Consider the following 57,671-nt stretch of genomic DNA (forward strand, 5'->3'; position numbering starts at 1 on the left):
AAGCCCGGGGTCGGCGAGACCACCCGGGTGCTGCTGCGCCGCGTGCCTTGGCGGATCCTCGCCCGGCGCGGCGCCGGCGCCGACCTCGCGCACGTCCGGCTGCTCGCCGAACAGCGCGGGGTGCCCGTCGAGGAGGTCGACGACCTGCCGTACACCTGCGTCGGCCTCATCCACCCCCGCTACACGCGCGGCGCCACCGGCGCCGACGGAAAGGCCGTGGCCACCCCGTGACCGTCCTCATCGCCAGCGACCTCGACCGCACCCTGATCTACTCGGCGGCGGCCCTCGGGCTGACCATGCCGGACCCGATCGCCCCCCGCCTGCTGTGCGTGGAGGTGCACGAGGCCCGCCCCCTGTCCTTCCTGACCGAGACCGCCGCCGGGCTGCTGACCGCGCTGACCGCCGACTCCTCGGTGGTGTTCGTGCCCACCACCACCCGCACCCGCAAGCAGTACCAGCGGATCCGGCTGCCCGGCCGCCCCGCCCCGTACGCGATCTGCGGCAACGGCGGGCACATCCTCGTGGACGGGGTGCCCGACCGGGACTGGCGGCGGGCCGTGGCCGCCCGGCTGGCCGCCGAGTGCGCCCCGCTGGACGAGGTGCACGAGCACCTCCTCAAGAGCGCCGACCCGCTGTGGCTGCGCAAGGCGCGGGTGGCCGAGGACCTGTTCGCGTACCTCGTGATCGAACGCGAGGCGCTGCCCGAGGGCTGGCTGGAGGAACTGGGGGAGTGGGCGGAGGCCCGCGGCTGGACCGTCTCCCTCCAGGGCCGCAAGGTGTACGCCGTGCCCCGCCCGTTGACGAAGAGCGCCGCGATGCGGGAGGTCGCGCGCCGCACCGGCGCCGAGCACACCCTGGCCGCCGGGGACTCCCTCCTCGACGCGGACCTGCTGCTCGCCGCCGACCGTGCGTGGCGGCCCGCGCACGGGGAGTTGGCGGACGAGGGGTGGACGGCGCCCGGGGTCACGGCCCTGCGCGCGAAAGGTGTGGTGGCGGGTGAGGAAATCCTGCGCCAATTCGCTCATGCGATTGGCACACTGACCACATGAGCACTGGAAACACCACCAAGATGACCGACGAGCTGTACGCGTACCTGCTCGCGAACAACCCGCCGCTGAACGCGGTCCAGCGCAAACTCATCGAGACCACGTACGCGACCTACCCCGACCGGGCCTCGATGCAGTCGGCCGAGGAGCAGGCCCCGCTCCTCGCGCTGCTGGTCCGCCTCACCGGCGCCCGGCACATCGTGGAGGTCGGCACCTTCACCGGCTTCTCCTCCCTGGCCATGGCCCAGGCCCTCCCGCAGGACGGCCGGATCATCGCCTGCGACATCTCGGAGGAGTGGACCAAGCACGCGCGCGAGGCGTGGGCGGAGGCAGGCGTCGCCGACCGCGTCGAGCTGCGGATCGGGCCCGCCCTGGACACCCTCAAGGCGATGCCCGTGCGCGAGCACGTGGACATGGCCTACCTGGACGCGGACAAGGAGAACCAGATCGCGTACTGGGAGGAGCTGGTGCCCCGGCTGCGGCCCGGCGGGATCATCGTCAGCGACAACACGCTGTACCACGGCGAGGTGTTGAACGAGAACGCCACCGGGGGCGGGGCCGCCATCCAGGCGTTCAACGCGCACGTGCGGGCCGACCGGCGGATGGAGTCGGTGCTGCTCGGCATCTCCGACGGGATCACGGTCTCGCTCAAGCGCTGAACCGGTGAGGACACGACCGCGCCGGGCGGCCCCGGGACTCCCGGGAACCGCCCGGCGCGGTGCGCGTGCGCAGGGTGGGACGTGTGGGGCGCGGGCTCAGCCGCAGCCGCCCCCGCCGCAGCAGCCGCCCCCGCCGACGGGGGCCGCCGGGGCGGAAACGGAACCGGCGCCGGCCGCGCGGGTCACGGCCACGGCGGACAGCAACCTGACAGTGTCACCGTGCCCTTCCGGACATTGTGCGGGGTCCCCGGACGCGGCCATGGGACGGCTCAGTTCGAAGGTGTTCTCGCAGGTGCGGCAACGGAATTCGTATCGGGGCATGCCGAAACCATAGCTTCGCGCGCCCGGCCCGGCAGCCCCTTCGACGCGCCCGTCAGGACCGGCGGCCCGGGTCGCGGGGCCGGCGCGGGGGCACGCCGGCCGGAATCGGACCCGGGGAGAACCGGACCGGCCCGTGCGCGCCGTAGGCTCGCCCAGGGTTCACGAGGGCCCGGCTCCGCCACCGCGTCCGCCGACGCACGGCGCGCCGTCCGCCGTACGGCGCGGGCGGGCCGAGAGGTGGAGCCCGTCCGAGCCCGGGGTTCCGTCCAACCCCGGGCCCGGACACCGGTGCTGCGGGACGGCCCAGGCCCGGACCGCCCCGCAGGGTCTCGTGAGGGGACCGCTCAGCGCACCACGGTCCCCGCGGGGGCGGACAGCAGCCCCAGTTCGGCCCGGTTCGGCGCGCCCTCCCAGTCCCCGTGCGAGGCGACCGCGAAGGCGCCCGTGGTGACGGCCCGGTCCAGCCGGCCGACGGGGTCGGCCCCGTCGAGGAACGCGGACAGCCAGCCGGCGACGAACGCGTCCCCGGCGCCCACCGTGTCCACCGCCCGCACCGAACGCGCCGGCATGTGCACGGCGCCCTCGTCGGTGTAGGACGTGGCGCCGGCCGCGCCGAGCTTGACGACGACCTCGCCGACGCCCAACTCCCGCAACTCCTTGGCCTGCACCTCGGGATCGGTGGCCCCGCCCTCGGGCAGGCACAGCGGCAGCTCGTCGTCCGAGGCGATCAGCACGTCCACGAACGGCGCCCAGGCGCGCATCACCTCGGCCGCCTCCCGCGCCTCCCACAGCCGGGAGCGGTGGTTGACGTCCAGGCACACCAGCGCCGAGTGCTCCGCGGCCAGCCGCAGCGCGAGCGCGGCCGCGTCCCGCGCGGAGCGCGACAGGGCCGGCGTGATCCCGGTCAGGTGCAGCACGCGCGGCGGGGCCGCCGTGAACGCGGCCTCCACGGCGCACGAGGTGATCCGCGAACCCGCCGAACCGGCCCGGTAGTAGTGCACGCGGGTCAGCTCGGGCAGCCTCGGCTCGGCCAGCATCAGACCGGTGGGCGCGGCGGGGTCGCGGACCGCGCCCGACACGTCGACGCCCTCGGCCCGCAGGGTCCGCAGGACCAGCTCGCCGGCCTCGTCCGCGCCGACCGCGCCCGCCCAGCGCACCCGGTGGCCCAGTCGGGCCAGGCCGATGGCCACGTTGGACTCGGCGCCGGCGACGGAGACCGCCATGCTGCCGCCGAGCCGCAGCGGACCGGAGCCGCGCAGGGCGATCATGGTCTCGCCGAAGGTGAACACCTCGGGGCGCGGGGGCGCGCCCTCGTGCCCGCTCACGCGCAGACCGCCCGGAACTCGGCGGCGCGGGCCCGCAGGCCGGCCAGGTCGCCGCCGTCGGCCGCGTCTCCGATGAGCGGGGAGCCGACGCCGAGCGCGACCGCCCCGGCCGCGAACCAGGCTTCGGCCTCGGCCGCGTCCACCCCGCCGACCGGCACGAACGGCAGGTCGGGGAAGGGGGCGCGCAGGGCCTTGAGGTAGCCGGGGCCGCCGATGGAGGCGGGGAACAGCTTCAGGGCGCTCGCGCCGGCCGCGTCGGCGGCGACGATCTCGGTGGGGGTGATGACCCCGGCGAGGACGGGCAGGCCCTGGCGGACCGATTCGTCGACGCCGGCGCCGAGCCCGGGGGTGACGATGAGGTTGGCGCCGGCCTCGGCCGCGCGCCGGGCGTCGGCGGCGGTGAGGACGGTGCCGGCGCCGATCCAGGCGGCGTCGCCGAGTTCGGTCCGGGCCCGTGCGATGACGCCGAGGGCGTCACGGCCGGACAGCGAGACCTCCAGCAGCCCGATGCCCTCCTCGACGAGGGTCATCACGGTGCGGAAGGAGGCTTCCGCGTCCTTGCCCCGGACGATGGCGACCAGTCGCTCCTGCCGCAGCGCCGCGCCGAAATCCATGGGAGTTCCTTCTTTCCGAAAGAGTGGGGGGGAGGGGTGGTGGGGAGGGGGTGGGGGGTGGTGAGGGCGCGGGCGCACGGGGCCGGGTCGGCGGCCCCGCGCGGGCCCGGCTACCACTCGGCGAAGGAGCCGTCCGCGTAGCGCCAGATCGGGTTGCGCCAGGCGTGGCCCACCTTGTCGGCGGCGCGCACGGCCGCCTCGTCCACCTCGACGCCGAGGCCGGGACGGTCGGTGCGCAGCAGGGTGCCGCCGTGGAAGGCGAAGGGCTCCTTGTCGACGACGTAGTCGAGGAGTTCGGCGCCCTGGTTGTAGTGGATGCCGATGGACTGTTCCTGGATCAGGAAGTTCGGCGTGGTGAACGCGACCTGGAGGCTCGCGGCGAGGGCGACGGGGCCCAGCGGGCAGTGCGGGGCGACCTGGGCGCCGTACACCTCGGCGAGGGAGGCGATGCGGCGCAGCTCGGAGATGCCGCCGGCGTGCGAGATGTCGGGCTGGAGGATGGCGACGCCGGCCTGGAGCGGGGCCAGGAACTCGCGGCGGGAGAAGAGGCGTTCGCCGAGCGCGATCGGGATGTTGGAGGCGTTCACGAGGTCGGGCACGGCGTGCATGTAGTCGGAGAGCACCGGCTCCTCGACGAACATGGGGTTGTACTCGGCCAGCAGCGGCAGGATGCGGCGGGCGTTGGCGGGGGAGACCCGGCCGTGGAAGTCGAGGCCGAAGTCGCGGTCGTCGCCGAGGACCTCGCGGGCGGTCTCGGCGCGCAGCAGGCAGTCGCGGACCTCGGCGCGGGTGGCCAACGGGGTCATGGGGCCGCAGCCGTTCATCTTGACGGCGGTGAATCCGGCCTCGATCTGGGCGGTGAGGGCGTCCTTGATCTCGTCCGGCTCGTCGCCGCCGACCCAGGCGTAGGCGCGGATGCTGTCGCGGACCGGGCCGCCGAGCAGCTGGTGCACGGGCAGGCCGGCGGCCTTGCCCTTGATGTCCCACAGGGCCTGGTCGAGGCCGGCGACGGCGGAGGACAGGACCGGGCCGCCGCGGTAGAACCCGCCCTTGGTCATGATCTGCCAGTGGTCCTCGATGCGGTCCGGGTCCTGGCCGATCAGGTACTCGGAGAGGACCTCGACGGCGGCGCGGACGGGCTCGGCGCGGCCCTCGACGACGGGTTCGCCCCAGCCGACGACGCCCTCGTCGGTCTCGACGCGCACGAACATCCAGCGCGGCGGGGCCATGAACGTCTCGATGCGGGTGATCTTCACGGCGGACTGATCCTTTCGTGGTGGCGGCGGCAGGAGCGTTCCGGAGGGTCCGGGGCGGCGGGGTGGCGACGGTGGTGCGTGGGGGTGCGTGGGGCGTGGGGGGTGCGGTGCGGCGGGTCTGCGGGACCCGGCGCACCGCGGGCAGGGCTCAGGGGTGGTCGCGGCGGGCCATCTCCAGCAGGGCCAGGGTCGCGGCGTGGGCGCCGTCGGCGTCCCCCGCGCGGATCCGTTCGTACACGGCCTGGTGGACGGCGAGCGGGTGCTCGAATCCGCCGGGTCCGTGCACGGCCCGGTCGCGCTGGACCAGGGCGGGGATGATCACCCGGTACATCTGGGCGAAGAACCGGTTGTGCGAGGCGGTCAGCAGCGCCATGTGGAACGAGGCGTCCGCGCGGACGTGCAGCACGGGGTCGGGGCCGGCCGCCGCCATCGCGATGAGGGCGGCGGTCAGCGCCTCGTGGTCCTCGGGCGTGGCGCGCAGCGCGGCCTGGGCCGCGGCGGCCGGCTCGATGGAGCGGCGCAGTTCGAGCAGGTCGGCGAAGAAGGAGTCCGAGGCGCCCGCGGCGAGTCGCCAGCGCAGCACGTCGGCGTCGAGCAGGTTCCAGTCCTCCTTGGGGCGCACGAAGGTGCCCCGACGCTGTCGCGCGTCCACCAGACCCTTGGCCATGAGGACCTTGAGGGCCTCGCGGAGCACGGTCTGGCTGACGTCGAGCTCGCCCATCAGTCGCGGCAGGTCGAGGATCGCGCCCTCGGCGTACGTACCGTCGAAGATCCGGCGAGCCAGGCCCTCCACGGCGGTCTTGTGGACCCCGCGGCCGGCGTAGGCGGCGTCGCTGCTCATCTTCATTCCCCTCGATCGGACCGGGTCGGGGACTTTCGTCCCCAGTTGCTCCCGAGTTGTTCCCCTGACGAGGTCAAGACTTGCACAAGTAATCGTTAATTAGCAATTATTGCGGCAACGCACCCCGCACCTACTGCGCACCGTCCTGCGGCAGCCGGCGCGAGCGGTGGCAGGGCCGACCCGTCCGGCCCGCGGCCCCACACCCCCGCGTGTCCCGCGCCCCGACGGTCGACCATGCAGCACGCTCCACGCACACCACGCTCCCGGGAGACACCGATGTCCCTCCGCCACGACTCCGAAGCCGAGACCCGGCCGGAGACGCCCGGTCAGGCCGCCAAGGCCGGACCGATCCGCGCGAAGATCCAACAGGTCGGCAAGTACCGCTTCGCGGTCCTCGCCGTCCTCTTCGTCAGCACCGCGATCAACTACCTCGACCGAAGCGTCCTGTCGATCGTGGCCCCGGACGTGAGCAGGGACCTCGGGATCTCACCCGAGGCCATGGGCTGGCTCTTCTCCGGCTTCGCCTGGACCTACGCCCTCGCCCAGATCCCCGGCGGCCGGCTCGTCGACAGGTTCGGCCCGCGCATCGTCTACTTCTGGGCCCTGATCGCCTGGTCCGCGATGACCGCGCTCGGCTCCCTCGCCAAGAGCTTCGGCTTCCTCTTCGGCAGCCGCATGGGCCTCGGCCTCTTCGAGGCCCCCGCCTTCCCCTGCAACGGGCGCGTCGCCGCCGCCTGGTTCCCCCGCAAGGAACGCGGCCGGGCCGTCGCCGTCTACACCGCCGGCCAGTTCATCGGCCTCGGCGTCGCCTTCCCGCTGATCGCGTGGATGGCCGCCTCGCTCGGCTGGCGCCACGTGTTCTGGATCCTCGGCGGCGTCGGCATCGCCTGGGCCCTGGTCTGGCACCGGGTCATCCGCAACCGCCCCGAGGAGCACCCCAAGGTCGGCGAGAACGAACTCGTCCACATCACCGACGGCGAGGCCGAGGCCGACAACTCCGCCAAGGCCCAGGAGAAGGGCGCCTTCGCCCGCGACCTGAAGTTCCTGCTCAAGCAGCGCCGCATCTGGGGCGTCTTCCTCGGCCAGTTCGCGATCGCCTCCACCCTCTACTTCTTCCTCACCTGGTTCCCGACCTACCTCACCAACGAACGCGGCCTCAGCCTCGACAAGGGCGGCCTGACCGGCGCCCTCCCGTTCATCGCGGCCCTCGTCGGCGTGCTCTGCGGCGGCAGCTGGTCCGACTGGATGGTCCAGAAGGGCATCTCCGCCTCCATCGCCCGCAAGACCCCCATCGTCACCGGCCTCGGCCTGGCCGGCGTCATCGTCGCCGCGAACTACGTGACCTCGAACGCCGCCATGATCGCGATCATGTGCGTGGCCTTCTTCGCCAACGGCCTCGCCTCCTTCTCCTGGGTCCTGGTCACCGAGATCGCCCCGCAGCGGATGCTCGGCGTCGCCGGCGGCGTCTTCAACGTCTTCGGCAACCTCGCCGGCATCGTCGTCCCGATCGTCATCGGCTACATGGTCGGCGGCGCGGACGGCTCCTTCACCCTCCCGCTGATCCTCATCGCCGGCATCACCATCGGCGGCGCCCTGTCCTTCCTCTTCCTGGTGGACAAGGTGGAACGCATCGAGGACGTCCCCAGCACCGACCTCACCCGCACCGCCTGACCCTCCGGGGCACACGAGGAAGGGGCCCGTCCCACCGGCACGAACCGGTGGGACGGGCCCCTTCTTGGCCGTCCGGGGGGGGGGGGCTCAGCCGTGACCGCGATCGGCCCGGATCGTCGCCACGACCCCCGCCACCGCCTCCCGCACCTCGTCCAGCTCCCGCAGGAACCGCCAATAGTCCGGATGCCGCCCGGTCAACCCCGCCAACGCCGCGTCCACCCGCGCCACCGACCGGTCCAAGGGCGTCGCGTACCGAGCCTCCGGCACCGTCCGCCCCTCCATCGCCAACCGCTGCGCGTCCCGGATCGCGAACCGCGTCCGCCGCACCTCGTCCTCCGGCCCGCGCGCCACCGCCTCCAGCCGCGCCAACCGGTCCTGCGCCGCCGACACCGCCTCGTCCACGCCGTCCAACGAGGCCCGCGCCGCCCCGATCGCCGCCGTCGCACCGGGCCAGTCCTGCCGCTCCCGCGCCACCCCGGCCTCCCGCAACCGCTCCTCGGCCACCCCCACGTCCCGCACCGCCCGGTCCGGCACCCCCTGGAGGTCCTGCCAACACGCCGCCGAGAACCGACGCCGCAACTCCGACAGGATCGGATGCACCCCGTCCGCCCGGTTCCGCAGAGCCTGCGCCCGGGTCCGCAGGCTCACCAACCGGCGGTCGATCTCGGCCGCCCGCTCCGGCAACCGCTCCACCTCGACCCGCACGGCCTCCGCCTCGCGCAACAGGTGATCGGCCCGCCGAATCGTCTCGGCCACCCCGTGCACCCCGGCACCCTGGTTCAACAAGGTCAACTCCGGGGCCAACGCCGCCAACCGGGCCGCCTCCGCGTCCGCCCGCAGACCCGCCGCCCGCGCCGCGTCCAAGGCCCCGCTCGCGGCCAACAACGCGGCCTTCGCCCGCTCCCGCGCCGGCGCCAACCGCGCCAACTGCGTCTCCGCGCTGTCCAACAACGGCCGCAACCCGGCCTCGAACCGCTCCAGCTCCCCCTTGACCCGCACCAACTCGGCCCGCGCCCGGTCCAACTCCCCGACGGCCCGCGCCGCCGTCGCCCCGTCCAGCTCGGGCCGGTCCAGATCGTGCGCGTCGACGGCTCCGATGTACCCGCGCGAGACCTCGTCGATCCGCCGCCCCAACGCCTCGAACTCGGACACCACCCGCCGCGCCCGCTCCGAGGAGTCCACGGCCGTGATCGTCTCCACCGACAGCGCCACCCCGCGCTGCGCGGTGTCCAACTCGTAGAACGCCTCGGCGGCCGCGTCCTTGGCCACCTGGGCATCGGCCCGCCGCCCCTCATCCCGCCCACCGAACCACCGCCGGGGTGCAGTCGTCACAGGAGTCCTCCCAGGATGCCCCGGCTTTCGGACAGGGGAGGAACAGGCATTTGGAGCGGTGGCGCGAAGCGCCGGGATTCATCGCACATGGATTCTCTCTCGGATTGTTCCTTCGGCAGGGATGGCGGACTGTTACGTTCCGTGGCATGGCGACAACACTGACGGCCGGTCAGGAGCCCGGGCGTGCCCGGTACACCTTTCGGCTGCGCGTGTCGTCCTCCGCGCTCGCCGGTCTTGAGAGTGAGTGGGCGCGGTGTCGGTGGGTGTGGAACGAGTGTGTGGCGGTGGCCCGGAGGGTTCACGCGCGGAACCGGGCCACTGGGGAGCGGGTCACGTGTGGTCCGGCGGGGTTGGACCGGATGTTGACCGGGGCGAGGCGGTCGATGGTGCGGTCGCGTGAGCTGCCGTCCGCGAAGACCGCGGCCGGGAAGTTGGCCCGCTACCAGCGGATGATGGCCCGCCGGGCGACCCCGAGGAACCGGCCCGACACCGCCGGGTACCGCAAGGCCCGCAGGGCGGCGGCGAAGGTGTCGAAGAAGATCGCCCGACAGCGCCAGGACACCGCCCGCACCTGGGCCAAACGCGTCGTCCGCGACTTCGACCGGCTCGCCGTGGAGGACTTCCGCCCGACGTTCCTGGCGAAGACCACCATGGCCCGCAAGGCGGCCGACGCCGCGATCGGCGCGGCCAGGACCGCCCTGATCGAACAGGCCCGCAAACACGGCCGGACCGTCCACCTGATCCACCCCGCGCACACCACCACGGACTGCGCACGGTGCGGAGCGAGAGCCAAGCACGCACTGCCCCTTTCCCGACGAACCTTCACGTGCGTCGCCTGCGGAACCGCGTCCCCCAGGGACAAGAACTCCGCACGCGTGATGCTCGTCCGGGCAGGTCTCGACCCGGCCGGCGCCGATCTCGACTGCGTTGATCCCGCAGGGCCCGCCACCTGCTGAGGGGCGGGCTGAGAGCCGGGAATCCTCTTCCCGTTCAGGGAAGGGGAGGAGCCAAAATCCCTCTCTCGTACCGCGTCGGTCCGCCATGCCCCTCCCATTCTCCCCCACCCCCACGGGTTTGTGTCCGGGCCCCGCGCTCCGTGTAGGCTGTCCCCTCGTCCACGGGTGCGTAGCTCAGGGGTAGAGCGCTGCTCTTACAAAGCAGATGTCGGCGGTTCGAAACCGTCCGCGCCCACCAGCGCCACCACAGGCCCCCGCCCCCCGGTCGGGGGCCTGTGACGTTGCCCGGACCCGCACCCCCCATCGGGCCCGATGTCGTACCCGTGCGTCATCATCGCCACCGGAACGTTCGGCGTGTGTGCGGAGTGGCGGAGAGGTGACGATGGGGCGAGAGCTGCGAATGGGCCAGGTGTACCGCTATCGCAAAGCGGTCACGGAGGGGCCCGAGCCGGCCGAGATCGACGGTCTGCCGAACTATCTCTGGGTCACCGAGTCGCACGAACACACCAGGGCGTTGCTCGAATCGGGGATCAACGCCGTGGGGCGCCGAACCGCCGCCGGCGAGGGGCCGCGGCCCGTCATCCTCCTACGATCCAGTCCGGCGAAAGCCGGCACGTCTCAGACCCCCTGGCACGACACGTTCGACCTCGAACACGGTCACGTGCGCTATTACGGCGACCACAAGGCGACGTCGAAGGAGGAGATCGGGCAGACCAGGGGGAACGCGGCGATGCTCGCCGCCCTCGCACGGCATCGCGGTCTGACACCGGAGGACCGCGCCGGCGCCGAGCCCCTGCTGCTATTCCGGGGAGTCTCCCGGAACGGGAAGCCCAAGGGCTTCGTCGAGTTCTGTGGTTTGGGCGTCATCGAGCGGGCGGAACGGATCGTGCAGTGGTCCGAGGACAAGGCCCTTCCATTCGTCAACTACGTGTACGACATCGCGCTGTTGGACCTCAGCGCCGAGGGCGACGCCGTGGACTGGGACTGGATCCTGGCCCGTCGGCGGGCGCTCGCGGACCCGTCGATCTCGAACTCCGTCTTCGACCAGCCGGCGGTTCCGGCGTCCTGGCGCAAGTGGGTCGAGCAGGGACACACGTCCCTGCCCCGGACCCGCCGCCGGGTGGCGCGTGCCCGCGTCCGATCGCTGCGCGCGCAGAGGACCGCGGAGGACGACCCGATGGCGATCGACCTTCGGACCGTGTACGAGATGTTCCATGACCGCAAACACGATTTCGAGCACGTGGCCTCCGCGGTGGCCGCCCGGGTGCTGGGCGGCGCGACCGGCGGTGGGTACCGGGAAGGCTGGGTGACCCGCAGGTCGGGCGACGGCGGCGCCGATTTCGTGGGACGTGTGGACCTGGGCAAGGGGATCGCGGGAACCTCCCTGGTCGTTCTGGGCCAGGCCAAATGTGTGAAGCCCACGCAGGCCGTTTCCGCCGAACAGATCGCACGAGTCGTGGCCCGATTGCAGCGCGGCTGGATCGGGGCGTTCGTCACCACGGGGGTGTTCTCCGAAGCCGCCCAGTTGGAGATGGTGGAGGATCGCTACCCGATCGCCCTGATCGGCGGTCTCGACCTGATACGAGAATTGCGGGCCATGGCGCGCGACGACCACGGTGGCGATGTGCGTGCGTGCGTGGAGCATTTGATCACGCGCGCCGACGTGCCGGTGGTGTGGCGCCGGCCCGAGGAGATCCTGCTCGACTGAGCGGGACGCGGAGTGACGGAGGAAGAGCGTGGGTGGGGGGATGGGGTGGTGGGCCTTGGGGGTGGTGGCTGCCGTTGTGGGTGGGGTGGCGGTGGTGTGGTGGCACGATCGGCACGGGAGCGGGTTCGAGCGCAAGCGCGAGCAGGAGCGGGAGCGGCTGCTCGGGCGGATGGGCGGCGGCGGGCCGACGGGCCCGGGCGGGGAGGCCCGGGTCGAGGTCGTCGAGGAGCTGCGAGTCGGTGCCGAGGCCGCGGCCGGGCACGGCGCGGCGTCCGTGGTGCTGTCGCAGACCGCACAGCTCGGGGACCGGACGGACGATTTCACGCCACTGCTCGTGGAGTACTACGCCTACGGGCTCGCCCAGGCCCGCAGCAGCTTCGTCATCAGCCAGCGGTTCGCCGGGATCGGCGCCGCCATCCTGCTGCTCGGCGTCGCCCTCGCCGTCTGGAAGGCCGAGAGCGGTGGGGACCAGTACCTCGGGGTCGTGACCAGCGCCGTCGGCGTGGTCGTGACCCTCGTCGGGCAGCTGTTCCACCGGCGGGCCGATCTCGCGCTGCGGCACATGTCCGAGCAGGCCGCGGCCCTGCGCGAGGACCGCCGGGCCGCCGAGTCCGTGCAGCTCGCCGTGGACCTCCTCACCGACGTGCGCGACCCCGAGCTGCGGGGCCGGCTCCAGGCCGGACTGATCCTCAAGCTGTCCGGAGCCGAGCTTCCCGCACCCGCGCCCGCCCGGCCGGGGCCATAGTGGAGGCATGTGCCGCAGCATCAAGACCCTCAGACCGCCCGCCCTGCCCCATACGGCCACCAGCGAGGACGTGCATGCCGCCGCGCTTCAGTACGTGCGCAAGGTGTCCGGGTTCCGCGCGCCGGCCGCGCACAACCGGGAGGTGTTCGACGAGGCCGTGCGCGCCGTCGCCGCCGCCACCCAGGCCCTGCTCGACGGGCTCGTCGTGCGCGGTGCCGGTGCCGCGCACGACGAGCACCCGCCGCACGCCCACGACTGAGGCCGTCCGGCACGGGCCGGGAACGGTCAGGCCGCCACCGGGACCGCGTCCTCCTCCAGCGGCACCACTGCCACCGGGCAGGCCGTGTGCAGCAGCACCGCGTTCGTCACCGACCCCAGCCGCGGCGACAACGGCCGCTTGCGGTGCCGGCCGATCACGATCAGGTCCGCCGCCTGCGAGGCCGCCACCAGGTGCCCGGCCGCGTCCCCCGGCGCCGCCACCAGCTCCACCTGCACGTCGGGGAAGCGCTGCGTGTGCGGACGCAGGTGCGCCGACGCCAGCGCCGTCACCTCGTGCCCGGCCGCCGTCTCGTCGTGCGCCGCCGTCGTGATCGTCCCGGCCGCCGTGAACATCGGCCCCGGCCACGGATGCGCCACCACCACCTGAAGCCGCGCCCCGCGCCGCGATGCCTCGCGGAACGCGAAGAACGTGGTGCTGTCGTCCGGCGCCGCGCTGTTCACCCCCAGCACCACCTGCCCGTACGGGTCGCGCAGCGGCGGCTCGGCGTGCGGCACGACCACCACCGGGCACGCCGCGCGGCTCGCGCACGCCAACCCGTTCGACCCCAGCAGCAGCGACGCGAAACCGCCCCGCCCGCGCGAGCCGAGCACCATCAACTGGGCGTCCTCGCCCAAGCCCGGCAGCACGTGGTCGGGGGTTCCCGGGTGCGAGACGTACGACACCGACGGCAGGCCCGTGCGGCCCGCGAGCGCGGCACGCGTCCTGATCAGCACCGGGTCGTCGTCGAGCCGCTCCTCGTCGAAGGCGCCGGACAGGACGGAGGCCATCGAGTTCATGTACAGGCGCGCGTGCACGATCCGCAGCGGCGCGCCCGCCATCAGGGCCTGGGCGATCGCCCACTCCAACGCCCGGGTGCCGTTCTCGGATCCGTCTACGGCTGCGATCACGGGACGCGGGTCCATGGCTGCTCCTTGCGCGGTGAGTGCGTGGCATCAGCCTCGCCGGACGAACGGCCGCGGGGGAGGGGGGAAAGCCCCGAAGGGGGCGGGACCAAGGACCCGGGTGATCGTCTGCCGGGGGAACGGGCGCGGGGCGCGTCGGGACGGGAACGATCCGTCCCGACGCGCCCCGTCGGGCGTCGTCGCCCGCGTCAGCCGCGCACGGCGCCCGCACGGCGCCGCACGGCCCACACGCCCGCGCCCAGCGCGACCGCGACCATGGCGCCACCCGAGGCCATCTGCGTGGTGCTCGGGCCCTCGATGCTGCCGCCGAGGCCACCGCGGGCCGCGCCCGGGGTCACCTGGAGGTGCGCCGTGGTGCTGCGGCCGCCGCCCTCGCCGCACTCGAAGGTGACGATGTACGACCCGGGCGCGATGCGGTGGTGCACGGTCGCGCTGCCGAACAGGTTCGAGCCGCGGCCGTCGCCGCGCAGGTGCACCTGACCGAATGCCTCGGACCAGGCCCGACCGTTCTGGCCGCCCCCGCAGCCCTGCAGGTTCAGACCCACGTAGCCGCCCGGGGCGACCACGCTGGGCGTGATGTACGCGAACGGGTGGTTGCCGCCCGGGGCGCCCCCGGCGGGCTGCACGGCCGGCTGCGCGACGGCCGGGACCGGCGCCTGCGGCTGCTCCTGGGCCTGGGCGGCGCCCCCGCCCAGAACGGCCGGGGACAGCGCGGCCAGCGCCGCCGCGCCCAGCAGGGCGGCGGCCCGGCGACGACCGCCGGAGGCGGAGGTGGTGCCGGCGGTGACGGTGGTGGTGGAGATGTCGGTGTGAACGGAACGGACGGGCATGGGCGAGACTCCTCGTTGCTCCTCGAACCGGCGCCCCCGGGGCAGGGATGTGACGTGGAATCGGATGGCGCCGTGCTTCGGACGCTAGGAGTAGGAGGCGAACCCGGCGAACCGAGAGGCGCGAAGGGGTGACCCCGGTCCACCGGGCGGGTCAGCGGCCCCGGCGTGTCGCCGAAACCCCGACCGCGGGCCGCGCGGGGAGGGCGCGGGACGGTCCGGGCGGGTGTCTGACGTCGCGACACGCCGCTGCGGACGGGCCGTCAGGAGGGCGCGGAGAGCGTGGCGGCGTCCGTGAGAGGTGGGGCGGACGGGGCGTCAGGGTGCCGCTACCGGGCGGGGCGGGGGCGTCCTGCGCACCACGTACACCGCCAGCGAACCGGCCAGGAACAGCGCCACCACCGACACCGCCGTGCCCAGCCAGGCCGCGCCCAGCCACCGGGTCCCGAAGTAGCCCAGGACCACCCCGTAGACCGCCCACGTGATCCCGGCCAGCGCCGACCAGGGCAGGAACTGGCGCACCGTCCGATGCGTCTTGCCGGCCCCCAGGGACACCACCGAACGCCCGGCCGGCGCGAACCGGGCGATCACGACGAGGGCGCCGCCGCCGCGCGCCAGGGCCGTCCCCAGGGTTTCCTGGGCCCGCGTCAGCCGCCGTGAGCGGGAGATCGCGCGGTCCAGGCGGGCCCCGCCCCGTCGGGCCAGGCGGAAGGCGGCGAGGTCGCCGAGGACGGACGCGCCGGCGGCGCACACCACCAGCAGGCAGAGGTCGGGCACGTGCTGCGCGGGATGCGCGGCCTGCCCCGCCGCACCCCCGGCGGCCGCCGCGGCCGCGGTGGTGACGACCAGCAGACCGCTGGGCAGCACGGGGAGGAAGACGTCGAGGAGGATCGAGGCGGCGATCACCGCGTAGATCCAGGGGTTGGTCAGGAGGGTTCCCAGGGCCTCGACGGCCGGTGGCCCGGTCACAGACATCGCAGGTTCCCCAGTCCGGTTCGGCCGAGTCGACGGGCGTCGGCGGGGGTGGCGGTTGACAGCCACACAGCGTACTCGTCGTACGACACGCCCCCGCCCCCGGCCCGACAGCGGGCCCGGGGACGGGGAGAGGGGGAAGGGGAGGGCGGACGGGGCGGATGCGGCGGACGGGGGCCGGGCGGGCGCCCCGTGGGGCGGGGCCGGCGGGCACGTGGTGGGGCGGGGCCGTGGGGTCCGTGTGCTCCTCGTGTCCGGGGTGGGGGTCAGGCGGTGTCGGGTTCGCGGCCCGGGGCCGCCGGGTCCTCGACCGCGTGCGGCCGCCGTTCCCCGTGTCCGCCGACCGGCGGGCGCGCCCCCCCGCCCACGAACGACGCGCGCAACGCGCCCGGTCCCGTGAACACCAGCAGCAGGAAGGCCCAGCAGTAGATCGCCGCGGCCTCGCCCCCGTTGGCCATCGGCAGCAGCCCGTTGCCCTGGTGCACGACGAAGTAGGCGTACGCCATCGACCCGGAGGCGAGGAACGCCGCCGGCCGCGTCGCCACCCCGAGCAGCACCAACACCCCGCAACACAGCTGGATCAGTGCCGCGTACCACCCGGGCCAGGTCCCGAAGGGCACCGCGTGTCCCCCCGGCACGCCGAACACCCCCGCCGCCCCTCGGGTCGCGAAGAGGAGCCCGAAGACGATGCGGAACAGTCCGAGCGCGTACGGACGGGCCCGCTCCAGAGCCGCCCGCGCCCGCTCGACCCGGCCCCGCCGCCGAGGCGGGTGGTGGGAATGGTGATGCGGGTGGTGCGAGTGATGCGGGTGTTGGTGGGAGTGATGGGCGGGATGCGCCTGGTGGGACGCGGCACCCGGTTGTGGATGGGCCCGGCCGAACCGGGCCCGCACGGGATGCGGATCCGGATGGTCGGGACGGTCGGGTCGGGGATGGCGGTCGGGTCGGTCGCGCAGCTCGGACACCGGGACTCCCTCCGCACGCCGCGAAGGCGTGACGCATGGTCGGAGGATCATCGGACCATGCGACTTTTCCCGGTACCGGGCCCCTTCCCGTGCCGGAGCCCAAAGCTCACCCGACTGCCGCGCGCGACCCCCGTCGACCCGCTTCCGTCCCGTCGGTCCCCGCCCCGGTCAGCCGCGTATTCGCTCCCCGGGTGTCCGCGCCGCCGGCGTCAGCTCGCGGTCCGTCACGCGTTCCAACCACGCCTCCCCCCGACCCCGACGCCCCCGCCGCCGCGCCTGGTCCAGCGTCAGGCGTGCCCCGCGACCCGCCAGGGTCAACGTCATCAGCTGATTCCCGAACCAGGGACCCCCCGTCCGCCGCCAGCTCACCACCGGACGCCCCACCCGCCCGTGCCGGGCCAACGCCCTCCCCAACCGCCGCCCGACCCGGGACCAACCGAACCGGAACCCGAGATTCACCAGGAAGTGCACGGAGTTGTGCACCGGAGAACACGTCAACTGGAACACCCGCGAGTCCGTCGCCACCATCGGCTCCGCCACGTACGCGTGATGCACGTCCCCCGACAGCACGCAGATCGTCGCCGGCGCCGCCGGCCCCGTGCCCACCCGTTCGACCAGATCCGTCAACGCCGCGAACGACGACGGGAACGCCGGCCAGTGCTCCAGATCCGACCGCCGCCGCAGATCCTCCCCGATCCGCGCCCACCGCTCGCCCCGCACCCCCCGGCACAACGCCGCGTTCCACGCCTCCGCGTCGTGGATCATCGGCGGCATCAGCCACGGCAACGAGGAGCCGATCAACAGGTGGTCCACGCCCCCGATTCCCGCCGAGGCGTTCTCCCGCAGCCACTCCTCCTCCGCCGGGTCCAGCATCGCCCGCGCGCCCTCCGCCAGGACGCGGGCCGCCCGCGTGTCCACCATCACCACCCGGGTCCGCCCGAAGTCCCGCCGGTAGCTCCACCGGACCGCGCCCGGATCGGCGTCGGCCGCGGCGGCGAACGCCCGGAGGGCCTCGGTGCCGTCCGGCGCCTGCGTGACCTCGCGGAAGACGGGGTCGTCGGAGAGCTCGGCGGGGGAGAGATTGCCCAGGTGTTGGTACACCCAGTACGACATCAGACCGCCCAGGATCCGCTCCCGCCACCACGGCAGGGCCCGCCGCTCGGCGACCCACGCGGCGCTGGTGTTCCAGTCGTCGCTGATGTCGTGGTCGTCGAATATCTGCAGGCTGGGCACGGTCGACAGCAGCCAGCGGATCTCCGGGTCGCCCCAGGACTCGTCGTAGAGCCAGGTGAACTCCTCGTAGTCCGCGACCTCCGCACCCGGTGCCTCCCGCACCCCCCGGCGGCGGGCGACCTTGGCCCGCGTGACCCGGGACAGGGCGTCCGCGTACACCTGGTCGCCGAGGAGCAACAGCAGGTCGGGGCGTTCGGCCGTCGGGTCGGCGGCGAGGCGCGCGGCGAGGGTGTCGAGGGCGTCGGCGCCGTGCGGCCCGCGCCGGTCGGCGGGCGGGGCGGCCTGCCGGCAGGAGCCGAACGCTATCCGCAGCGGCGGGTCCTCGGGACGGGCCCCGGGGCCGCCGTCCGTGCCGGCCGTGCGCGGGCCCGGTCCGGACGTGGGCCGCGGGGTGGAGATGCTGCTGTCGGGGAACCGTCCGTCGGGCAGGGGCCACACGCGCCGGTCGTCGAGCAGCACCTCGTAGGCCGTGGTCGAGCCGGGGGTCAGTCCGGTCACGTGCACCAGGGCGTAGTGGTGCCCCGCCACCTGGAACGTGCGCGCCTCCCCGCCCGCCCCGTCCGCGCACCTGACCTCCACCGGTCCGGGGCGGTCGGTCTCCACCCAGACCGTGGCCGACCGGCCGGTCTCCCAGTCCACGTGCCGCAGCACCGGCCCCAGACGCAACGCCGCCATGACGTTCCCCTCCCCCGTGGTGTTCGAGATCACGGTAGGGCGGGGGAGGGGGTGCCGACCATCCTTCCCGAGGCGGAATCCCGAGGCCGGAGGATCGGGGGGAAGCTGGGGGCGCGGACGGGTTGGGGGTGTGGACGTGCGCGTAGGAGGGCACGGCCGGTTCAGTGCGACGGGGCGGGGCGGGGCGGGTGCTGTCGGGCGGAGGGTCAGCAGGCGGAGAGGATGTTGGTGAGGGCGGTCTTCTCCGCCGCGTCGACGCTCAGACCCCAGTAGGACTTCGTCCCCACCCACATGCGGGCGTACGTGCAGCGGTACGCGGTGCGCGGCGGGAGCCACGCGGCGGGGTCCTTGTCGCCCTTGGCCTGGTTGACGTTGTCGGTGACCGCGATCAGCTGGGGCCGGGTGAGGTCGTTGGCGAACTGTTGACGCTTGGCCGTGGTCCAGGAGGCGGCGCCCGAGCGCCATGCCTCGGCGAGGGGGACGACGTGGTCGATGTCGAGGTCCGAGGCGGCGGTCCAGGTCGCGCCGTCGTACTCCGAGTACCACGTGCCGGAGGTGGCCGCGCAGGAGGAGTCGGTGACCACGCCGACGCCGTCGCGCTTGAGCACGGTCTCGCGGGTGTTGCAGGTGCCGGAGACGGTGCTCCAGTGCGGGAAGAGGTCGCGGCTGTACCCGCTGGTGGACCCGGCGGGGGACGCGGGCGTGGCGGCGAGCCAGGCGCGTGCGTCGGCGGCGCTGAGCGGGGTGGGCGGGGCGGCCTCGGCGGTGGGACCGGCCAGGGCGACGAGGGCCGCCCCGGATATCAGCGCGGCGGTGAGGCGACGCGCGTAGACACCGAACGTGCGGGAGGACGTGGTGGGGGACATGAGGGGACTCCCTTGCGGGGCGAGTGGTGCGGAACGGGCCACGGCCGACCGGACCGTGCGGCTCCCGGGACGGGGGCTCGATCGGACAGCGTGGCGGCGCCCGGTGACGTGGGGATGGGCGCCGGGTGACAGCCTGGCGACATGGGCACGTCACATCAAGGGGTGCAAGGGTCCCTTTTCAAGCGGAAGTTGAGCCTCCGGTGAGTGGGGGTGGTGGGGCTCGGGGGAAGGGTGGGGCGGTGGGGGTGGGGTGAGGAGGCGTGCGCGGGGACGCGAGAACGCCCCGACGCGGATGCGTCGGGGCGTTCGGGGGGCTGTGCGGGTGTGGTGCGGGCGCGGCGCCGATGCGGTGCTGGCGCGGGCCCGAGGGTCCGTCAGGCCGCGCGGAGCGTCAGGCGGATGCCCTCGGGGTCGGGGCTGACCGTGATGGACGTCAGGTCGAGCACGTGCGCCGTCGGCCCGTGCTCGGCGGCCCGCGGGCCCACGCCGATCACCCGCATGCCGGCGGCGCGACCGGCCGCGATGCCCGCGCCCGAGTCCTCGAAGACCACGCAGTCGGCCGGGTCCACGCCCAGGGCCTCGGCGCCCATCAGAAAGCCCTCCGGGTCGGGCTTGCTCGCGGACACCGACTCCGCCGTCACGCGCACGCGGGGCATCGGCAGCTCGGCGGCGCCCATGCGGGCGGTGGCCAGGCCGAGGTCGGCGGAGGTCACGAGGGCGTGCGGAAGCGTGTCGAGGGCGGCCATGAAGGCGGGCGCGCCGGGAACCGGCACCACGCCGTCCAGGTCGGAGGTCTCGCGGGCGAGCATCTCGGCGTTGTCGGCCATGTTCAGCTCGACCGGGCGGTCGGGGAGGAGCGCGGCCATCGTGGCGTGGCCCTGCCGGCCGTGGACGACCTTGAGGGCGGCGTCGGGGTCCAGCCCGTTGCGCACGGCCCAGTCCCGCCAGCAGCGCTCGACGACGGCGTCCGAGTTGACGATCGTGCCGTCCATGTCCAGCAGCAGCGCCTTCGCGGTGAGGACGATCTCCTCGGGGGCGCCGGCGGACGGGGTGGGGGTGGTGTCGGCCTGCATCGGTGGGGCTCCAGGGGCGCGCGAGTGCGGGGGGACAAGCGGCTTCGCCCACCGGTCAGGGGGTGTGGGCGAAGCCACTTTGTTTCTCAAGGATACAAAACCTGTCCGGGTGCCGGACGCGCGATCCGCCCCCGGTCACGCGCCACGCCGCAACGGCGAGGCGGGCGGCGGCGCGGCGCACGGGGCCGGACGGCGGCGCGCGGCGGGCCGCACGCCGAGAACGCGGCCCCGACGGCCGGGCGTTCACCCGGACCGGGACCCGCGTGCGCTGCGGGAACCGACATCCTGCGACGCTCCTGGGCGCGCGCCGGAGGCGGACGGGACGTGGCCGACATCACCTCCCCGTGCCGCCCACCGGCCCGCAGGGCCCCGGGTCGGACGCGACCATGCGCATGCGCCCCGTCCCGAGCGGCCCGGACGACGGCCAAGGGGCCGCCGTCACGCCTCGGCCTTGCGGCAGGGCGCCGTGCGCGGACCATCCGGTCCGGAGCCGGTGCGGGCCGGGCGTGACGGGGTGAGCGCGAGCCGGACGCTTCAGGCCGGGCGGATTTGGGCCAGGCCCGGGCCCGCCCGGATGGGCACGTGGCCTGAGTCGGGTCGGCCTGGGTGGGCGCGTGGCTTGGGCCGGACGGGCCCGGGTGGGCGTGTGGCCTGAGTCGGGTCGGCCTGGGTGGGCGCGTGGCCCGAGGTGGGCCGGCCTGGGTGGGCGCCTGGGCCTGGTCGGGTGGGTGCGTGGACCGGGACGGGGGCCCCGGCCCGGTCCGGAGCCGGGGCCCCGGTGAGCGGGTCAGGAGCCGCCCTCCAGGGCTCGGCGGGTGGCCGGGCCGTAGACGCCCGGCGGGTCCTCACGGATGCCGTTGTCCCGCTGGAACTCGTACACCGCCGTCTGGGTCGGGAAGTTGTACCGCCCGTCGATCCGCCGTTCGTAGTAGCCGGCCGCCTTCAACTGCTGCTGCAAGCGTTCGACCTCCGGCCCCCGCGAACCCAGCGACAGGGTCGGCCCCGTCGGAGGGGCGGGCGGGGAGGGCTTCGTGCTCTTCGTCGGACTCGGAGACGACGAGGCCGTTCGGGACGGCGACGGGGACGCCGACCGCGACTTGCTCGGCGAAGCCGACGGGCTGGGCGACGCGGACGGCGACACCGAGGCCGACGCCGAAGCCGACGCGCTGGGCGACACCGCCGACGCGCTCGGCAACGGCGTGGGATCGAGGGACCCGACGATCGGACTGGGCACGAGTACCTGGGGGCGGGCCTCGCCCCGGGGCAGCGCCCCGTCGAAGAAGCCGGACACGAAGGCGATCACCCCGATCACGGCCAACGCGGTCACCGCGCCCAGCAGGGGCAGGCCCCACTGGCGTCGTCGTCGGGGTTCGGGGTCGGGTGTGAACGCTGATGCGGTCGCGCCCGGCCCGTGTGGACCGCCTACGCCGGGGATGCGTGGTGGCGGGATGCGGCCGGGACCCACCGGGCCCGGCGGGACGGGTGGGAGTTGCGTGGTCGTCTCGGTCCGGGGCACGGTGCGGCCCGGCGCCGGGGCCCCGAAGGCGGCGGTGGTGCCGGGGGCGGGCGTGGGGCCGTCGTCGGCACGGAACAGCGCGTTCGTGTCGACGAACGAGCCGCCGAGGCCGCCGCCGATCGAGGGCGAGGGGGCGTACGGGGGTGTGGCCGGCGGGTGCGGCGCGGGCGTCGGGCCGCCCGGGACGGGGCGCATCCGCATGGTGGCGTCCGCCCCGGGGGCCGGCGGGCCGGTGGGCGGCACGGGGCGCATCCGCATGGTCGCGTCCGCCCCGGTGGCCGGCGGGGTCGGGGTGGCGGGGCCGGGCGGAACCGGGGCCATCCGCATCGTCGCGTCGGAGACCGCGCCGGCGGGCGCGTGGGGGGCCGGCGGTCCGGGGCGGGCCGGCGTCCGATCGGTCGCGGACGCGGTGGGCCGGTCCGTGGGGTCACCGGCCGGCACGGGGGCCATGCGCATGGTGGCGTCGGGGATGCCCCTGGAGTGTGTGACGGCGCTGTCGGGTCCGGTCCGGGGGTTCGGCGGCGCGGCGGCGTCGGCGACCGGCACGGGGGCCATGCGCATGGTGGCGTCGGGGATGCCCCCGGAGTGCGTGACGGCGTCGTCGGGTCCGGTGCGGGGGTTCGGCGGCGCGGCGTCGTCGCCGGCGGGCACGGGGGCCATGCGCATCGTCTCGTCGGAGAGCGGGACCTGGGCCGGTGCGGGGGGCGGCGATGTGGCGTGGTCGGTGGGGGCGAGGGGTTCGCCGTGGCCCCGGGTCGCGTCGGACGCGGGCGCGGGCCAGGGCGAGGTGTCCGCCAGGGGCCGGGCGAACCCGTGCCCCGTGGAGTGCGCGGGCGGCGGTTCGGGGCTGACGTACGGGGACGCGTGTCGGCCGGAGCCCGGGGGAGCGGCGACCAGGGCGTGGCCGGAATCGGACCGCGCGGAGGGGTCGGGGCGGGCGGGAGCGTACTCCGAGGGCGCCTCGGCGGGCTTCCGGGGCGTGGCCTCGGCGCTCTCGGGGCGGGGGCGGCCCTCGGCGGCGTGAGCATCCGGTGTGCCGGGACGGTCGGGGAGGTGCGGCAGGGCGGGCGGCACGGCCATGGTGCCCTGCCCGTGTGCCGTGTCCGCGTCCGGCACGGGCCTCCCGGCGTGCGCGGGCGTGGCCACGGGCGCCGTACCGGGGGTGGCCGGTGCGGGGATCTCGTACGCCGGGACGGGCGGTATTCGGGTCCCGCCCGTGGCGTGCGTCGTGGGGCCGACGGGTGCTGCCGGGGCCTCCGGCCGGGGCGGGGCGGGCGGTCGCTCGACGCCGCCCTGGGACCGCGCGTGCGGCTGCCCCTGGCCTCGCCCGGGCTCCCGGGGCGGGGCGGTGTCGCGGATCGGGGGCAGGAGCACGGTCGCCGCGTCGCCCGGAAGGGGCTGCGGGGCGGGCGCGGGCGGCGTGCCGAACGGCGGGTCCGCGGGGGGCGCGAGGGGGCCGGGGAAGGCGGGCGGCGGTGGCTGCTCACCGGGAACGGGCATGCCGGACTGGTCGGGCATGTACGGACGCACGCGCAGGATCTCGAAGCCGGCGGCGCGCGCTTCGCACCCGCAGCTCTCGTTCTCCCGCGCGGCGCCGCACTCCGGACACTGCTCTGCGGTCACTGGAACCCCTCCCTCACAACTGCCAGCGATTATCCAGAACCACCCCCCACACCCCAACCGGCCCGGGGGCGCATCTCACTCCCGAGAGGCCATACCCGCGTAAAAGGATCAGGATGGAGGGATCGACCCGCCCGAGGAGGCCCACATGGCGCAGGACGAGAGCACGCCGGAACCGAACCCCTCGACCCCTTCCGGCCGGTCGCCCGAACCCACCGGGCGCCCCTCCGCCTCCGGCCCGCCCCCCGCCCCCACCCCTCCCGCCTCCCCCTCGCCGTCCTCCGCCGGCACCGTCCGCCCGAGCCCGTCGGGCCCGCCCTCCTCCTCCGGCCCGGTGCCCTCCGGCCCGGTGCCCTCGAACCCGGTTTCCTCCGGGGCGTCCTCCGCCGCCGGTCCGGGTTCGTCCGGGCCGTCCGGCTCCGGCCCGGCGTCCTCGGGGCCGTCCAGGGCGGGTATGTCCGGCGCCGACGGGGCCGGGCGCGTGGCTCGGGTGGGGGTCGTCGACGAGGGTGGGGTGATCGTCGCGACCGGACCCGGCGGTGCCGCTGGGGGGCCCGGTTCCGCCGGGCCGCCCGGTGCCGGAGAGCACGCGTCCGGAGCGGTGCTCGCCTCGATCGGCGCCCTGCTGCTGGGCCTGCTGATCGCCGCCCTGGACCAGACGATCGTGTCCACGGCGCTGCCCACGATCGTCAGCGACCTCGGCGGCATGGAGCACCTGTCCTGGGTCGTCACCGCCTACATGCTGGCCTCGACCGCCGCCACCCCCCTCTGGGGCAAGCTCGGCGACCAGTACGGCCGCAAGAAGTTGTTCCAGGCCGCGATCGTGCTGTTCCTGATCGGCTCCGCCCTGTGCGGCATCGCCCAGAACATGCCGCAACTCATCGGCTTCCGCGCCCTCCAGGGCCTCGGCGGCGGCGGTCTGATGGTGCTGTCGATGGCGATCGTCGGCGACATCGTGCCTCCCCGCGAACGCGGCAAGTACCAGGGCCTGTTCGGCGCCGTGTTCGGCGCGACCAGCGTCCTCGGCCCGCTCCTCGGCGGCCTGTTCGTGGACCACCTGTCCTGGCGTTGGGTCTTCTACATCAACATCCCCATCGGCATCGTCGCCCTGATCGTCATCGCGGCCTCCCTCCACATCCCGGTCCGTTCCTCCCGCCACACCATCGACTACCTGGGCACCTTCCTCATCGCCTCCGTCGCCACCTGCCTCGTGCTCGTGGCCTCCCTCGGCGGCACCTGGGGCTGGACCTCCGGCATGATCATCGGGCTGGCCGTGCTCGGCCTGGTCTGCCTCGCGGCCTTCATCGCCGTCGAGCGCCGCGCCGTCGAACCCGTCCTCCCGCTCAAGCTGTTCCGGATCCGGACCTTCACCCTCGCGTCCGTGATCAGCTTCATCGTCGGGTTCGCGATGTTCGGCGCGATGGTCTACCTGCCGACCTTCCTCCAGGTCGTCCAAGGCGTCACGCCCACCATGTCCGGCGTGCACATGCTGCCGATGGTCCTCGGCATGCTGATCTCCTCCACCACCTCCGGCCAGATCGTCAGCCGCACCGGACGCTGGAAGGTCTTCCCCATCGCCGGTACCGCCGTCACCGCCCTCGGCCTGCTCCTCCTCCACCAACTCCACCGCACCAGCTCCACGTGGGAGATGAGCCTCTACTTCTTCGTGTTCGGCACCGGCCTCGGACTCGTGATGCAGGTCCTCGTGCTCGTCGTGCAGAACGCCGTCAGCTACGCCGACCTCGGCGTTGCCACCTCCGGCGCCACCTTCTTCCGCTCCATCGGCGCCTCCTTCGGCGTCGCCATCTTCGGCACGATCTTCACCAACCGCCTCGACGACAAACTCGCCGCCACCCTCACCGGAGTGCCCCTCCCGCCCGGACTCGACGCCAAGCGGCTGGAGGCCGACCCCCGCTCCATCGGGCTCCTCCCGCCCGACCTGCGCCCGAGGGTCCTGGACGGCTACGCCCAGTCCATCACCGACGTGTTCCTGTACGCCGTGCCCGTCGTGCTCCTCGCCTTCGTCGTCGCCTGGTTCCTGCGCGAGGACAAGCTGCGCGGTTCCGTCACCGCCCCGGACGTGACGGAGACCCTCGCCTCCAACCCCGTCGAGCGCACCTCCCGTGACGAGGTCGCCCGCGCCCTGTCCGTGCTCGGTACCCTCCAGGGCCGCAAGCAGGTCTATGAGAAGATCACCGCCACGGCGGGCTTCGACCTGTTGCCCGCCGCGAGCTGGATGCTGCTGCGGATCCGCAAGTACGGTTCGACCGAGCCGAGCATGCTGGCCGAACGCACCAACGTGCCGCTGCGGGCCATCACCGACGCGGCCCGGCAGTTGGAGGAACGCGGCCTCGCCCGCCGCGAGGGCCTGCCGCTCGTCCTCACCGACACCGGACGCGAGAGCGCCGGCCGCCTGGCCGCCGCCCGGGAGGCGTCCCTCGCGGAACTCCTCGGCGACTGGTGGGGCCCGGACCGGCCCACCGACCTGACCGACCTGGTCGCCGAACTCAACGGCGAACTCTGCGGATCCGACGCCGAGGAACCCCATCACCCCGCACCCCGCCGGGACCACTCGGCCTCGTGAGCCCCGGCCCCGGCCCCGACCCGGCCGTCAGGACAGGTGCTTCTCGAAGAAGTGCTGGGCGTACGGGCTGTCGTTGTAGGCCGGGATCTCCTCATAGCCGTGCCGGGCGTACAGGGCGCGGGCCTCCACGAGGTCCGTGCGCGTGTCCAGCCGGACGCGCGTCGCGCCCAGGGCGCGGGCGGAGTCCTCGACACGGGTCAGCAGCGCCGAACCGCCGCCCGTGCCGCGGGCCGCCGGGGCGACGTACACCCGCGTCAACTCCGCCGTGTCCGCGTCCAGCATTCGCACACCCGCGCAGGCCATCGGCGTGCCCTCCAGCCGGCCGACGAGGAAGGTCCCGACCGGGGGTATGAGGTCGTCCACCGGCTCCGCCATTCCCTCGGCGAGCTCCGCCGCCGTGATCTGCCGGTGCCAGTACCGGCTCGCGACCTCCGCGTAGTAGGCCCCGCGCAGGGTGATGGCCACGGCCCCGTGCACGTCCTCCGCCGCGATCGACCACGGGCGGCGCGGCCGCGACGCGAACTCGCCCGAAGCGGGCGGCAACGCGGCCAAGGGGGCGACGGGCACCGCTCCGACCCCGCTGTCGGCCGCCGCCGCGGTGGCCTCGGCGGTGAGCGTCGAGCCGTGCGGGGCGGGGGCGTCGTGCGGGTCGGGCAGGGGCCGGACGGTGGTGTCACTGGTCATGCGGGTCATTGTGCGCGTGTGGGCCGCCGGCGTGCCGTGGATTATCCACAAGGTCGGGCGGATGATAGGAGAAATGGTCGTTCGTGCAGGTGAAAGGTGTGAGCGAACATGGCCGAACACCAGGACTGCGCCGTGATCCGACGCGGTTACGCCGCCTTCGACGCCGGGGACCTCGACGCCCTGGGCGCGCTGATGACGGCGGACGTCATCCACCACGTGCCCGGCGACAACCCGCTCTCGGGCCACCACAAGGGCCGTCAGGCCGTCCTCGACCTGTACCGCAGGATCGGCGAGGAGACCGGGGGCACGTTCCGCGTCCGCCTCGGCTCCGTCCTCGCCGACGGCCGGGGCCACGTGATGGCCTTCCACATCGCCATGGGCGACCGCGGGGACCGGGGCATCGAGATCCGCGAGGGGCTGTTCTTCACCCTCGTCGGCGGGAAGATCACCGACATCGACGAGTGCTCCGAGGACCTCGACGAACACGACGCGTTCTGGGCCGACGCCGAGGCCCCCGGAGAAGGCGCCGGCGAAGCCCGGTGACGGCGGCGGACGACGCGGCCCGGCGGGGGCCCGGCCCGGCGTCGTCCGTACCGGCCCCAGGGCCCTCGGGCGCCCTCCGGGCCGGCCCCGTTCCGGCCTCGGCGCCCTCACGGCGCGACCCCCGTTCCGGGCCCGGCGTGACTGTGCCCCCGCGGGCGGGGGCCGGCGGGGGCACGCGCGTGCGGCGGGCGGCGTGGGGCCGGAAAGCACCGGCCCCGTGCGCGTCAGGCCGCGGGCTTCGGGGGCGTCTGCTGGACGACCTCGAACGACCACAGGGTGGAGTTGGCCGCGGCCGGGCGCGCCGGCTTCTCGCCCTCCGCGCCCCCGTGCGCCCCGCCCTGAGCGCCCGTGCCCGCGCCCGCACCGCGCTGATGGGCCGCCTTCATCGGGCCCTCCATCCACGCCTGGAAGGACTCCTCGTCACGCCAGCGGGTGTAGACCAGGTACTGGTCCGTGCCCTCCACCGGGCGCAGCAGCTCGAACCACTCGAAACCGTCGGAGCTCTCCACCGTGCCCGCGCGGGAAGCGAAGCGCTTCTCCAGCACCTCGCGCTGGTCCGCCGGAACCTCTAGCACATTGATCTTGACGATGCTCATGGCGCTCATCCTAGGCGCGCCCAGCACGCGCGCCCCGCGCGGGCCCGGTCGGCCCGCGCGGGGTGGATCGTCGCGTTCTGTCATGTTCCGCCCGGTCGGCGGCGTCCGCCACTCGATGCCGCCGCGGACGCCGGATCACCGGCCGCGGCGCCGCCCGCCGACGGCTCACCGCCCGCCCGCGCCTCACCGCCCGCCGACGGCGACCGCCGCGCGCGGGCTCAGTCGGTCGGCGGGGCCGTCGTCACGCGCAGTTCCTTGACGCCGTTCAGCCACGCCGCCCGCAGCCGGCGCGGTTCGGGTCCCGCCGCGCGCAGGTCCGGCAGCACGTCCGCGATCGCGTTGAAGATCAGGTCGATCTCCAGGATCGCCAGCGATTTGCCCAGGCAGAAGTGCGGCCCGCCGCCACCGAATCCCAGGTGCGGGTTCGGGTCCCGGGTGATGTCGAAGCTCTCGGGGGCGTCGAAGACCTCGGGGTCGTGGTTGGCGGAGGAGTAGAAGATGCCGACCCGGTCACCCGCCTTGATCTTCTGGCCGCCGAGTTCGGTGTCCCGGGTCGCGGTCCGCTGGAAGGAGACCACCGGGGTCGCCCAGCGCACGATCTCCTCCGCCGCCGTCGCCGGCCGCGTCTCCTTGTACAGCTCCCACTGCTCGGGGTGGGTGAGGAAGGCGTGCATGCCGTGACTGATGGCGTTGCGCGTGGTCTCGTTTCCGGCCACCGCCAGCACCAGCACGAAGAACCCGAACTCGTCCGAGCTGAGGTTGCCCTGCCCCTCCGCCGCCACCAACTGCGTGACGATGTCCTTGGCCGGGCACTTCTTGCGGTCCGCCGCCATGTTCATCGCGTACGCGATCAGCTCCATGGCCGCGCCCGCGCCGACCTCCTCCGTGATCGCGAACTCCGGGTCGTCGTACCCGATCATCTTGTTCGACCACTCGAAGATGCGCCCCCGGTCCTCCTGCGGCACCCCGATCAGCTCGGCGATCGCCTGAAGCGGCAGTTCGCAGGCCACCCTCGTGACGAAGTCGAACGAGCCGTCGCCGCCCGCCGTCTCCGCCTCCGCGCGCGCCTCCGTCACGATCTTGCGGGCCCGGTCGCGCAGCGCGTCCTCCAGGGCCCGGATGGCGCGTGGCGTGAAACCGCGCTGCACGATCTGGCGGACCCGGCTGTGTTCCGGCGGGTCCATGTTCAACATGATCAGTCGCTGGGCATCGATGGCGTCACGGGCGATGTGCTCGTTGAAACGGATGATCGCGGTGTTGATGTTGGAGGAGAAGATCTCGGGGTGCGTGGAGACGTACTTGACGTCCGCGTGCCGGGTGACGACCCAGTACCCCTCGTCGTCGAATCCGGTGATGCCGCGCCGCTGCGGGCACCACCACACGGGCGCGGTCTGCCGCAGCCGCGCGAACTCGGGGTACGGGACCCGCTCCTGGAGCAGGTCGGGGTCGGTGGCGTCGAAACCGGCGAACGCGTCGGAGGCGTCGGTTCCGTCGGGCATCGCGGGACAGGTCATCGGGGCGACTCCAAGTCTGACGAATGTCTGACGGCCCATCAGAAGTTGCCAAGACGGTAGTAACGAGTTTCACAGGTGACAAGGGTCGTGGCGGAGCCTCTTCCTCGCGCCGGCGCACGCCCCGCGCCCCTTTCGCCCCGGCCCGGTACGCCCTGACCTCCCGGGGTGTGGGAAAAGCGTGCGCATCGCGTGCACGCCCCTTGCGCCCCTCGGGGTGGGCGCACTAAGACTGGCGATAGAACTAGAACGCGTACTAGTTACGCGGGAGTCGGGGCGGGTCGCCGGGACGGCCCGCCCGCCGCTGTGCAGGAGAGGACGAGCTTCATGGCCGCGGAACCCGTCATCGTCGAGGCCGTACGCACCCCGATCGGCAAGCGCGGCGGCGCGCTCGCCAACCTCCACCCCGCCTACCTGCTGGGCGAGACCTACCGAGAGGTCCTCGCCCGCACCGGCATCCGTGCCGACTGCGTCGAACAGATCGTCGGCGGCACCGTCACCCACGCCGGCGAACAGTCCATGAACCCGGCGCGCACCGCCTGGCTCGCCATGGGCCTGCCCTACGAGACCGCCGCCACCACGGTGGACTGCCAGTGCGGCAGCAGCCAGCAGGCCAACCACATGGTCGCCAACATGATCAGCTCCGGTGTCATCGACATCGGCATCGCCTGCGGGGTCGAGGCCATGAGCCGCGTGCCGCTCGGCTCCGGCTCCAAGCACGGGCCCGGCAAGCCGTTTCCCGACGAGTGGAACGTCGACCTCCCCAACCAGTTCGAGGCCGCCGAACGCATCGCCCGCAACCGCGGCCTGACCCGCGCCGACGTCGACGGCCTCGGCCTGCTCTCCCAACAGCGCGCGGCGACCGCGTGGGGCGAGGAGCGCTTCAAGCGCGAGACCTTCGCCGTGCAGGTCCCCACCACCGAGGAGGAGCAGGCCGCCGGGCAGGGCATGTGGCGGCTCGTGGACCGCGACGAGGGCCTGCGCGACACCTCCCCCGAGGCGCTGGCCCGCCTGAAGACCGTGATGCCCACCGCCGTCCACACCGCCGGCAACTCCTCCCAGATCTCCGACGGATCCGCCGCCGTCATGTGGGCCTCCCGCAAGATGGCCCGCGCCCTCAAGCTGAAACCGCGCGCCCGGATCGTCGCCCAGGCACTCGTCGGCGCCGACCCGCACTACCACCTCGACGGGCCCATCGACGCGACCCGCACCGTGCTCGGCAAGGCCGGCATGTCCCTCAAGGACATCGACCTCGTGGAGATCAACGAGGCATTCGCCTCGGTCGTGCTGAGCTGGGCGCGGGTCTTCGACCAGGACCTGGAGAAGGTCAACGTCAACGGCGGCGCCATCGCGCTCGGCCACCCCGTGGGCGCCACGGGCGCGCGGCTCATCACCACCGCCCTGCACGAACTGGAGCGCACGGACAAGGAGTTCGCGCTGATCACGATGTGCGCGGGCGGCGGCCTGGCCACCGGCACCATCATCCAGCGCCTGTGATCCGCCGGCACCCCTGAAACTCGGCCTCCCCGCCCGAGCGCACGGCGCGGGCGGGGGAGCCGGTGTCGCCCCGTGGGATGGGGGGACGGAAAACAAGACCCCGCCGTCGCATCTGGGGAGAGCGACGGCGGGGCCTTTCCACGCGTCACGCGGCGGCTGTGAGATCCGACAGCGTGGTTTCCGCGACGGGTCAGTCGAGGACGTCGGGGATGGGGTCGGTGTTGCTGCGCCGGAGGGCGGCCTTGGACCCGGCGACCGGGCCGAGTGCCCAGTCGGCCAGGGCCATGGAGTCCATGTAGCGCTCCTCGTCGTTGAGGAGGACGCCGATGACGGTCTTGCCGTTGCGGTTGACGGCGAAGACCAGGCACTTGCCGGAGGGCGTGGTGGTGCCGGTCTTGACCCCGATCGCGCCCGGGTAGCCGTACCCGGTCGGACGCGGCTGGACGAGGAGGTTGCTGTTGCTCCAGTTGGCGACGGTGGCCGTGCCCCCGCTGCTGTAGGTGGTGGCCTTCACCAGGTTCTGGAACATCGGGTCGGCCATGGCGTGCCGGGTGAGCTTGGCGAGGTCGCGGGGGCTGGTGAGGTTGTTGCCGGTGGGGGAGATGCCGTCGAAGGAGTCGTAGACGGTGTTGGTCAGACCGAGTTCCGTCGCCTTGGCGTTCATCTTCGCGACGAAGTCCGCCGTGCGGGCCGCTGTGGTCGTGCCGGTGCCGAAGGTGTCGGCGAGGGCGTACGCGGCGTCGCAGCCCGAGGGCAGCATCATCCCGTACAGCAGCTGGCGGACCGTCGGGGTCGCGCCGGCCTTGAGCTGGGCCGAGCTCGCCCCCTTGAGGTAGACGTAGTCCAGATAGGTCTGCTTGACGGTGACCTTCTGGTCCAGGTCCAGGCCCGGCGTGGTGGTGACGACCACGGCGGTCATGATCTTCGTGGTGCTGGCCATGGGGCGCTTGGTGTCGGCGTCCTTGGCCATGAGCGTGGCGCCGTCGGCGGCGTCGATGACGATCGCGCCGGCCGCGGTGACGGCGGGCGCGGCGGCGGCCTGGGCGGGGGCGGTGGCCGTGAGCAGGGCGCCGGTGGCGATGGCCATGGCGAGCGTGCCCTTGGCGCGCCGCATGAGTGTGGAGATCACTTCAGTCCTTGCTTGTGTGGAAGAACCCCGGACGGGAAGGCGCCGTGAAGGCTCCTCCCCGTCCGTGAGTGTGCACGGCCGGACGCCGATGTCGGCCGAGGCCGCCGGGGTCCGGCCGTGCGGTGTCGTGGGTGTTCGGGATCAGCCGAGGGCCTTCAGGCCCGACCACTCCGGGCCGAGGACGGCCTGGACGTTGGGGCCCGTGTCGGTCTTGCCCGGGTGGTAGACCCAGACCTGGCCGTTGGCCTTGGCCCAGATGTCGGGGATGCCGTCGCCGCTGATGTCCGGGGTGCTCAGGACGAGGGGGAAGGTCGCCTTCGTCCACTGCACGCCGTAGGTGATGTCCTTGCCGTCACGGGAGCCGCCCGCGGTGGCCAGGGACGTCAGATCGGTGCTGCCGGCGGCGGTGCCGGGCTTGCCGTACCGGAGGTACATGGTGCCGCTCTCGGGGCTGCGCCAGGCCAGGTCGGCCTTGCCGTCGAGGTCGATGTCACCGATGGCCACCAGTTCGCGCAGGGCGTCGGTCCAGTAGCCGTCGTTCAGGAGGGTGGCCTTGCCGAAGGCGCCGCCGGTGTAGCCCTCCAGCACCCACATGGCGGCGCCGGTGCGCAGGAACAGCTCCGGACGCTTGTCGCCGGTCAGGTCGCCGACCGCCATGATCTGCGTCCACTCGGACGGGTTCGGGACGTCGGAGGGGACCTTCACACGGACGCGCTTGTCGACGTTGAAGCTGCCGTAGCCGTCGCCCGGGTAGATCCAGAAGCCGCCGTCGGGGGTGCGGGCGAAGAGGTCGGTGGTGCCGTCGCCCGGGTACACGTCGCTGCGGTGGGTGATCAGCGCCGTCTTGCCGGTGGCCGGGTCGAACCAGTGGCCCTTCGGGTTCAGGGTGCCGTCCGTGGTGTACGAGGCTGCCAGCGAGCTGAACATCTCGCCCTTCTCGTCCGCCGGGAAGGTGACCAGGTCGCCCTTGGCGTCGATGGCGAGCATGTCGGCGCGGCCGTCGCCACCCAGGTCACCGGGGCCGTCGGCCTCCTGCCGGGGCGGGAGGTAGAAGGTGTAGCTGGTGCGCTGGCTCAGGTTGCCGACGGAGTCCACGGCGTTCACCAGCAGGGCGACCGGGCCGGAGTGGGTGGGCTTGAGGTCGGGGATGGTGACCTCGCCGTTGACGGCGGCCACCTCCTTGATGTTCAGGCCGGCGAAGGAGTAGCGGAACTTCGCCGCGCCCTCGGCCTTGAACTTCACCGGGCCGGTCTGGCCGAAGCGGACGGTGGCCCAGGTGGCGCCGTCGGGGGTGGCCTCCTTGAACACGTCGCTGCTGACCTCGGGCGCCGGCGGGCCGGACGCGTCGACGGTCACGCGGCAGTACACGCCGCCGCCGGGGAACACGGGTGAGGCGACGCCGACGGAGTCGACGGCCTCCACGTCCCAGTTGTAGACGCCCTTGTCCACGAGGTTCGTGGAGACGACGGTGGTGGAGGCGGTGCCGTCGGAGAGGGTCGTGACCTCCGTGCCGGTGGCCGGACGAGCGGTGCCGTCCTTCCAGAACCGGAAGCGGATCTTCGACAGGTTGCCGTCGGCGTCGGAGGACTTCGCCTTCAGGACCAGGTTGGCCTTGGCGACGACGTTCGTGGCCGGGCTCTTGACGCAGGCGCCGCCGGGGTTGGTCGTCGCGTCACCGGGGGTGGCCGGGGCGCGGTTGTAGACGACCTCCAGCTCGGCGGTGTCGGCCTTGAACTTGCGCCAGGTGTAGGTGTCGCCCTCGGAGATCGCCTTCATGCCGAGGGTGATGTCGCCCCAGCCGTTGTTGGCGGCCTTCTGGGCGGCGTCCAGCACGTTGAAGCCGACGTACGCGTCCGGGCAGCCGGTCTTGTAGCCGTTGGCGAAGGACTTGCGCTCCTGGAGGGTGGACCAGGTCGGCTGCTTGTTCCAGGTGGTGCCGGAGGAGATGGGGTTGGTGATGTTGAAGTCGTAGTCGCGCTTGGTGCAGGACCAGGAGTGGTTGTTCAGCACCCGGAACGTGGCGGAGGTGAGCTTGGCGCCCTTGATCTTCGTGTCGAAGCCCATCCGCCAGAACGCGCGGGCGGTGCCGCCGGTGTCGTTCTCGTGGCCGACGCGGGCCTCGGCGGTGCCGTCGTTGTAGTTGGTGCCGTTGAAGTACGAGCTGTTCGGGTACCGCTTGTAGGCGGTGGTCCACGCGGACTCGCCGCTCTTCATGGTCGGGTCGATGAAGACCGGGAACTTCGTGTCGGCGTCGGTCAGCAGACCGGTCGCGGCCACGTCCAGCCGCAGGGTCGCATCCGAGGTGTTGTGACCCAGGACGTCGATCGGCAGCGGCGCCTGCTTGGCGCCCGGCTCCATGCCGGCCAGGCCGGTCAGGCGCAGCACCTCGGCGGTGCTGCCGGCGGCGGTGCGGACCGGCGCGTCGGGGTTCTCGGGGTCCTGGCCCGCGGAGTCCCAGGCGAAGGGCGTCGGGACCGAGCCGATCTCCTCCTCGGACTTGGCGTCGAGGACGGCGATCCGCTGGGAGTCCCCGTCGTGGCGGAAGACGGCGGTGTCGGACTTCAGGCCGTAGGAGAGGGTCTTCAGCTCCTCCTGGGCCGCCGCCTCCTTCGTCTTCACGATGAGGACCTGGCCGAAACCGCCCTCCTTGCGGGCGACGAGCAGCAGGTCCACGCCGGGCAGCACGTCCCGGTACAGGGCGCGGGGGCCCTGGAGCACGGGCGCGGGCAGCTCGCCGGGCCAGGTGAAGGCAACCTTGTGCGCACCGAGCTCCAGCTCCGCGAGCACGGTCGGCGCCTCGGCGGCGGGCGTGGCGGGCGTGGTCTTGGGGGTGTCCTCGACGGTACGCAGAGTGACGGGACGCGAACCGGGCAGCGGAACGGAGCCCGCGGTCTGCGGAGAGGCCGAACTGCCCTTGCTCGCGGCGACCTTGGTGGAGCCACCGGAGAACCGGACGGGAAGCGCCGCATTGGCCGGACGGACGGTCAGACCGTTCGCGTCCTTTGCCTTGGCGTCGTTCGCGAGCGTGGTGTCGATCGGCGCCCAATCGCCCTCGACGGTCTTCGCACGCTGCGGCAGGGCCGAGATCTTCGTGCGGAGCCGGCCGTCGGGCTGAGCCCACGTCAGCGTCGTGGCATCCGTCTCGGTCTCAACCGGAACGTCCTTGCCGGTGCGACGGGCCTCCGTCGCAGCGGCCTTCGCGTCTCGCGGGCCGGTCGCGGCCTGCCGGGCCTCGCCCGCTCCCGTATCGGCGGCAGTTGGGGGTGAATCAGGCTGCCACCAGGGCATAAGGGCTGCTACCAAGGCGGCCACGAGCAGCCCGAGGGTGGCGGTCAGCCGCGTACGCGTGCGTACGAAGGGGCCGACCAGGCGGGTCAGGTTCACTGCGGTCTACTCCCGTGCGGGACAAGCGGAATGGGGACAGCACAAGCAGCCCCGAACGGCAGACCGCGGGGCAGAGGCGCGCACACGATCACACGGGACGGGCCGGTGGTCCACACATGAGAATTTTATAAATCCGTTACGCGTCCTTTGATCTTTCTGTGGGTGACGCAAGTCCTTGGCAAACGCAAGCTCTCGGCTGACCCGTTCGTCCCGGAGTGAGACATTTGCCGGTCATAAAACGGTCGATGGGCTGTCATATCCGTTACCGGGTGGGTGTATTGCTTTGTCGATATACGTGGCGTGAGGCAGATCACGGAACCACACGCTCCGTAATCGCCCGCCCCGCTTGCCCTCCGTGTGACACGTGTTCGACAGTTCCCCGGCGCGCGCCCGAAGGGTTCACGCGCGCCGCGCGGGTCCCACCGAAGGTGCCCGCGTTCTCACATCCGTTGGAAGTCCTGGTGGGGGTAGCCGCAGCATGCGTGCCGCAAGTCCACTGTCATGGCTGGGCCGGGGAGGCCCACCCGTGACGGAATCCATACGACGGCGCCGGCGGCTCGCCCGCACCGGCGTCGTCCTCGCGTTGTCCACGGTGTTGACCGTGACCACGCTCTCGACCCAGTCCGTCGCCATCCCCGGCGACAGCCTCAAGCGTGAACTGAAGCTCCCCGACCTGCCCGAGCAGGAGCCGGTCGAGCAGAACGAGAACGCCGAGAAGGAACTGACCACGGCCGACAAGGTCCCGGTCACGCCCTACACGCCGAAGAACGTGACGCCCTGGCAGCAGGACGTCGGCGTCGTCGACCTCACCGAGGTGGCGCCGGGTCAGTCCGTGAAGGTCGCCGACCTGCCCGTGTCGCTCGGCGTTCCCGAGGGCGCCGACCCGGCCGCGCTCGACGGCCAGTGGCAGGTCTCGGTCGCGGCCCCGGAGACCTCGCAGGAGGTCGGCGTCGCCGGCCTCATCATGCGCGTCACCCCGCCGGAGACCGCCGACCCGGCCGCCTCCGTGGCGATGTCCGTGGACACCAAGCCCTTCGCGGACCTCTACGGCCCGCAGGCCGCCGACCGCTTCGGCCTCACCCTGCTGCCCGAGTGCGTGCTCACCGCCCCCGACAGCGGGGACTGCGCGCCGGCCGAGCCCGAGGGCGCCACGCCCATGACGGGTGGAAAGGCGCCGAAGTTCGAGCGTCTGGCCAGCGAGGTCAAGACCGTGCAGACGGCCGCCTCGAAGAAGGCCCGCAACGCCGCCGCGAAGGACTCGGCCACCGGCCGCGTCGTGACCGGTTCGGTCTCCGTGGCCTCCCTGTTCGGCGAGGCGGGCCCGCGCAAGCGGATCACGCCGCTGCCGCAGAAGAAGAACGACGACGCCGCCCCGAAGCCGGCCCCGTCCGCTCCGGCCGCCCCGTCCACCGCCCCGGAAGCCCCGGTCGAGAAGACGGACCCGCAGGTTCCGGCGCCCGGCGAGACCGGTGACGGCGATGCGCGGGAGAAGGCCGAGAAGGCCGCCGGCGGCGAAGGGGACGACGAGCCCCGGAATACCGTCGACACCGGTGACGGTGTCGCCGAGGGCCGCACCGCCGCGCTGAACGCCGGCCCGCAGGCCGGCTCCGGCCAGGTCGTCGGCGCCATGGACACCGGCGCCTCCTCCTCCGGCGACTACACGGCCACGCCGCTGCAGTCCGCGGGTTCGTGGGCGGCCGGTTCCTCCAACGGCGCGTTCACGTACTCCTACCAGGTGCAGACCCCCGAGGCCCCCGGCGGTCTGACGCCGAAGATCGGCCTCGGGTACTCCTCGCAGGCCGCCGACGGCCGCACCTCCGCCTCCAACAACCAGTCCTCCTGGATCGGTGAGGGCTGGGACTACAACGCGGGCTCCATCACCCGCACCTTCACCTCCTGCCGGCAGGACTCGCAGAAGGCGGGCTCCAACAACAAGGAGCACAAGACCGCCGACCTGTGCTGGGGCTCGAACAACGCGACCCTGACCCTGGGCGGTTCCACCAGCGAGCTGGTGTGGGACGACAGCAAGAACACCTGGACCACCGCCAACGGCGACAACTCCAAGGTCGAGCTGCTCAAGAACACCAACCTGAAGAACGGCGACGCCGACGGCGAGTACTGGGTCGTCACCACCAAGGACGGCACCCGCTACTACTTCGGCCTCAACAAGCTCCCGGGCTGGTCGGACAAGGGCACGCCGGACACCAAGGACGACGACCCGGTCACCAACTCGGTCCTCAACGTCCCCGTCTACGGCAACCACCCCGGCGAAGCCTGTTACAAGGCGGGCGACTGGAAGAACTCCGGTTGCGTCCAGGGCTGGCGGTTCAACCTCGACTACGTCGAGGACGTCAACGGCAATGCCATGACCTTCTGGTGGCAGAAGGAGACGAACTACTACGCCCGCAACTTCGACTTCAAGGCCCCGGTCGTCTACGACCGCGGCGGCTACCTGACCCGTATCGACTACGGCCAGCGGAAGGAGTCGATCTTCTCCGCCGAGGCCATCGGCCGGGTCCAGTTCAAGACCGCCGAGCGCTGCTTCGAAGAGGCCGGGGTCACCTGCACCGACGAGAACTTCGCGGCGAAGGACCCGGGCAAGTTCCGCATCTGGTACGACACCCCCGCCGACCTGCGCTGCGCGCCGGACCCGAAGGTGAAGTGCTGGAACTCCGGCCCCGCGTTCTTCTCGCGCAAGCGCCTCGACTCCATCGTCACCTCCGCGCAGCGCCTGGAGAGCACCCAGGCCCGACAGGTCGTCGACGAGTACCAGCTCAAGCAGTCGTTCCCGGTCCTGAAGACCGGCCCGAACACCGCCCTGTGGCTGGAGTCGATCACCCGCACCGGCTACGGCCGCAAGGGCACCACGGACGCCAAGGTCACCGTGCCGGCCGTCCGCTTCGAATCCAACGTCGACGACATGCCGAACCGCGTCATGCTCGGCGCCAACGACCCGACCCCCGGGTTCTCGCGCCTGCGCATCGGCCGCGTCATCAACGAGCACGGCGGCGAGACCGTCGTCAGCTACCGCAAGCCCGAGGGCGATTGCGCCACCGGCGTCGGCCTGCCGACGGCCAAGGACAAGGACGCGCTCAAGGCGAACGCGCGCCTGTGCTACCCGACCTTCTGGCACCCGGACCCGGAGAAGGAAGACCAGATCTCCTGGTTCCACAAGTACGTGGTCGAGAAGATCGAGGAACTCCCCAACGTCGACGGCGCCTTCGCCAACGCCACCGGGTACGAGTACAAGAACCCCGGCTGGAAGCTCGCCGAGTCCGAGTTCACCAAGCCGGCCCAGCGCACGTACTCGCAGTTCGCGGGCTTCGAGCAGACCACCGTCAACACCGGTGTGAAGGGCTCGGAGGACGCGGGCCTGGAAGACCCGAAGTTCGGCGGCAAGCGGACGAAGTCCGTCACCCGCTACTACCGCGGCCTGGGCGACGACGTCCCGGTCAAGGACATCACCGGCACGGAGATCGGCAAGGACCACCAGGCCTTCGCCGGCCGCATCGCCGAGGAACTCTCCTACACCGACCCGGATGCCACCCCCGAGCAGTGGGTCTCCCGCAGCTACACCACCCTCCAGGCCGTGGAACTGGCCAAGCGGGTACGCGGCGACGGGCTCAGCGACCTGAGGGCCTGGCGCGTCCTGGAGCCGATCGAGCGCGCGTTCACCAAGTCCTCGGGCACCGGTGACGACAAGCGCACCGAACGCTCGGTGGAGACGAAGACCACGTACGAACCGACGTACGGCCTCCCGATCCAGGTGGAATCCCTGGGCGACACGGGCAAGGACGGCGACGAGGCGTGCGTCCGCTCCGAGTACCTGCACCAGACCGAACGCAACATCATCGGCCTGAGCAAGCAGGTCCTCACCAGCCCCACCACGTGTGCGGCGGCGGACTTCGCGAACCTGAAGAGCCTCGTCTCGGGTGAGCGCACGGCGTACGACAACAAGGCGTGGGGCGTGTCCCCCGCGTCCGACACCCGCGCGAAGCCCACGGAGACCTGGCGTTTGAAGGCCGATGGCACGGGCTTCGACGCCACCGGCAAGGTGGAGTTCGACTCCATTGGGCGAGTGGTGAAGACCATCGATCCCGAGGGGCGGGTTTCCTCGTTCGGCTTCGAGCCGGCCACCGGCCAGGTGTTCAAGAGCACCGAGAAGAACGTCCTCGGTCACGAACAGACTCAGGAGATCGAGCCGGGTCGGGGCGTCGCCGTGAAGACCACCGACACCAACGGCCGCGTCAGCCTCTCCACCTTCGACCCCCTGGGACGCATGGTCGAGGCATGGGCCCCGGGCCGCTCCGCCGCCACCCACACGGTGCCGGACTTCCGGGCCGAGTACACCCTGCGCGAGGGCAAGCCGCCGTACGTCACCACGTACACCCGCGGCCACCTCGACAAGATCGAGACCGACGTCACGCTGTACGACGGGCTGGGGCGCGAGCGGCAGACCCAGGAAGAATCGCCCGGTGGCCGACGTCAGATCACCGACACCCTGTACAACAGCTCCGGTGAGATCTGGCAGACCAACAACGCCTACCTCGCCGACGGCAAGCCCAGCGGCGAACTGTTCACGCCGCTCGCCGACACCACGATGCCGAACGTCACTCGGTACACGTACGACAACCTCGGACGGGTCCAGCAGGAACTTCCCGTTCTGAACGGTGTCGACAAGCCTGAGCGGGCCACCCGCTATGAGTACGGCCTCGACTACTCGACCGTCATCAACCCGGCCGGCGCGCCGTCCTACCGGGTGTACTCCGATGCCCTTGGGCGAACCGCCCGTGTGGACACGTACACCGACGCCTCACGTCAGTCGTACACGTCCCTGAAGTACGAGTACGACAGCCGCGGCGACCTGGTGAAGGCGTGGCACTCGGCGGACGACACCCACCCGTGGACGTGGACGTTCGACGCGGCGGGCCGCCAGACCTCGGCTACCGACCCGGACACCGGTACCACCCGTACCACGTATGACCGATATGACCGCCCTGTCACGGTCACCAATGCCCGCGGGGTCACGGCCTGGACGGACTACGACGCCCTGTCGCGTCCGACGCAGAACCGACTCGACGGGCCCACCGGCACCCTGCTGGCGGACTTCACCTACGACACCGTGCCGGGCGCCAAGGGCCTCCCCGCCACCGCAACCCGCTACACCGACGGTCTGGCGTACACGCAGAAGATCAACGGGTACACCGATGACTACCAGCCGACGTCGACCACGCTGACGCTGCCGCAGTCCCTCGCGGACACCTGGGGCCTGCAGTCGACCTACACGCACGACTACAAGTACACGGACACCGGTCTCCTCGACGAGGCCACCATTCCGGCCGTCGGCAAGATGGCCTCCGAGCGGATGATCGTCCGTTACAACGAGGACGGTCGGCCGGAATCGATCTCCGGCAAGGACTGGTACGGGGCCGAAACGGTCTACGACCCGCACGGCCAGGTCCTGCGTTCCACCCTCGGCGCCCAGCCGTACCGGGTGTGGGCACAGAACTCGTACGACGAGGCCAGTGGTGCGCTCACGGACCAGCAGGTCTTCCGCGAGCAGACCGGCGAGCAGGCCACCGTCCAGGGGAACCTGGTCTCCCACCGCTCGTACTGGTACGACGCCGCGGGGAACGTCACGTCGATCCGCGAGCGGTCGACCGGTATCGAGGAGCGTCAGTGCTTCGCGTACGACCCGCTGGGTCAGCTGCGGTCCGCGTGGACGTCGGGTGACCAGGCGTCATGCCAGGCCGGCCCGAAGGGTCCGGACGGCAAGGTCACGGTCGCGGAGGGCAAGGACAAGACCGGCTACTGGCAGGAGTACGAGTACGACCTGCTCGGCAACCGCACCAAGCTCACCGAGCGCAATCTCGCCGGCGACACGGCGAAGGACACCGTCACCGAGTACGGGTACGGCAAGGGTGCCGAGAAAGCCCAGCCGCACACGTTGACCAAGGTCACCAAGAAGTACACGACCCCGGCCGGAGCGCAGATCACGGCCGAGGCCGAGCGTCTTTACGACCTGACCGGCGAAACCAAGTCCGTCACCTCCACCGCGAGCGGTGACAAGCAGCAGCTCACCTGGACCTACGACGGACAGATCGAGCGGGTCACGGGCACGGGTGCCAACGGCAAGACCTCGTACGTGGGGCCCGCGCAGAAGTGCATCGACGTCAAGTCCGGTGTGGCGGCCGCGAACCAGCCGATCCAGCTCTACACGTGCAACGGCACTGCCGCGCAGCGCTGGACGTTCACGCCCACACCGAACCAGACGGACCCGAACCTCGGCACCATGTCGGCGCTCGACGAGTGGTGCCTGCAGCCGACCGGCAACACCGCCGGTTCCGCGTTCCAGATCCGTACCTGTGACGGCTCCGCCGCGCAGCAGCTCACCCGCAACGCCGCCGGCCAGCTCACGCACAAGGCTTCCGGCCTGTGCATGGCCACCAGTGGTGCGGCGACCACGGACGGCACCCTCTTGGTGCTGGCGACCTGCGCGGGCACCTCGGCCGCGCAGCTGTGGGAGCCGCAGAACGACACCCGCCACATCTACGGCCCGGCAGGTCGCCTTCTGACCATCACGGGCAAGCAGGCGACCCTGTACCTCGGCGAGACCAAGGTCACCACGCAGAAGGCCGGTGTTCTGGTCAGCACCCAGCGCTCGTACGCGGTTCCCGGCGGCTCCGTCGTCCGGTACTCGTACGGCAACGGTGGTGAGGCGCTGGCGGCACTCACGAGCGACCATCAGGGCAGTCCCGTCGCCGAGGTCGCCATGGCGGCCAACATGGACGTGCGAGTCACGAAGCAGGATCCGTTCGGCAACACCCGCGGTGTCCCGAACGGTACGAAGGCCGCGGTGATCGACAAGGGCTTCCTGGGCGCGCCGAAGGACGCTTCCTCCGGATACCAGATCCTCGGCGCCCGCATGTACGACCCCGTCGTCGGACGCTTCCTGTCGTCCGACCCGGTCCTGGAGATCGCCGACCCGCTGGCCCTCAACGGCTACACCTACGCGCACAACAACCCGGTGACCCTGTCGGACCCCTCGGGTCTGTCGGTGTCGCTGACCCCGTCGGAGCTGTCGGCCGCCCTCGCGGGCGTTGGCCTGAGCGCGGCGCAGGTCGCGCAGGCCCAGGCGACGATGAACACGAGCCTCACCGACATCATCCTTGGCGCGGCGTGGGGCATCCTCAAGGAATTCACCGGTATCGGCGCGGCCATGGGCTGCTTCGGCGGTGACATGTGGTCCTGCATTGACGTGATCACGGACCTGGTGCCCTGGAAGAAGCTCTACAAGCTGGGCAAGGTCCTCAACGCGGTCCGCAACACCTTCAAGGCCATCGACGCCTGGAAGGCCGCGAAGAAGGTCGCCGAGAAGGTCATCGCCACCGCCAAGGCCGCCGAGAAGCGTGCCTTGGAGATGAAGAAGAAGGCGATCGAGGAGGCCAAGAAAAAGGCCGCCCAGCTGAAGAAGAAGGCGGACGAGGCAAGAAAGAGAGCGAGTCAGGCCGCCGCGAACAAGACCAAGAAGACGGGCAACACCAACCACAAGCAGGCTCAGGCCAAGGCCAACCCGAAGGTTTCGACGGCCAAGAGCGTCTCCGGCGGAGGTGGCAAGAGCAAGACGAACAGTGGCGGCACCGGCGGCAGGTCCGGCGCCACCGCGCGCAACGGCGGCGGGTCCAGTGGCTCCGGCGGCTCGGGCAAGGCGTCGGGCGGCTCGTGTCCGGTGAACAGCTTCGCGCCGGGCACCAAGGTGCTGATGGCGGATGGCACCACCAAGGCGATCGAGGATGTCAAGGCGGGTGACCAGGTCGTCGCCACGGACGAGCGGACCGGTCGCAACCACGTCAAGACCGTCACTGCCGAGATCACGGGGCAGGGGCGCAAGAACCTCGTCACCGTGACCTTTGAATCGTCGGAGGAGCAGGGCGGGACCGGCGAGATCGTCGCGACAGAGGGTCACCCGTTCTGGGTTCCCGAACTCGGACAGTGGCTGGACGCCAAGGACCTGCTCCCGGGTCAACTGCTCCGTACGAGTGCGGGGACGTTCGTCCAGATCAAGGCGGTCGAGCGCTGGACCGCCGCCGACGCCGTCGTCCACAACCTCACGGTCTCGGACAAGCACACGTACTACGTGGTGTCGGCCGGTGTGCCGGTCCTCGTACACAACGCGGATCTTCCCGATCTCTGTGGCGAAGTCACCCCGAAGACGCACTTCGCCGATGTGGAGGTTCTCGACGAGCACGGTACGGTCATCGACTCGTATTCGTTGCGAAGTGGTGCTCGCACTCCTGCCGAAGCGGCTCTGAAGGAGGGTCAGGTTCGGATTGCCACGCACACTGAGCACCGCGCGGCCCGCGCCGCCGGTGGTGCGCCCATGGTGAAGGACACCGTGATCACGGGTGACGAATTCTTCATGGCCAGCCCTGTTCCCTTCGGCGGTACCGTGCGAATCACCGGAACAAAGGCGCCGTGTGGGAATTGCCAACGGGCAATGAACCTGGCGGCCGAGGACACGGCATCGACCTTCATCTACATCTGGAAGGACGAGAAGACAGGTCAGCCGAGAAACTGGATCAGCGTGTTGTGATCTGCTGCGGCAGTTTGATCGAACGTCTCTGATTTCGTGAGCCGAGCGCCGTCGGCGCGGGGGCACCTCCCGCGCCGACGGCGCTCGCCGTATCCGCCGGCTCCTTCGCGGTGGATGGGGACGGGGCGCTAGGATGCGTCGCATGGACGACTCTGATCTGATGGAGACTTGTTCCCTTTGTGGGCGGGAAGGCGCGGCGGAGCACGGCCACGCCGAGGAAGGTTCTCGGGGGGTGCGGGTGGAGCTGACGGTCGCGGAGGTTCGCGGGATCCTGGCTCTCTGCCACCCTGTTGGGAAACCCGAGGAAATTCAGAAGGAAATCGCCACGGATTTGGCGACAGCGCTGGGTCTGGCCGTGTCCGATTTGCCGGGTTGTTGCTATACGTGCCTGATCACGCCTGGTGAGTACGGATTCTTCAGATCGGATTACGTGCTCGTCCGGCCGAACTGAGCCCCGGCTGGGTGCTCACAAGTGCCGTCCCTCGGCCGCGCACGCGAAGTTGGCGCGGCGGGTGGCTCTTCTCAGGGCTCTCAGGAGGACCGGGCCCAGGGTGAGGGTGAGGGCCACCGTGAGGGTGGCTCGGCCGAGGTCCCAGCCGATCGAGGTGGCCAGGCAGTAGGCCAGGAAGCGGGCCAGGTTCGCGGGCAGGGGGTCGCCCGGGTGGAAGCTGATGCCCTGGCCCATGCCCTGGAGGAGGACCCACCCTTGTAGGTTCATGATCGTGCCGTACGCGAACGCCGCGACGAAGCCGTAGGCCGCCAACACCGCCAGTTCGGCGCGGCCGCGCAGGCGGTTGGGGGCGGGCAGGAGGCCGGCGCCCAGGGTGAACCAGCCCATCGAGAGCATCTGGAACGGCAGCCACGGGCCCACCCCGCCCGTCAGCAGCGCCGACGCGAACATCGTGATCGAGCCCAGCACGAAGCCGAAACCCGGGCCGAGGACGCGGCCGCTCAGCACCATCAGGAAGAACATCGGCTCCAGGCCCGCCGTGCCCGCGCCCAGAGGGCGCAGGGCCGCGCCCACCGCCGCCAGGACGCCCAGCATCGCGACCGCCTTCGAGTCCATGCCCTGGTCCGCGATGGTCGCGATGACCACCCCGACCAGCAGCGGCAGCAGGGCCGCGAACAGCCACGGGGCGTCCTGGCTGTGGGCCAGACCGGACTGCCGGTCGGCCAGCAGGGGCCAGCCGAAGGCCGCGATGCCGACCAGGGTGACCAGGATCAGGGCCAGCGTGGCGCGTTTGCCGATGCGGATGGGGCGGGGGGACGGGGGGATCGGGGTCATGAGGTCGGCGCCCCCTCGTGCAGGGCCGTTTTCACCGTGGTGACCGTGAGCCAGGGGTCGGGGGCGAGGATTTTCGCGACCTGGGGGGCGAAGGCCGGGGAGGAGACGACGACCTCCGCCGTCGGGCCGTCCGCGACGAGGTCGCCGCCGGCCAGGATGAGGACCCGGTGGGCGAGTTCCGCCGTGAGTTCCACGTCGTGCGTCGCCATCAGGATGGTGTGCCCGTTCGCGGCCAGGTCGCGCAGGATCGTGATCAGGCGGGCCTTCGCCGCGTAGTCCAGGCCGCGGGTGGGCTCGTCCAGGAGGATCAGCGGGGGGCGGCCCGTGAGGATCAGGGCCAGGGCGAGGGCGAGGCGTTGGCCTTCGGAGAGGTCGCGGGGGTGAGTGTCGTCGGGCACGTCCGGGAGCAGGGACGTGACCAGGGCGCGGCAGGTGCCGGGCGTCGCGCCCGCGTCCGCGTCGGCCGCCGCGCACTCGGCCGCGACGGTGTCCGCGTACAGCAGGTCACGGGGTTCCTGCGGGACGAGGCCGACGCGGCGGATCATCGCCGCCGGGCTCGTGCGGTGCGGGACCGCGCCGCCGACCGTGACCGTGCCCGAGGCCGGTTCGAGGATGCCGACCAGGGTGGAGAGCAGGGTGGACTTGCCGGCGCCGTTGCGGCCCATCAGGGCCACGATCTCCCCGGGCGCGAGGGTGAGGTCCACGTCCCGGAGGATCTCCGCCCGGCCGCGTCGGACCCCCAGGCCCGCCGCCCGCAGCGGGGTCGTCGTGTCCGGCCCGCTGTCGGGGGTCGGGGGCGCGGGGCGCCGGCGGCCCAGGCCGAGGAGGCCGCGGGCGGGACGGGCCGGCGCCGGGGGCGCCGTCGGGGGGAGGGGGGCGGCCGTCGGGGCCGGGGTGGGGACGGGGGCGCCGAGGCGGGCGCGCAGTTCCGGGGCCCTGCGGCGGGCGTCGCGGACCGAGAGGGGCAGCGGGTTCCAGCCGGCCAGCCGCCCGAGGTCGACGACCGGGGGCCGGACCGGGGAGATCGCCATGACGGCCTCCGGGGTGCCGGTGACGGGGGGCCGGCCCGGTCCGGGCATGAGGATGACGTTGTCCGCGTACTGGATCACGCGTTCCAGGCGGTGCTCGGCCATCAGGACCGTCGTGCCCAGGTCGTGCACCAGGCGTTGCAGCACCGCCAGGACCTCCTCGGCCGCCGCCGGGTCCAGGGCCGAGGTGGGTTCGTCCAGGACGAGGACCCGCGGGTGCGGGGTGAGGACGGAGCCGATCGCGACGCGTTGCTGTTGCCCGCCGGAGAGGGAGGCGATGGGACGGTCGCGCAGCTCGTTCAGGCCGAGGAGGTCGAGGGTCTCCTCGACGCGGCGGCGCATCACCGGGGCCGGCAGCCCCAGGGACTCCATGCCGTAGGCCAGTTCGTCCTCGACCGTGTCCGTCACGAAGTGGGCGAGCGGGTCCTGGCCGACCGTGCCGACCACGTCGGCGAGTTCGCGCGGCTTGTGGGTGCGGGTGTCGCGGCCCGCGACCGTGACCCGGCCGGTGAGGGTGCCGCCCGAGAAGTGCGGGACGAGGCCGGAGACCGCGCCCAACAGCGTGGACTTGCCGACGCCGGACGGGCCGACGAGGAGGGTGAGCTCCCCTTCGGGGACGGTGAGGTCGGCGTCGACGAGGGAGGGCGCGGGCGCGCCGTCGTACGTCACCGAGACCTGTTCGAAACGGATCATCGACGGGGCTCCTCGGCGAGGGGGGACGACGGGCGGAGGGGACGGCGCACGGGCTCCGGGGCGGGCTCCGGCGCCGGGTCCGCGCCCGGGCGGGGCGGGACCGGGGCGACGAAGGCCGGCAGCAGGCCGAGGAGGATCGCGGCGGCCGGCCACAGGGGGAGTTCCGGCACGACGAGGGGGACCACGCCGGGGCGCAGCGGCTCGGGGTCCACCGTGCTCGCCCAGATCAGGGCGGCGGCGACGGCCGCGCCGCTGCCGGCGACGAGCCAGGCGCGGGCGCCCCAGCGGTCGGGACGGTAGCGGGTGCGGACGCTGCGGACGCCGCCCAGGCGCAGCCCGGCCAGGGCCAGGACCACGCCGAGCAGCAGCACCGGCAGGCCGTAGCCGGCGCCCTCGGAGGCGAGCAGGCCGTAGGTGCCGGCGCAGACGCCGAGCAGGCCGCCGAGGGTGAGGGCGCTGGTGGTGTGGCGGACGGCGGGCGGCACGTCGGCGGTGCGGCCGTAGCCGCGCGCGTCCATGGAGGCGGCGACGGCCACGGAACGTTCGAGGGCGCCCTCCAGCACCGGCAGCCCGATCTGGAGGATCGCGCGGATCCCGCCGGTGGGCCGGCCGCGCAGCCGGCGGGCGGTGCGCAGGCGGACCACGTCGGCCACGAGGTTGGGGGCGAAGGTCATCGCGACGACCACCGCCACCCCCGCCTCGTACAGGGCCGCGGGCAGGGACTTCAGCAGGCGCGCCGGGTTCGCGAGGGCGTTGGCGGAGCCCACGCACACCAGCAGCGCGGCCAGCTTCAGGCCGTCGTACGTGGCGAACACGAGCTGCTCGGCCGTGACCCGCCCGCCGAAGCGGATGCCCTGCGCCCAATCGGGCAGGGCGAGTTCGGGGAGGGTGAAGAGGTGGTGACTGCCGGGGATGGGGGAGCCGAGGAGCACGGAGAACAGCAGGCGCAGGCCCAGCACGAACAGGCCGAGCTTGAGGAAGGCGCCGTAGCTGCGGGCCCAGGGGGCGTCGGTGCGGCGGGCGGCGACCACGTAGCCGGCGACGGCGACGATCAGGGCGAGGAGGACGGGGTTGGTGGTGCGGGAGGCGGCGGTGGCCAGGCCGAGGGCCCACAGCCACCAGGCGCCCGCGTGCAGGGCGTTGGCGCGGGTCGCCAGCGGAGCGGAGCGGGCCTGGCGGCCCGCGGAGCCGGGGCGGGGCGGTCGGCCCGCGGAGGCGGGGCGGGGCGGTCGGCCCGCGGAGGCGGGGCGGGACGGTCGGCCCGCCGGGGTCCGGGGGCCCACCGGGGCCTGCGGGGTCGCCGGGGCCTGCGGGGTCGCCGGGGTTTGCGAGGTCGGCCCGGGCGACGGCGGGCCCGCCGGGGTCTGCGGGGTTGCTGGGGCCTGCGGGGTTGCCGGGGTTTGCGGGGCTGCCGGGGCCTGAGAGGTCGGCCCGGGCGACGCCGGGCCCGCCGGGGCCTGCGGGCCCACCGGGGTCCGGGGGCCCGCCGGGGTCTGTGGGGCCGGCCCGGGTGACGGCGGGGTCGTCGGGGGCTGGGCGGCTGCCGGGGGCTGCGGGGCCCGGGCGGTGGGTCCGGTCGGTCCGGGCTGCGGGTTCGTGGGGGGTGGGGTCGGGTGTGGGGGGCGGGGGGCGCCCGTGCCGGTGGTTTCGGCGGCGTCGGGCGTGCCCCCGTCCCCGGCCGACCCGGGGGCGCCCGCGGTCTCGCCCGCTCTGGTGGGCGGTGTGGCGCGGGTGCTGCCCGGGGTGTCCGCGGGGTCGGTCGTCCGGCCGGGTGTCGTCGGCTCGGTCCCGGCCGGTTCGGGGGTGGGGCCGGGGGGTGTGGGGGTCATCGGTCGCGGCGGCGGCGGGCCTGCCACAGGCCGGCCGCGCCGAGCACGAGCACGCCCGCGAGGCCCGCCCACAGGCCGACCGCCGGGCCGCCGGAGTCCCCGTCCGCGTCGTTCTTCTCGGCCGCCGTCGGGGCCGGGTCCTGCGCGCCGGCCTTCGAGGGGTCGGCGGCGGGGGCGTCGACGGGGTCGGCGCAGCCCTTGGCGGGGTAGCCGGAGATCGCGCACAGCAGCGCGGACTCGTTGTAGCGCAGCGGCTTGGCGACCTCGGCGAGGGCCTCGGCGGTGGTGGCGTCGGGGGTGACGACGGCGCACGCGGTGCGGGCGTCGGCGTGCGGCGGGGTCTCGCCCTTGGGCGCGTCGCCGGGGACCCCGAAGTCGATGACGAGCGCGACCCGCTTGCGGCCGTCGACGGCCGGGGTGGCCCCGCAGATCGCGGTGAAGTCGGCGGCGGCCCGGGGCTTGACGGCGTTCTTCGGGTCGTCGGCGCTGACGGCGAAGCGGAAGCCCTGCACGGTGCCGTCGGCGGGTCGGGCCACGGACGGGCCCTGGGTCGCGAAGCTCCACGTCCCGTCCTTGCCGTCCCAGAACGTCCAGTACCGGTAGCCGACCGCGAGGGCGGGGGCGGCGGCGAGGACGGCGAGCAGCGCGCCGAGGGTCAGCGTCACGAGGGCGGCGACCGGGCCGCGCGCGCGGCGGCGGGGGTGGGGGCGGGGGGTGTGGGACACGGGGTTCACTCTCCGGGGCGGCGCCCCGGGGGGCGGGCCCGCGTGGTCGGCGGCGGGGGCTGCGGACGGTGGCGGCGGACGGGGCGCGGGGCGGCGGGGGACCGTCGTGGTCCGGCCGCGCCCCGTCCGCCGGGGCGTCAGAGCTGCTGCTGCTTCTTGCGTCGGCCGCTGATGAGGATGCCGATGCCGGCGCCGGCGGCGAGGCCCGCGATCACGTACCAGATCGTGAAGTCGCCCGAGTCCTCGTCCTTCTTCTTCTCGTCCTGCGCGCCGGTGGAGGCGGACGGGGAGGCGTCGGCCTTGGCGGCGGCGGGGCCGGTGGCGGCGAGGGCGGCGACGAGGTCGGTGCCGCCGAAGGACTTCGGGTCCACGCCGGCGGCGTGCGCGGTCAGCACGAGGGTGCCGAGGGCGGCCGGGTTGTCCTTGGCCCAGGCGGCGGAGTTCTTCTCCAGCCAGGCGACGGCGCCGGCGGCGGCCTGCTTGTGGCCGGCGGCGGTGAGGGCGACGACGGCGTCGGCGGTGTTGCCCACGTCGGGCAGGGCCTGGTCGGAGCCGGGGGTCTTCGCGGTGAGGTGCCCGTCCTTCTTGAGGGCCTCGGCGAGCCAGCCGGCGCCGCCCTGCGCGAGCGCGGTCGGGTCGGCGGCGTTCGCGCCCTCGGGGGCCGGGCAGGTGATCGGCGCGGCCGGGGTGTCGGCGCCGCCGGGGGCGACGAGGGCGCCCTTGCCGAGGCCGGCGAGGACGGCGGCGGCGGTGGCGTCGGCGTTGGCGGCGAGCTTGCCGTCGGTGGGCTGGTAGGCGAAGGAGCCGCGGTCGGCGGCGGGCTCGGCGTCGCAGCCGAGACGGAACGGGGCGAGGCCCTCGTAGGCGCTCTTGCCGGCCTTGGACTTGACGTCGGCGGGCTTCTCGCCGGCGGTGGCCAGGGCGCTGATGACCACGGAGGTCGAGTTCGCGTCGCTGGGGGAGCCGGGCACGTAGGACCAGCCGCCGTCCTCGTTCTGCACGGACTTCAGCCAGTCCACGGCCTTCTTCACGGCCGCGTCGTGCCCGCCGAGGGCCTTGAGGGCCTGGACGGCGGCGGAGGTGGCGTTCGTGTCGTACATGGTCTTGTCGTCGCACGCCTTGCCGGCGTCGGCGCGGAAGGAGGCGAAGCCGCCGGTGGCGCACTGCTGGCCGGTCAGCCAGTCCATGGCCTGCGGGGCCGGGGTGACGCCGACGGTCTTCTGCGCGAGCAGGGCGAAGGACTGGCGCCACACGCCGTCGTAGGTGGGGTCGGCCTTGCCGAACACGCCGGACGGGATCACCGGCGGCGCGGAGGGCGCCGGGGTGTCGGCGAGGGCGACGGGGGCCGCTCCCACGCAGAGCACGGCGGTGGCGGCGAGCGCGGCGGCGCTGCGACGGACGTTCATGGTGGGGAGGGTGCCTCTCCTGCCGGGGAGCGGGAGGCGGGGCACGCGGGGGCGTGACCGGCTCCGGCTCCGTGTACCTCGACGGTGCCGGTCACCGGCCGGCCCGCGGGGGCGGTTCGGTGACGCGAGCCGTGTGCCTCCGACCGGGCGGTCCGACTTCCCGGCGCCGGCCGCGACCGGGCGGTCGGGGGAGTGGCGGGGTCACGGTTGCGGGTCAGCGCCGGATTCGCACCGGCTTTCCCCGTTGTCGGAGGGTTGACGACCGTCCCACTCTACCGGCCCGCCCCCGGACCACCCGGTCGCGGTGCGGGACGCGGGTGGGCGGGGGTGGGCCGGTGGTCCCGGGCGGGCACGAGTGCGCGCCGGTCCTTCACGCCCCCGGAGCCTCCCGCGCCCCCTGCCGGGTTCGGTGACTCAGCGTTACAGTCGACACGCAGAGTGATTCTTCTGGGGAGGGGTGGCGTGATGAGGAGGGGTGTCGTGATGGGGTCACAGGGCCCGGTAGGTGACGGGATCGGTGTTCGGGACGGGTTCGGCGCGGCCCTGTTTGACCAGGCGCCGCAGGTGCGCCTCGGCCTCGGAGACGGCGATGGTGCGCGAGCCGTGCGGGATCCGGGCCCAGGGCCGGTTCCACTCCATGCGTTCGGCGAGCTGCCACGGGGTGAGCGGGTCGGCGAGCAGGCGCCGCAGGTCCGAGAGGCGTTCCTCGTGGTGGGCGAGGAGATCGCGGACGCGGGCCGGGGCGTCGGTGAAGGCGTGCTGGTGAGCGGGAAGCACTTCGGCGGGGTCGAGTCGGCCGATGCGTTCGAGGGAGTCGAGGTAGTCGCCGAGGGGGTCGGTGATCCGGTCGTCCTCGGGATCCTCGTAGAGGCCGATGTGGGGGCTGATCCCGGGCAGCAGGTGGTCGCCGGAGAACAGTCGGCCGCGGCCGGGCAGTCCGGCCGGGTGCTCCTCCTCCAGGTGCAGGCAGACGTGACCGGGGGTGTGGCCGGGGGTCCACACGGCGCGCAGCCGGCGGCCGGCGAGGGGGAGGAGTTCGCCGGGCGGGATGTCGCGGTCGGGCAGGGCCGGGCGCAGGCCGGGCAGGGTGCCGGCGCGGCGGCCGGCGCCGGCGGCGCGCAGCGGGGCGAGGTGGGATTCGGGGGCGCCGGCGAGCGCGAGCTTCTCCGCCATGTACGCGAACCACAGGCCGGGCTCGGCGGAGCGGGTGCGGGCGACGACCTCGGCGTCGGCGGCGTGCATGGCGATCCAGGCGCCGGATGCCTCGCGGACCTTGCCGGACAGGCCGTGGTGGTCGGGGTGGTGGTGGGTGACGACGACCCCGCGCACCTCGGTGACGGAGGTGCCGAGCGCGGTGAGGCCGGCGGTGAGGGTGTGCCAGGAGGTGGGGTCGTCCCAGCCGGTGTCCACGAGGACGGGGCCGTCGTCGGTGTCGACGAGGTGGACGAGGGTGTGGCCGAGGGGGTTGTCGGGGATCGGGACCTTGATCGCGTGGACCCCGCCGCCGTGGTCGAAGACCTCGGGGGCGGGCTCGGGGGCCCCGTCGGCGGGCCCGGGGCGCGTGGGCGTGGGGTGCGCGGCCGTGGGCGCGGGGCGTGCGGGCGTGGGCGTCGGGTCCGGGGTGTCGGGTGTGTCGGGCGTGTCGGTCACGTGCTCCCCCTGGCGTCGGCGGTGCGGGTCCGTGCGGGGCCCGCGGGCTGGTGCGGGCCCCGCGTGACGAGAACCCGTTCCAGTAGTAGCCCAAGTCGACCTTCCCGCGCACCCCTTGACCGTGTCCGTTGAAGATCGCACCCGGATCGGACCGGTTCCGTCGGGGCCGTGGACTCCTCTAAATAGAACTGGTATCAGTTCTTCGGATCGGGTCCGAAGGATTGTCGGCATCTCGAAAGGCAGCGGCCATGACCGAACTCGTCGAACACGGACGGCTCCTCATCGGCGGGGAGTGGCAGGACCCCCGCGGCAGCGAGGTCATCGAGGTGGTGTCCCCGCACACCGAGGAGGTCATCGGTCGGGTCCCGCACGCCTCCCGCGAGGACGTGGACCTGGCGGTGGCCGCCGCCCGGCGCGCCTTCGACGAGGGCCCCTGGCCGCGCACCTCGCTGGCGGAGCGGATCGAGGTCGTCACCCGCATCAAGGACGCCTTCGGGGCCCGCTTCGACGAGATCGCCCGCTCCATCAGCGCCCAGAACGGCTCCCCGTACACGTGGAGCGTGGCCGCGCAGGCCCTCGGCCCGATGATGATCTACGACGCCGCGCTGAAGACGGCCGCCGCCCACACCTGGGAGGAACACCGGCAGGGCGCGCTCGGTCCGATCGTCGTGCGCCGCGAGCCGGTGGGCGTGGTCGCGGCGGTGATCCCGTGGAACGTGCCGCAGTTCGTGGCCGCCGCCAAGCTCGCGCCGGCGCTGCTGTCGGGCTGCACCGTGGTCCTCAAGCCCTCGCCCGAGTCCCCCCTGGACTCCTACATCCTGGCCGACATCGCCCGCGAGGCCGGCCTGCCCGAGGGCGTGCTGTCGATCCTGCCCGCCGACCGCGAGGTCAGCGAGTACCTGGTCGGGCACCCGGGCGTGGACAAGGTCGCGTTCACCGGGTCCGTCGCGGCCGGCAAGCGGGTCATGGAGGTCGCCTCCCGCAACCTGACCCGGGTGACGCTGGAACTCGGCGGCAAGTCGGCGGCCGTGGTGCTGCCCGACGCCGACCTCGACGCGACCGTGGCCGGGCTCGTGCAGTCGGGCTGGATGAACAACGGGCAGGCGTGTGTGGCCCAGACCCGGATCCTGGCCCCGCGCTCCCGGTACGAGGAGATCGCCGAGGCCCTCGCGGCGGCCGTCTCCGCGCTCGTGGTCGGCGACCCGCTCGACCCGGCCACCGAGATCGGCCCGCTGGTGGCCCGTCGGCAGCAGCAGCGGTCGCTGGACTACATCCGGATCGGGCAGGAGGAGGGCGCGAAGGTGCTCGCGGGCGGCGGCCGGCCCGCCGGGCTGGAGCGCGGCTGGTACGTGGAGCCCACCCTCTTCGGCGACGTGGACAACTCGATGCGGATCGCCCGCGAGGAGATCTTCGGGCCGGTGGTCTGCCTGCTGCCGTACGGGGACGAGGCGGAGGCGGCGCGGATCGCCAACGACTCCGAGTTCGGGCTCAGCGGCAGCGTGTGGACGGCCGACGTGGAACACGGCCTGGACTTCGCGCGCTCGGTGCGCACCGGCACCTACAACGTCAACACCTTCAGCCTGGACATGCTCGGCCCGTTCGGCGGCTACAAGAACAGCGGCATCGGCCGTGAGTTCGGCCCCGAGGGCCTGGACGCCTACCTGGAGCACAAGATGATCCACCTGCCCGCCGGGTACGAGGGGGCCGGTGCCTGATGGGGGACCGCTGGGAGGTGGAGGTGGACCGGGGCGTGTGCATCGGCTCCGGGATGTGCGTGAACCTGGCCCCGGCCGGGTTCCGCCTGGACTCGGCGCGGCAGTCGCACCCGGCCGAGACCGAGACGGACGCGAACGAGGCGGTCCTCGCGGCGGCCGAGGGCTGCCCGGTGGAGGCCATCGCGATCGCGCTCGCCGGGACCGGGGAGCCGGTGTTCCCGCCCGAGGAGTGACCCGAACGGCGTCGCTTTTCGGACTGAAGTGAAGTGATATCGAAGCGAACCGAAGCGAACCGAAGTGAATCGAAGCGCGGGGCGTCGGGGCGAACGGGCCGGTCCCGCGGGCGGGGCGGGGCCGGTCCGTCGCCCCCCGCCGGTCCGTTCGCCCCGGCGTCAGTCCGTGCCGCCGGCCCGGTGGGCGCGTTCCGGGTCGGTCAGGTCGATCAGTTTGCACACCGTCTCGATGTCGATCTTCACCTGGGCGATCGAGGCCCGCCCCGACAGCCACGTGATCAGCGCCGAGTGCCAGGTGTGCTCGATGACCCGCACCGCCGACAGCTGTTCGGCGGTGGGTGGGGCCGCGAGGTCCATCGCGTCCAGGATGATCGCCGTGGTCTGCCGCGAGACCGTGTCCACCTCCGGGCTCACGCTGCGGTCCGCGAACGTCAGCGCGCGCACCATCGCGTCCGCCAGGTGCGGTTCGCGCTGCATCGCGCGGAACGCCCCCATCAGGGTCTCGGCCACCCGCCGGGCCGGATCCGGGCCGGCCGGCGGGCGCTTGCGCAGGGTCGCGTGCATCTGCTGCAACTGGTCCTGCATCGTCGCGACCAGCAGGTGGATCTTGGACGGGAAGTAGCGGTACAGGGTGCCGAGGGCGACCTCGGCCGCCTCGGCGACCTCCCGCATCTGCACCGCGTCGAACCCGCCCCGGACCGCGAGCTGGGCGCTGGCGTGCAGGATCCGGCGCCGACGGGCTTCCTGGCGCTCGGTCAGGGGCGGTGCGGCCGGGATCTCGGCCGGGGGCTGCGCTGTCATGAGTGTCCCTGTTCGGTCTCGCCTCGTCGGGGGCTGTCGGAGTGGGGGGTGACGCTCGGCACGGCCGTCGGCCGCTCAGCATGGCAGGCGCCCGGGCCGTGGCGCGAATCACCTGCACTCGCTCTTACGGTGTGGTTTCCGACGGGTAGATTCAATGCTCTTCGACGGATCAACTCTGAAACTTGTTCTACATTATCCGAGCGGTTACGCTCCGCCGAAAGCGCAGGGAGAAGGGGGCCGGGAGTGACCGCAGAGGCCATGGTGACGAGCCCTTCGGCGGGCTCCGCACGCGACGGCGAACGCCCGTTGCGGATCGCGCTGCTCACCTACAAGGGGAACCCGTTCTGCGGGGGACAGGGCGTCTACACGCGCCACCTCGCCCGCGAACTGGCCCGCCTCGGGCACCACGTCGAGGTGATCGGCTCCCAGCCGTACCCGATCCTCGACGACGAGCCCGGCGCCACCCTCACCGAGCTGCCCAGCCTCGACCTCTACCGCCAGCCCGACCCGTTCCGCACCCCGCGCCGCGAGGAGTTCCGGGACTGGATCGACGCGCTGGAAGTGGCGACCATGTGGACCGGCGGCTTCCCCGAGCCGCTCACCTTCTCGCTGCGCGCCCGCCGCCTCCTGCAGGCCCGGCGCGGCGAGTTCGACGTGGTGCACGACAACCAGACCCTCGGCTACGGCCTCCTCGGCGACCTCGGCGCGCCCCTGGTCACCACGATCCACCACCCCATCACCGTGGACCGCCGGCTCGACCTCGCCGCCGCCAAGGACCGCAAGAAGCGCGCCTCGGTGCGCCGTTGGTACGCGTTCACCCGGATGCAGAAGCGCGTCGCCCAGCGGCTGCCCTCGATCCTCACCGTCTCCGGCTCCTCCCGCCGCGAGATCGTCCGTGACCTCGCCGTGCGCCCCGACAAGGTGCACGTCGTGCACATCGGCGCCGACACCGACCTGTGGTCCCCCGACCCGTCCGTGGCCGAGATCCCCGGCCGGATCGTCACCACCTCCAGCGCCGACGTGCCCCTCAAGGGCCTCGTGCACCTCGTCGACGCCCTCGCCAAACTCCGCGCCGAACGCCCCGACGCCCACCTCGTCGTCGTCGGCAAGCGCGCCGAGGACGGCCCCGTCGCCCGCGCCATCGAGACCCACGGCCTCCAGGACGCGATCCGCTTCGTGAAGGGCGTCAGCGACGCCGAACTCGTGGACCTCGTGCGCTCTGCCGAAGTCGCCTGCGTGCCTTCCCTCTACGAGGGCTTCTCCCTCCCCGCCGCCGAGGCCATGGCCACCGGCACCCCCCTCGTCGCCACCACCGGCGGCGCGATCCCCGAGGTCAGCGGAGCCGACGGCGACACCTGCCTGGCCGTCCCGCCCGGCGACCCCGGCGCCCTGGCCGACGCCCTCGGCCGGATGCTCGCCGACCCCGAGCTGCGGGCCCGGATCGGCGCCGCCGGCCGCGCCCGGGTCCTCGCCAACTTCACCTGGGCCAAGGCCGCCGAGGGCACCGTCGCCCGCTACCGCGAGGCCATCGCCCGCGCCGACCGCGCCCGCCGGACCGCCACCCGCTGACCGACGGCCCGGGCCCCGAGCCCCCGTCCACCCACCCATCCCCACCCCCGCGACCGCGAAGGCAGGACCCCGTGCTGACCGTCGACTTCTCCCGGTTCCCGCTCGCCGCCGGAGACCGCGTGCTCGATCTCGGCTGCGGCGCCGGCCGGCACGCCTTCGAGTGTTACCGGCGCGGCGCCCAGGTCGTCGCCCTGGACCGCAACGGCGAGGAGATCCGTGAGGTCGCCAAGTGGTTCGCGGCCATGAAGGAGGCCGGCGAGGCCCCCGCCGGCGCCACCGCCACCGCCATGGAGGGCGACGCCCTCGCCCTGCCCTTCCCCGACGACTCCTTCGACGTCGTGATCATCTCCGAGGTGATGGAGCACATCCCCGACGACAAGGGCGTCCTCGCCGAGATGGTCCGCGTGCTGCGCCCCGGCGGCCGGATCGCGATCACCGTGCCCCGCTACGGGCCCGAGAAGATCTGCTGGACCCTCTCCGACGCCTACCACGAGGTCGAGGGCGGCCACATCCGCATCTACAAGGCCGACGAACTCCTCGGCAAGATGGAACAGGCCGGCCTCAAGCCCTACGGCACCCACCACGCCCACGGACTGCACTCCCCGTACTGGTGGCTCAAGTGCGCGTTCGGCGTGGACAACGACCAGGCTCTGCCGGTGAAGGCGTACCACAAGCTGCTGGTCTGGGACATCATGAAGAAGCCGCTGGCGACCCGCCTCGCCGAGCAGGCCCTCAACCCGCTCATCGGCAAGAGCTTCGTGGCCTACGCCACCAAGCCCCACCTGCCCGCGGACATCGCCGAATGAGCCTGTC

Annotated in this window: 44 protein-coding genes and 1 tRNA gene (2 of these 45 only partly in view); 19 read left to right on the forward strand and 26 right to left on the reverse strand. The window is 73.0% G+C overall.

The genetic code is table 11. From position 1 onward, the window contains the following. The 3 genes in view from ACN20G_RS18690 to ACN20G_RS18700 are tightly spaced (each overlapping or abutting the next) and all read left to right on the forward strand, a layout consistent with a single transcriptional unit that may run on beyond the window. A protein-coding gene (locus tag ACN20G_RS18690) for a phosphoribosyltransferase (RefSeq protein ID WP_424215571.1) crosses the window boundary here: on the forward strand, window positions 1-231 show its end. The gene continues 2,271 nt to the left of window position 1, outside the view; only the last 231 of its 2,502 coding nucleotides appear in the window; its start codon lies beyond the left edge, outside the window; its stop codon occupies window positions 229-231. Continuing rightward, on the forward strand, window positions 228-1,049 hold the full coding sequence (locus tag ACN20G_RS18695; RefSeq protein WP_424213936.1) for an HAD family hydrolase: 822 nt from the start codon (window positions 228-230) through the stop codon (window positions 1,047-1,049). The genes ACN20G_RS18690 and ACN20G_RS18695 overlap by 4 nt, the downstream gene beginning before the upstream one ends. After that, window positions 1,046-1,705: an O-methyltransferase gene (locus ACN20G_RS18700; protein ID WP_424213937.1), complete on the forward strand. Its 660-nt coding sequence runs from the start codon at window positions 1,046-1,048 to the stop codon at window positions 1,703-1,705. The genes ACN20G_RS18695 and ACN20G_RS18700 overlap by 4 nt, the downstream gene beginning before the upstream one ends. A 96-nt stretch (window positions 1,706-1,801) precedes the next feature. Here the strand turns inward: ACN20G_RS18700 and ACN20G_RS18705 are convergent, their stop codons facing one another. The 5 genes from ACN20G_RS18705 to ACN20G_RS18725 all read right to left on the reverse strand — a co-directional run bounded on the left by ACN20G_RS18705 (window position 1,802) and on the right by ACN20G_RS18725 (window position 6,062). After that, window positions 1,802-2,026: an FmdB family zinc ribbon protein gene (locus ACN20G_RS18705; protein ID WP_424213938.1), complete on the reverse strand. Its 225-nt coding sequence runs from the start codon at window positions 2,024-2,026 to the stop codon at window positions 1,802-1,804. Window positions 2,027-2,370: 344 nt separating this feature from the next. Further along, window positions 2,371-3,294 (reverse strand): sugar kinase, encoded by a 924-nt coding sequence (locus ACN20G_RS18710; RefSeq protein ID WP_424215572.1) that lies wholly within the window; start codon window positions 3,292-3,294, stop codon window positions 2,371-2,373. 53 nt (window positions 3,295-3,347) lie between these two features. Beyond that, entirely contained in the window at window positions 3,348-3,965 is a 618-nt protein-coding gene (locus ACN20G_RS18715) for a bifunctional 4-hydroxy-2-oxoglutarate aldolase/2-dehydro-3-deoxy-phosphogluconate aldolase (protein ID WP_424213939.1), read from the reverse strand. Between the two features lie 110 nt (window positions 3,966-4,075). After that, the gene (gene dgoD / locus ACN20G_RS18720; protein WP_424213940.1) at window positions 4,076-5,221 is read right to left on the reverse strand and encodes a galactonate dehydratase; all 1,146 of its coding nucleotides are present in this window, start codon (window positions 5,219-5,221) and stop codon (window positions 4,076-4,078) included. A 148-nt stretch (window positions 5,222-5,369) separates the two neighbouring features. Next, window positions 5,370-6,062: a FadR/GntR family transcriptional regulator gene (locus tag ACN20G_RS18725; RefSeq protein ID WP_424213941.1), complete on the reverse strand. Its 693-nt coding sequence runs from the start codon at window positions 6,060-6,062 to the stop codon at window positions 5,370-5,372. Between the two features lie 276 nt (window positions 6,063-6,338). Between ACN20G_RS18725 and ACN20G_RS18730 the strand changes: the two genes are divergently transcribed. Next, the gene (locus tag ACN20G_RS18730) at window positions 6,339-7,733 is read left to right on the forward strand and encodes an MFS transporter (RefSeq protein ID WP_424213942.1); all 1,395 of its coding nucleotides are present in this window, start codon (window positions 6,339-6,341) and stop codon (window positions 7,731-7,733) included. Between the two features lie 87 nt (window positions 7,734-7,820). Here ACN20G_RS18730 and ACN20G_RS18735 read toward each other — a convergent pair whose 3' ends face one another. After that, window positions 7,821-9,065 carry a hypothetical protein gene (locus tag ACN20G_RS18735; protein ID WP_424213943.1) on the reverse strand — a complete coding sequence of 415 codons (1,245 nt, stop codon included), beginning with the start codon at window positions 9,063-9,065 and terminating at the stop codon, window positions 7,821-7,823. 146 nt (window positions 9,066-9,211) lie between these two features. Between ACN20G_RS18735 and ACN20G_RS18740 the strand changes: the two genes are divergently transcribed. The 5 genes from ACN20G_RS18740 to ACN20G_RS18760 all read left to right on the forward strand — a co-directional run bounded on the left by ACN20G_RS18740 (window position 9,212) and on the right by ACN20G_RS18760 (window position 12,733). Beyond that, window positions 9,212-10,021: an RNA-guided endonuclease TnpB family protein gene (locus ACN20G_RS18740; protein WP_424213944.1), complete on the forward strand. Its 810-nt coding sequence runs from the start codon at window positions 9,212-9,214 to the stop codon at window positions 10,019-10,021. Between the two features lie 163 nt (window positions 10,022-10,184). Next, window positions 10,185-10,259, forward strand: a tRNA-Val gene (locus tag ACN20G_RS18745). 162 nt (window positions 10,260-10,421) lie between these two features. After that, the gene (locus ACN20G_RS18750) at window positions 10,422-11,729 is read left to right on the forward strand and encodes a restriction endonuclease (protein WP_424213945.1); all 1,308 of its coding nucleotides are present in this window, start codon (window positions 10,422-10,424) and stop codon (window positions 11,727-11,729) included. Between the two features lie 94 nt (window positions 11,730-11,823). Beyond that, a complete protein-coding gene (locus tag ACN20G_RS18755; protein ID WP_424213946.1) occupies window positions 11,824-12,474 on the forward strand; it encodes a TRADD-N-associated membrane domain-containing protein in 651 nt (216 codons plus the stop codon). Between the two features lie 7 nt (window positions 12,475-12,481). After that, window positions 12,482-12,733, forward strand: a complete 252-nt coding sequence (locus tag ACN20G_RS18760; RefSeq protein ID WP_424213947.1) for a DUF2277 domain-containing protein — start codon at window positions 12,482-12,484, stop codon at window positions 12,731-12,733. Window positions 12,734-12,759: 26 nt separating this feature from the next. Here ACN20G_RS18760 and ACN20G_RS18765 read toward each other — a convergent pair whose 3' ends face one another. From ACN20G_RS18765 to ACN20G_RS18800, 8 genes are all read right to left on the reverse strand, one after another. Further along, window positions 12,760-13,656: a universal stress protein gene (locus ACN20G_RS18765; protein ID WP_424213948.1), complete on the reverse strand. Its 897-nt coding sequence runs from the start codon at window positions 13,654-13,656 to the stop codon at window positions 12,760-12,762. A 188-nt stretch (window positions 13,657-13,844) separates the two neighbouring features. Beyond that, entirely contained in the window at window positions 13,845-14,486 is a 642-nt protein-coding gene (locus ACN20G_RS18770; RefSeq protein WP_424213949.1) for a hypothetical protein, read from the reverse strand. Window positions 14,487-14,801: 315 nt separating this feature from the next. Next, complete coding sequence (locus tag ACN20G_RS18775; protein ID WP_424213950.1) at window positions 14,802-15,458, reverse strand: DedA family protein; 657 nt, start codon at window positions 15,456-15,458, stop codon at window positions 14,802-14,804. Window positions 15,459-15,721: 263 nt separating this feature from the next. Then, window positions 15,722-16,183, reverse strand: a complete 462-nt coding sequence (locus ACN20G_RS18780) for a DoxX family protein (protein WP_424215573.1) — start codon at window positions 16,181-16,183, stop codon at window positions 15,722-15,724. 405 nt (window positions 16,184-16,588) lie between these two features. Beyond that, window positions 16,589-18,328 (reverse strand): alkaline phosphatase D family protein, encoded by a 1,740-nt coding sequence (locus ACN20G_RS18785; RefSeq protein ID WP_424213951.1) that lies wholly within the window; start codon window positions 18,326-18,328, stop codon window positions 16,589-16,591. Window positions 18,329-18,534: 206 nt separating this feature from the next. Continuing rightward, a complete protein-coding gene (locus ACN20G_RS18790; protein ID WP_424213952.1) occupies window positions 18,535-19,194 on the reverse strand; it encodes an HNH endonuclease family protein in 660 nt (219 codons plus the stop codon). 374 nt (window positions 19,195-19,568) lie between these two features. Continuing rightward, window positions 19,569-20,267, reverse strand: coding sequence for an HAD-IA family hydrolase (locus ACN20G_RS18795; protein WP_424213953.1), 699 nt, complete (start codon window positions 20,265-20,267; stop codon window positions 19,569-19,571). A 787-nt stretch (window positions 20,268-21,054) separates the two neighbouring features. Further along, entirely contained in the window at window positions 21,055-23,406 is a 2,352-nt protein-coding gene (locus ACN20G_RS18800) for a peptidoglycan-binding protein (RefSeq protein WP_424213954.1), read from the reverse strand. Between the two features lie 451 nt (window positions 23,407-23,857). Between ACN20G_RS18800 and ACN20G_RS18805 the strand changes: the two genes are divergently transcribed. Further along, window positions 23,858-25,987 (forward strand): MFS transporter, encoded by a 2,130-nt coding sequence (locus ACN20G_RS18805; protein WP_424213955.1) that lies wholly within the window; start codon window positions 23,858-23,860, stop codon window positions 25,985-25,987. A 27-nt stretch (window positions 25,988-26,014) separates the two neighbouring features. Here the strand turns inward: ACN20G_RS18805 and ACN20G_RS18810 are convergent, their stop codons facing one another. Next, entirely contained in the window at window positions 26,015-26,671 is a 657-nt protein-coding gene (locus tag ACN20G_RS18810; protein ID WP_424213956.1) for a GNAT family N-acetyltransferase, read from the reverse strand. A gap of 108 nt (window positions 26,672-26,779) precedes the next feature. Between ACN20G_RS18810 and ACN20G_RS18815 the strand changes: the two genes are divergently transcribed. Beyond that, entirely contained in the window at window positions 26,780-27,214 is a 435-nt protein-coding gene (locus ACN20G_RS18815) for a nuclear transport factor 2 family protein (RefSeq protein ID WP_424213957.1), read from the forward strand. 224 nt (window positions 27,215-27,438) lie between these two features. Here ACN20G_RS18815 and ACN20G_RS18820 read toward each other — a convergent pair whose 3' ends face one another. After that, a complete protein-coding gene (locus ACN20G_RS18820) occupies window positions 27,439-27,810 on the reverse strand; it encodes an antibiotic biosynthesis monooxygenase family protein (protein ID WP_424213958.1) in 372 nt (123 codons plus the stop codon). 218 nt (window positions 27,811-28,028) lie between these two features. Then, on the reverse strand, window positions 28,029-29,324 hold the full coding sequence (locus ACN20G_RS18825; RefSeq protein WP_424213959.1) for a cytochrome P450: 1,296 nt from the start codon (window positions 29,322-29,324) through the stop codon (window positions 28,029-28,031). Between the two features lie 324 nt (window positions 29,325-29,648). Here ACN20G_RS18825 and ACN20G_RS18830 point away from each other — a divergent pair, with 324 nt between their 5' ends. Further along, window positions 29,649-30,818, forward strand: coding sequence for a steroid 3-ketoacyl-CoA thiolase (locus ACN20G_RS18830; RefSeq protein WP_424213960.1), 1,170 nt, complete (start codon window positions 29,649-29,651; stop codon window positions 30,816-30,818). Window positions 30,819-31,008: 190 nt separating this feature from the next. Here the strand turns inward: ACN20G_RS18830 and ACN20G_RS18835 are convergent, their stop codons facing one another. Both ACN20G_RS18835 and ACN20G_RS18840 read right to left on the reverse strand, forming a co-directional pair. Then, window positions 31,009-31,932, reverse strand: a complete 924-nt coding sequence (locus tag ACN20G_RS18835; RefSeq protein ID WP_424215574.1) for a D-alanyl-D-alanine carboxypeptidase family protein — start codon at window positions 31,930-31,932, stop codon at window positions 31,009-31,011. 156 nt (window positions 31,933-32,088) lie between these two features. After that, complete coding sequence (locus ACN20G_RS18840) at window positions 32,089-35,331, reverse strand: DNRLRE domain-containing protein (RefSeq protein ID WP_424213961.1); 3,243 nt, start codon at window positions 35,329-35,331, stop codon at window positions 32,089-32,091. A gap of 478 nt (window positions 35,332-35,809) precedes the next feature. On the opposite strand from ACN20G_RS18840, the gene ACN20G_RS18845 reads away from it, so the two are divergent. After that, window positions 35,810-43,924 (forward strand): ricin-type beta-trefoil lectin domain protein, encoded by an 8,115-nt coding sequence (locus ACN20G_RS18845; RefSeq protein ID WP_424213962.1) that lies wholly within the window; start codon window positions 35,810-35,812, stop codon window positions 43,922-43,924. Between the two features lie 142 nt (window positions 43,925-44,066). Beyond that, complete coding sequence (locus tag ACN20G_RS18850; RefSeq protein WP_424213963.1) at window positions 44,067-44,375, forward strand: hypothetical protein; 309 nt, start codon at window positions 44,067-44,069, stop codon at window positions 44,373-44,375. A 15-nt stretch (window positions 44,376-44,390) separates the two neighbouring features. Here ACN20G_RS18850 and ACN20G_RS18855 read toward each other — a convergent pair whose 3' ends face one another. From ACN20G_RS18855 to ACN20G_RS18880, 6 genes are all read right to left on the reverse strand, one after another. Next, the gene (locus ACN20G_RS18855) at window positions 44,391-45,209 is read right to left on the reverse strand and encodes an ECF transporter S component (RefSeq protein ID WP_424213964.1); all 819 of its coding nucleotides are present in this window, start codon (window positions 45,207-45,209) and stop codon (window positions 44,391-44,393) included. Then, on the reverse strand, window positions 45,206-46,930 hold the full coding sequence (locus ACN20G_RS18860; protein WP_424213965.1) for an ABC transporter ATP-binding protein: 1,725 nt from the start codon (window positions 46,928-46,930) through the stop codon (window positions 45,206-45,208). The genes ACN20G_RS18855 and ACN20G_RS18860 overlap by 4 nt, the downstream gene beginning before the upstream one ends. Beyond that, window positions 46,927-48,087, reverse strand: coding sequence for an energy-coupling factor transporter transmembrane component T (locus ACN20G_RS18865; protein WP_424215575.1), 1,161 nt, complete (start codon window positions 48,085-48,087; stop codon window positions 46,927-46,929). Before ACN20G_RS18865 ends, ACN20G_RS18860 begins: the two co-directional genes overlap by 4 nt. A 668-nt stretch (window positions 48,088-48,755) precedes the next feature. Continuing rightward, entirely contained in the window at window positions 48,756-49,484 is a 729-nt protein-coding gene (locus tag ACN20G_RS18870) for an SCO2322 family protein (protein ID WP_424213966.1), read from the reverse strand. A 137-nt stretch (window positions 49,485-49,621) separates the two neighbouring features. Continuing rightward, window positions 49,622-50,890, reverse strand: coding sequence for a prenyltransferase/squalene oxidase repeat-containing protein (locus ACN20G_RS18875; RefSeq protein WP_424213967.1), 1,269 nt, complete (start codon window positions 50,888-50,890; stop codon window positions 49,622-49,624). A gap of 489 nt (window positions 50,891-51,379) precedes the next feature. After that, window positions 51,380-52,378, reverse strand: coding sequence for an MBL fold metallo-hydrolase (locus ACN20G_RS18880; protein WP_424215576.1), 999 nt, complete (start codon window positions 52,376-52,378; stop codon window positions 51,380-51,382). A gap of 410 nt (window positions 52,379-52,788) precedes the next feature. On the opposite strand from ACN20G_RS18880, the gene ACN20G_RS18885 reads away from it, so the two are divergent. Then, a complete protein-coding gene (locus ACN20G_RS18885) occupies window positions 52,789-54,255 on the forward strand; it encodes an aldehyde dehydrogenase (protein ID WP_424213968.1) in 1,467 nt (488 codons plus the stop codon). Next, window positions 54,255-54,488, forward strand: a complete 234-nt coding sequence (locus ACN20G_RS18890) for a ferredoxin (RefSeq protein WP_424213969.1) — start codon at window positions 54,255-54,257, stop codon at window positions 54,486-54,488. Before ACN20G_RS18885 ends, ACN20G_RS18890 begins: the two co-directional genes overlap by 1 nt. A 159-nt stretch (window positions 54,489-54,647) precedes the next feature. On the opposite strand, the gene ACN20G_RS18895 is transcribed toward ACN20G_RS18890, so the two are convergent. Continuing rightward, entirely contained in the window at window positions 54,648-55,289 is a 642-nt protein-coding gene (locus ACN20G_RS18895) for a TetR family transcriptional regulator (protein ID WP_424213970.1), read from the reverse strand. Between the two features lie 243 nt (window positions 55,290-55,532). On the opposite strand from ACN20G_RS18895, the gene ACN20G_RS18900 reads away from it, so the two are divergent. The 3 genes from ACN20G_RS18900 to ACN20G_RS18910 all read left to right on the forward strand — a co-directional run. Continuing rightward, entirely contained in the window at window positions 55,533-56,858 is a 1,326-nt protein-coding gene (locus ACN20G_RS18900) for a glycosyltransferase family 4 protein (protein ID WP_424213971.1), read from the forward strand. Window positions 56,859-56,929: 71 nt separating this feature from the next. Continuing rightward, entirely contained in the window at window positions 56,930-57,664 is a 735-nt protein-coding gene (locus ACN20G_RS18905) for a class I SAM-dependent methyltransferase (RefSeq protein WP_424213972.1), read from the forward strand. Next, window positions 57,661-57,671 carry the 5' portion of a prenyltransferase gene (locus ACN20G_RS18910; protein WP_424213973.1) on the forward strand. It continues 1,090 nt past the right edge of the window, so the window shows 11 of its 1,101 coding nt (coding positions 1-11); it begins with the start codon at window positions 57,661-57,663; its stop codon lies beyond the right edge, outside the window. Before ACN20G_RS18905 ends, ACN20G_RS18910 begins: the two co-directional genes overlap by 4 nt.

Source organism: Streptomyces dryopteridis, from assembly GCF_049606955.1.
In the GTDB taxonomy this organism is placed as follows: domain Bacteria; phylum Actinomycetota; class Actinomycetes; order Streptomycetales; family Streptomycetaceae; genus Streptomyces.

What these genes read in the sequence shown, in the direction of transcription:
- ACN20G_RS18700 (WP_424213937.1), top strand. Translation starts at nt 1,046, where the DNA reads ATGAGCACTGGAAACACCACCAAGATGACCGACGAGCTGTACGCGTAC.
- ACN20G_RS18705 (WP_424213938.1), bottom strand. Translation starts at nt 2,026, where the DNA reads ATGCCCCGATACGAATTCCGTTGCCGCACCTGCGAGAACACCTTCGAA.
- ACN20G_RS18710 (WP_424215572.1), bottom strand. Translation starts at nt 3,294, where the DNA reads ATGATCGCCCTGCGCGGCTCCGGTCCGCTGCGGCTCGGCGGCAGCATG.
- ACN20G_RS18715 (WP_424213939.1), bottom strand. Translation starts at nt 3,965, where the DNA reads ATGGATTTCGGCGCGGCGCTGCGGCAGGAGCGACTGGTCGCCATCGTC.
- ACN20G_RS18725 (WP_424213941.1), bottom strand. Translation starts at nt 6,062, where the DNA reads ATGAGCAGCGACGCCGCCTACGCCGGCCGCGGGGTCCACAAGACCGCC.
- ACN20G_RS18730 (WP_424213942.1), top strand. Translation starts at nt 6,339, where the DNA reads ATGTCCCTCCGCCACGACTCCGAAGCCGAGACCCGGCCGGAGACGCCC.
- ACN20G_RS18740 (WP_424213944.1), top strand. Translation starts at nt 9,212, where the DNA reads ATGGCGACAACACTGACGGCCGGTCAGGAGCCCGGGCGTGCCCGGTAC.
- ACN20G_RS18750 (WP_424213945.1), top strand. Translation starts at nt 10,422, where the DNA reads ATGGGCCAGGTGTACCGCTATCGCAAAGCGGTCACGGAGGGGCCCGAG.
- ACN20G_RS18760 (WP_424213947.1), top strand. Translation starts at nt 12,482, where the DNA reads ATGTGCCGCAGCATCAAGACCCTCAGACCGCCCGCCCTGCCCCATACG.
- ACN20G_RS18765 (WP_424213948.1), bottom strand. Translation starts at nt 13,656, where the DNA reads ATGGACCCGCGTCCCGTGATCGCAGCCGTAGACGGATCCGAGAACGGC.
- ACN20G_RS18770 (WP_424213949.1), bottom strand. Translation starts at nt 14,486, where the DNA reads ATGCCCGTCCGTTCCGTTCACACCGACATCTCCACCACCACCGTCACC.
- ACN20G_RS18775 (WP_424213950.1), bottom strand. Translation starts at nt 15,458, where the DNA reads ATGTCTGTGACCGGGCCACCGGCCGTCGAGGCCCTGGGAACCCTCCTG.
- ACN20G_RS18785 (WP_424213951.1), bottom strand. Translation starts at nt 18,328, where the DNA reads ATGGCGGCGTTGCGTCTGGGGCCGGTGCTGCGGCACGTGGACTGGGAG.
- ACN20G_RS18790 (WP_424213952.1), bottom strand. Translation starts at nt 19,194, where the DNA reads ATGTCCCCCACCACGTCCTCCCGCACGTTCGGTGTCTACGCGCGTCGC.
- ACN20G_RS18795 (WP_424213953.1), bottom strand. Translation starts at nt 20,267, where the DNA reads ATGCAGGCCGACACCACCCCCACCCCGTCCGCCGGCGCCCCCGAGGAG.
- ACN20G_RS18805 (WP_424213955.1), top strand. Translation starts at nt 23,858, where the DNA reads ATGTCCGGCGCCGACGGGGCCGGGCGCGTGGCTCGGGTGGGGGTCGTC.
- ACN20G_RS18810 (WP_424213956.1), bottom strand. Translation starts at nt 26,671, where the DNA reads ATGACCAGTGACACCACCGTCCGGCCCCTGCCCGACCCGCACGACGCC.
- ACN20G_RS18815 (WP_424213957.1), top strand. Translation starts at nt 26,780, where the DNA reads ATGGCCGAACACCAGGACTGCGCCGTGATCCGACGCGGTTACGCCGCC.
- ACN20G_RS18820 (WP_424213958.1), bottom strand. Translation starts at nt 27,810, where the DNA reads ATGAGCATCGTCAAGATCAATGTGCTAGAGGTTCCGGCGGACCAGCGC.
- ACN20G_RS18825 (WP_424213959.1), bottom strand. Translation starts at nt 29,324, where the DNA reads ATGACCTGTCCCGCGATGCCCGACGGAACCGACGCCTCCGACGCGTTC.
- ACN20G_RS18830 (WP_424213960.1), top strand. Translation starts at nt 29,649, where the DNA reads ATGGCCGCGGAACCCGTCATCGTCGAGGCCGTACGCACCCCGATCGGC.
- ACN20G_RS18835 (WP_424215574.1), bottom strand. Translation starts at nt 31,932, where the DNA reads ATGCGGCGCGCCAAGGGCACGCTCGCCATGGCCATCGCCACCGGCGCC.
- ACN20G_RS18845 (WP_424213962.1), top strand. Translation starts at nt 35,810, where the DNA reads ATGCGTGCCGCAAGTCCACTGTCATGGCTGGGCCGGGGAGGCCCACCC.
- ACN20G_RS18850 (WP_424213963.1), top strand. Translation starts at nt 44,067, where the DNA reads ATGGACGACTCTGATCTGATGGAGACTTGTTCCCTTTGTGGGCGGGAA.
- ACN20G_RS18855 (WP_424213964.1), bottom strand. Translation starts at nt 45,209, where the DNA reads ATGACCCCGATCCCCCCGTCCCCCCGCCCCATCCGCATCGGCAAACGC.
- ACN20G_RS18860 (WP_424213965.1), bottom strand. Translation starts at nt 46,930, where the DNA reads ATGATCCGTTTCGAACAGGTCTCGGTGACGTACGACGGCGCGCCCGCG.
- ACN20G_RS18875 (WP_424213967.1), bottom strand. Translation starts at nt 50,890, where the DNA reads ATGAACGTCCGTCGCAGCGCCGCCGCGCTCGCCGCCACCGCCGTGCTC.
- ACN20G_RS18885 (WP_424213968.1), top strand. Translation starts at nt 52,789, where the DNA reads ATGACCGAACTCGTCGAACACGGACGGCTCCTCATCGGCGGGGAGTGG.
- ACN20G_RS18890 (WP_424213969.1), top strand. Translation starts at nt 54,255, where the DNA reads ATGGGGGACCGCTGGGAGGTGGAGGTGGACCGGGGCGTGTGCATCGGC.
- ACN20G_RS18895 (WP_424213970.1), bottom strand. Translation starts at nt 55,289, where the DNA reads ATGACAGCGCAGCCCCCGGCCGAGATCCCGGCCGCACCGCCCCTGACC.